Consider the following 54,396-nt stretch of genomic DNA (forward strand, 5'->3'; position numbering starts at 1 on the left):
CCATGTACAGGTGCGGCCGGTTGGCACCGACGATCGCGAGGTTGTCGAAGGCCTTGAAGCCAAGGCTTGCCAGACCGCAGGCCATCTCGCGCACTTCCTGCGCCACGGCGTTCCAGGTCCAGGTTTGCCAGATGCCAAGGTCTTTTTCGCGCACGGCGGGGGCCTCGGGACGGGCCTCGGCATGCGCGAGCAGCAGACGGGGGAAGGTGGGGGCGGTGGTTTGCACAGTGGGCGGATCGTAGGTCCCACTTTGACGCCCGGTTGTCGTTCCAACGACAATCCTAGGGACACTACTCCCCGGAGTTTCCCGATGCCTCCTGGCAACCTCAACCCACAGAACGTGCTCGGCGGTTCCATCAAGGACCGCGTGCGCCCTGCCAATGCCGCTGAACTCGACGGCATTCCGTGGCTGCCGACGCTCACGCCCGCCGAGCGCCGCCGCGCCGAGGCCACGCTCGTGGTGGGCGAGGCCGAGCCCGGCGACCTCGTGTGCCGCGTCGGGCGTTCGCCCACCTACTGGTTCGGCGTGGTCGAGGGCTTGCTGAAGATGAGCAACGACAACGCCGACGGCGGCTCGGTCACCTACACCGGCGTGCCGCCCGGTGGCTGGTTCGGCGAGGGCACGGTGATGAAGCGCGAGCCCTACCGCTACAACATCCAGGCGCTGCGCCGCAGCCTCGTGGCGGGGCTGCCGATCGAGAGCTTCCACTGGCTGCTCGACCACTCCATCGGCTTCAACCGCTTCGTGATGAACCAGCTCAACGAGCGGCTGGGCCAGTTCATCGCGGCGCTGGAGATCGACCGCCTCAACAACCCCGACGCGCGCGTGGCGCGCAACCTGGTGTCGCTGTTCAACCCGGTGCTGTACCCCGGCGTGGGCGAGGTCTTGCGCATCACACAGCAGGAACTGGCGTACCTTGTCGGCCTGTCGCGCCAGCGCGTGAACGAGGCGCTCAATGCGCTGTCGGCGCAGGGGCTGATCCGCGTGGAGTACGGTGGCCTGCGCGTGCTCGACCTGCCGGGCCTGCGCGCCACCGCGATGTCCAGCCGCAAGAACAACAGCACTTCGAACTGAAAGAAAAAAACATGGCCCTCTCCGACCACCTGCAGATCGTGCCCGCCGACGCCCAGGCGAGCTTTCTGCCGCCGCAGCAGCAACAGGCCACGCAGGCCCGCAACGAGGAAGACGACGGCCCGACGCTGGAAGAAGCCATCGACCGCGCGGAGGCCTTGGGCGAACAGATCGACGCGCTCAACGAGATCCTGGCGCGCCCGCTCAAGGACATCCTGGCCGACCGCGAGAAGTCGGAAGAAGCCGCGCTGGCCTGGGACCGCTTCGGCGCGATGTGGATGCTGTCGCAGCGCGCCATGCGCCGCGTCGCACTCGACCTGGCGGCGCAGCTCGGCGTGAGCGAGGAAGAAGTCGTGGCGCGCGCCATGGCGAACGCCAACGCGGTGCTCAACGGCGCGGACGAGGTCGACCTCGGCGGCTCCATCGCGCCCGCACAGCTGCAGCACATCGCCCGCCACCGCAACTTCCTGCGCGCCCAGTTCCGTACCGGCTGACGCGCGCGGCCTTTCGATATCCCTTAGCCTTGCGGCCTTCTCCTGCCTCCACACCACCATGACCACCTCCGCCTATTCCCACCTCACCGTCATCACCGGCGCCTCGCGCGGCCTGGGCCGTGCCATGGCCGAACAGCTGCTGCAGGCCGGCCACACGGTGCTCGGCATCGCGCGCAAGTCCTCGCCCGAACTGGCCGAAGCCCCCAAGGCGGCCGGCGCCGAACTGACGCAATGGGAGCAGGACCTGTCCGACCCGGTCGCCGCCGCGGCGCGCCTGTCGGACTGGCTGCGCACGCTGGACGGCCAGCGCTTCGACAGCGTCACGCTCATCAACAACGCCGGCACCGTCGGCAACCCCGCGCCGCTGTCGCGCGCCGTGCCGGCCGAACTGGCCCAGGCGCTGCGCATCGGCCTCGAAGCGCCGATGCTGCTCACGGCCGCTTTCCTGGGCGGCACGCGCGAATGGCGCGGCGCGCGCAAGGTGCTGAACATCTCGTCGGGCCTGGGCCGCAACGCCCTGGGCAGCCAGGCGCCGTACTGCGCGGCCAAGGCCGGCATGGACCATTTCTCGCGCGCCGTGGCGCTCGAAGAGGCGCATGCGCCGAACGGCGCGCGCATCGTGTCGCTGGCGCCCGGCATCATCGACACCGACATGCAGGTGCAGCTGCGCGGCGCCTCGGCCGAACAGTTCCCGGACCGCACGCGCTTCGTGAGCATGAAGGAAGAAGGCCGGCTCGACAGCCCCCAAAGCGCCGCGGCCAAGGTGCTCGCCTACCTGGCGCGCGCGGACTTCGGCAGCAACCCCGTGGCCGACGTGCGCGACCCGGCCTGAGCACGACGACAGAAGCACATCATGGCCACCGCAAAGTCCATCGACACCGTCGAATACAAGCTCTTCCCGTCGCCGAGGAACGTGCACCGCATCGTCTTCGAGCACCAGGTGTTCGTGCCCTACCCGTACGCGCTGATCGTGATGGACGAGTTCTATTTCAAGGGCCGCTACAGCCTGTTCTCGGCCTGCCGCATGAGCGACGGGAAGATGGGGCAGGTGGCGACCTTCGAGGAGGCGGCGGACGTCGAGATCTTCAACACGAAGTTCGTGCCTGATTGAGCTCGCCCCCAGGCTTCGCGCACTTCGTGTCGCTTCGCCAACCCCCTACCGGGGGCAACACCAGCGGCCCGGCAAAGCCGGTTCCGCGGTGTTCCTGGTAATAGCCCCTCTTACTCGATCGTCGCGCCCGAGGCCTGCACGATCCCCTTCCACTTCTCGTAGTCGGTCTTCAGCAGCGTGCCGAACTGCTCCGGCGTCATGCTCTGCGGCTCGGCGCCCTGGGCAATGATGGCCGCCTTCATTTCGGGCGTGGCCAGCAGCTTGTTGATCGCCGCATTCAGCGTGGCGACGACGTCCTTGGGCGTGCCGGCCGGCACGAACACGCCGTACCAGGTGCTCACGTCGAAGTCCTTGTAGCCCAGCTCGGCCACGGTGGGCGTGTCGGGCAGCGAGGTGCTGCGCTTGGCGGAGGTGACGGCCAACGGGCGCAGCTTGCCGGCCTTGATCTGCGCCATGGCCGAGGGCACCGACGACACCATCAGGTCGACGTTGCCCGCGAGCACGTCCATCATGGCCGCGTTGGAGCCCTTGTAGGGCACGTGGCGCATCTTGATCTTGGCGGCGCCGTTGAAGATCTCGCCGGCCAGGTGGATGGTGGTGCCGTTGCCGGGCGAGCCGTAGGTGATGGTGTCGGGCGCGGCGCGCGCGGCCTTCACCACGTCGTCCAGCGTCTTGAACCTGGAGTTGGCCTGCGTGACGATCACCACGGGCGTGTAGGCCACGTGGGCCACGGCCGTGAGGTCCTTCACCGGGTTGTAGCTCAGGCTCTTGTAGAGCCAGGGCGCGACGACCATGTTGTCCTTCTGGCCCATCACGATGTCGTAGCCCGTGGGCGTGGCGCGCGCGGCCTCGGCGATGCCGATGGTGCCGCCGGCGCCCGCACGGTTGTCGGGCACCACGGTCCAGTGGTTGGCCTCGGTGAGCTTCTGCGCGACCAGGCGCGCCAGGATGTCGGTGCCGCCGCCGGGCGGGAAGGGCACGACCATGCGGATGGGCTTGGCGGGGTAGGCGGCGGTCTGGGCGTGGGCCGGAGCGGTGGCCGCCACGGCGGTGAAGGCCAGCGCGAAGGCCAGCGGACGGAGGAAGTTCGATGGGGTCATGGGGGGCATTGTCTCGTTCTGGGGGCAGGGGGGATGCAGTCTGCCGGAACTGCCGGCGCGGGGTTTTCGCGGTTCGCGATGGCCCTCGTCTCGGCTGGCGGGGGCAGAACGCGGGGCGGTGCGTACTTTCGGACGCCTTGACATGCCGCGAGGCGAGTCGAATACTCCACCAAATGGTTGAGTATTTCTGGCTCGCCCGGCGCTCGGCGGCTTCCGGGCGCCCTTCCTCTTTGCGGGAGGCTCCCATGCTCGGACACATCAATGCAGTGGCCAACCTGGCGGTGAAAGACCTCGCCGTGGCCCGACGCTTCTACGAAGACACGCTCGGCCTGGCGCAGGTCGATGCCGAAGGCGACGAGGTCATCGTCTACCGCAGCGGCAACACGCGGCTCAACGTCTACCGCTCGGCCTTCGCGGGCACCAACCAGGCCACGGCCGTGACCTGGTCGGTCGATGGCGACATCGAGCGCCTCGTGGCCGCGCTCCAGGCCAAGGGCGTGCGCTTCGAGCACTACGACATGCCCGGCACCACGCTCGCGGGCGACATCCACGTCATGGGCGACATGAAGGTCGCGTGGTTCAAGGACCCGGACGGGAACATCCTGAACCTCATCAACGTCTGAGCAACCCCTGTCCATCCGGCATCCCCCGTTTGGGGGAAGCCAAGGGCGGCGCGCTGCGGACAATCCCTCCTGCCATGCACCGGCCTGGCATGAGGAGTTTCTACATGCGCGCACCGTCGCCCGAGCAGCCCACGTCCGAGCACCCCGCGCGCCCCGAGCGCGTCGCGGTCATCGCCATCCACGGCGTGGCCGACCAGAAGGCCGGCGACACGGCCCGCGCCATCGCCTCGCTGATGCTCAACCACCCCGGCCCCGGCGCGACCTACCGCCAGGCCGATTGCGACAGCCACCTGCTGCCGGTGCCGCCGCTGACCTCGATGGTGCAGCAGCGCACGGGGCATCAAGACAAGAACGAGAAGGCCGCCACGGAAGGCGGCGCCGCGCAGAAGGCCTACGTGCCGCCCGTGCGCAAGGCGATGCGGCAGTCGAAGACCTCGGACTTCAGCGCCGACGACTGGATCTCGACCGCCGAGGCCGACGACGCGGGCGTGGTGCGCGCCGCCAAGGGGCACGGGCTGCTCACGCCGCGCGAACTGAAGAAGAGCAACCCCGACATCGCCTTCAGCGACTACCTGCTGTTCAAGTCGCAGCGCGCCGAGCCCGACCACGAGGCCTACGAGGCCACGCGCGTGCGCATGACGCGCGACGCCACCGATGCGAACGGGCAGCCGGTGCAGCAGCGCATCGACGTGCACGAGATGTACTGGGCCGACCTGTCGCGCCTGCCGGGCTCGGTGGCGCGTATCGTCGCGGAGCTGTTCACCATCGTGTTCCGCCTCTCGCAGCTGGGCCGCGATGCGGTGGACCGCGCCGCCGAAGCGGCCGGCGTGAACAGGAAGCCCAGGCCTCCGGGCGCGCGGCGCTGGGCCTGCCTGGCGAAGCTGCAGACCGCGCTCGACTGGGCCTTTGCCAACCTGCTGGCGAACCTGTTCCTGCAGCTGCTGCTGATCGGGCTGGTGATCGCGGGGCTCGGCGGGCTGGCGCGGGTCGAGCCCGCGCCCCATGCGTTGTCGCTCACCGAACTGCTGCGCCGGGTGCTGGCCGTGGCGGTGCCGGTGCTGGCGATCTGGTGGTACTGCTACCAGGCGCGCACAAAGGCCTCCTCGCGGATCGTGGTGGGCCTGTACGCGCTGCTGGCGGGCTGGTTCCTGTGGGCGCTGGTGCCCGCGCACTGGGTGGTCGGCGTGGCCTGGCTGGCGCTGCTCGCCGCGTTGGCCGACCGCGCCCTGCGCATCGCGCGCGACCGCTTTCCGGCGGCGCGCACCTGGGGGCTGGGGCTGATGGCGCTGACCGCGGCGGCGTTGCTGGTGCACGTGGCGATCAACGCCTCGGCCGCCGGCGCCACGGACGGCCTGCGCCACTGGGTGCGCGCCGGCATGCGGGTGGTCGAGTACCTGCTGCTGGGCGTCGTGGCCTGGTGGGGCGTGGCCGGCGTGCTGCTCATCGCCTGGCTGCTCGCCGGGGAGACGGTGCCCGACCGCGGCGCCGCCGCGCGCGCCAGCATCGCCACGGGGCGGCTGGGGCTGTTCGTGTCGGTGGCGGCGTTCGTGGCGCTGTCGATGGTGTCGTGGGCCGTGCTGACGAACCTCGTGGAACTCGGTGCGAAGGACGTCGACTACGCGCCGTTCTGGTTCGGCAAGGGCATCTACTGGGCCGACGGCGCGAACTTCCTGCACAGCCGCTACGAGAAGAGCACGCAGGCCTTCGCCCTGACGGCCGGCCTCACGCTGTCGCTGTTGGCCTACCTGGTGGCGGTGCTGGTGCCCAGCCTGTTCGCCGAGCTCAAGGTGGCCTTCGGCACGTCGCAGGGCCTGGGCCGCTGGCTCGGCGCGGGCTACCGGCGGCTGGACCGCTTCGTCGCCGTGCTGACCAGCGCCAGCGTGGTGGTTGCCTTCGCGGTGGCCCTGTTGCTGGTGCTCAAGCAGTGCAATGTCTCGGTCGGCGGGTGGATCGACGATGCGGTGATCTGGGTGTCGGCGCTGTCGCAAAGCGGCCTCAAGCCGCTGATCTTCACTGCCGCCACGCTGGCCGCCTCCGTCTCGCTGCTCGGCGGCTTTCTCACGCGCACCGTGCCGGGCCTGCGCATGCCGCTCGACGTGGCGCTGGACGTCGACGGCCATTTCCGCGAGTTCCCGCGCCGCGCCATCCCGCGCGCGCGCATCTTCTCGCGCTACGTGTCGTTGCTGGAGCACGTGGCGGCGCAGGGCTACGACCGCATCGTGATCGTGGCCCACAGCCAGGGCACGGTGATCTCGACCGAGCTGCTGCGCTACCTGCAGTTCCGCGCCGCACAACAGGTCGATGCGCGGGTGACCGACCTTTGGGCGGCGCTCAACAAGAGCCGCCTCCTGCTGCTCACCGCCGGTTGCCCGCTGCGCCAGCTGTATGCGGCGCGTTTTCCGCACCTCTACGGCTGGGTGACGGCGGAAGACGCGAACGGCGGCGGGCCGAGCGCGGCCCAGGTCGGCGTGGCCCGCTGGGTCAACCTGTACACGGCGGGCGACTACGTGGGCCGCTGGCTCTGGGGCGAGGACGACAAGCCGTACGAGCAGGTGACGACGCCGCCGGCCTGGTGCGTCGCGGCCGAGCACGAGGCCTGCCTCGGCCTGGGCGCCCATACCCACTACTTCGACCTCGACCAGGCGCACGTGGCGCGCTGGATCGACTGGATGGTGACGGCGCGCCCATGAAAAAGCCGGCCCGCAGGCCGGCTTTTCTTCATGCCGAAAGCGCGGGCTTCAGCCGAAGTTCTTCGCTGCGAAGTCCCAGTTCACCAGCTTGGCCAGGAAGGTCTCGACGAACTTCGGGCGCAGGTTGCGGTAGTCGATGTAGTACGCGTGTTCCCACACGTCCACCGTCAGCAGCGCGGTATCGGCGGTGGTCAGCGGCGTGCCGGCGGCGCCGGTGTTCACGATGTCCACCGAACCGTCGGCCTTCTTCACCAGCCAGGTCCAGCCCGAGCCGAAGTTGCCCACGGCCGACTTCACGAAGGCTTCCTTGAAGGCGTCGTAGCTGCCCCACTTGGCGTCGATGGCCTTGGCCAGCGCGCCGGTGGGTGCACCGCCGCCTTGCGGCTTCATGCAGTTCCAGAAGAAGGTGTGGTTCCAGATCTGGGCGGCGTTGTTGTAGATGCCGCCGCTGGACTTCTTGACGATCTCTTCGAGCGTCATCGCTTCGAACTCGGTGCCCTTCTGCAGGTTGTTCAGGTTCACCACGTAGGCGTTGTGGTGCTTGCCGTGGTGGAACTCGAGCGTTTCCTGCGAATACTCGGGGGCCAGTGCGTCGATGGCGTACGGCAGCGGGGGAAGGGTGTGTTCCATGGTGGAGCCTTTCTTTCTAGTTGGTGGAAGGGGAAAACAAAAACAGGTCGGTGCTTCAGGCGCGGGCCTTGGGCACGATGCGGTAGGCGCAGCGCCGCGCGCCCGCGAGCACGTGCTCGACACGGCTCACGTCGGCCTCGGGCCCCAGCACCTCGTCGAAGAGCTGCAGCTCGCTGCGGCAAAAGCCCGTGCAGGCCTGCGCCGCGGTGCAGATGGGGCAGTGGTTCTCGATGAAGAGAAAGCCGTCGCCCTCGGCCCGGTACTCGGCCATGTAGCCCTCGCGGCTGCGGATGTCCGCGAGCCGCTCGAGCCGCGTCTCGAGGTTGCGCGCGCCGCGCATGGCCTCGGTGTAGGTGGCGCGCATCGTGGCTTCGCGCGCGCCGATGAGCTGGTCCATGCCCTTCTCGCCGAACACGCTGATCACGGCGCTGATCATCTGCACCGTCATCTCGGCGTGCGTGTCGGGAAAGCGCCGGTGGCCCTCGCCGGTGAGCCGCCAGATCTGGGTCGGACGGCCGCGCCCGCTGGAGCGGCTCTCGGCGTCCACCAGCCCTTCGGTCTCGAGCTTGGACATCTGCTGGCGCACCGCCTCGACCGTCACGTGCAGCACCTTGGCGATGTCGGGGATGCCGAGCGCGCCACGGGTCTTCAGCGTGGAGAGGATGCGGTCTGCCGGCTGGTGCGGCATCCAGGTGGGCTTGGTGGCATCGGGGGCGGACATGGCGGCTTCGGTCGTGGGGGAAAACAGCGTCATTGTCAGGTGGTTGGGGCTCCCCTCGCATCCGTGGGCGCTTGCCAGCCTCCGCCCAGTGCTTTGTAAAGCGCGACGAGGCTGGTGAACGAGGCCGTTTCAGCCTCGGCCACGGCATCCTGCGCGCGCAGCAGGGTGCGCTGCGCGTCGAGCACGCTCAGGTAGGGCGCGGCGCCTTCGCGGTAGCGCACCTCGGCCAGCTCGGCGGCGCGGCCGCTGCGGGCCGAGGCCTCCAGCAGCCGCTGCAGGCGCAACTGGTTCTGGCCGTAGCCGGTGAGGGCGCTTTCGATGTCCTCGATGGCGCGCAGCACGGTCTGCTCGTAGACGGCGCGCTCGCCCTCGGCACGGGCCTCGGCGCCGCGCAGGCGGGCCTTGACCGAGCCCAGCCGCAGCGCAGGCCAACTCACGCCGGGCGTGACGCTGAAGGCGCGGCTCGACGAACTGCCGAGGTCGGCCCCGCGCAGCGCGATGAAGCCCAGGAAGCCGCCGATGTCGACGCGCGGGTACAGCTCGGCCGTGGCCGCGCCCACGTCGGCGGTGCTGGCGGCCAGGCCGCGCTCGGCGCGCAGCACGTCGGGCCGGCGGCGCAGCAGCTCGCCCAGGTCGCCGATGGGCAGGCGCTTGTCGAGCACGCGCAGCGGGTGCGGCTGGAGCATGGGCGCCAGCTCGGCCGGGCGCAGGCCCGCCAGCACGGCGACGCGGTGCGCGGCCTGGCGGCGCGTGGTCTCGAGCGCGGGCAGCTGGCTTTCGGTGCTGGCCAGGTTGGCCTGTGCGCTGGCCAGGTCGCCCTCGAGGCCGCGCCCGGTGCGCACCTGCGCCTCGGTCACGCGCAGGCTCTGGCGCAGGCTCTCGAGCGTGCGCTGCGTCACGGCCAGGCGCTGCTCGGCGCCGCGCATCTCGTAGTAGTTGCGCGCCAGTTCGGCCACGGCCACGATGCGCACCTGCGCGAGATCGGCCGCGCTGGCCTGGGCGCGCGCGGTGGCGGCTTCGTCCAGGCGCTGCAGGCGGCCGAAGAGGTCGATCTCCCAGCCGGCGTCGAAGCCGGCGCGGCTGCTCTGGGCCAGCGTGCGCGCATCGGCCGGCACGCCGTTGCCCTGGGCGATGCTGCGCGTCTTGCTCGCGCCCAGCGTCACCACGGGCAGGCGGTCGAGCTCGGCCTCGGTCTGCATCGCACGCGCTTCCAAGAGCCGCGCGTGGGCGATGCGGATGTCGTGGTTGCCGGCCAGTGCGCGTTCGATGAGCGCGTCGAGCTGCGGGTCGTCGAGCTGGCGCCACCAGTCGCGCTGCACCGCGTCGGGCGCGAACAGCGCGCGCTCGGGGGCGGCGATGGCCACCGGCGCGTCGTTCGGCGCGGCGTACTTCGGACCGACCGCGCAACCGGCCAGCACCAGCAGGCTGAGTGCGAACGGTGCGGCGTAGGAGAAAAGTCTTGTCGTCATGGTCATGCTCCCGGTGTCGTCAGGCGGGCTCGCGCGCCACCAGCGCTTCGAGTTCGGCGGCACGCTGCGAGCGGCCCACCGTGCGGTGGTCGCGCGCCAGCAGCGTGTACATGGTGGGCAGCACGAACAGCGTGAACAGCGTGCCCACCAGCATGCCGACCACGATCACCAGGCCGATGCTGAAGCGGCTGTTGGCGCCCGCGCCGCTGGCGAACAGCAGCGGCACCAGGCCCACCACCATCGCGGCCGTGGTCATCAGGATCGGGCGCAGCCGGATGCGCGCGGCCTGCTCGATGGCGGCGCGGCGCTCCAGGTTCAGGCGCTCCTGGATCTCATTGGCGAACTCCACCATCAGGATGCCGTGCTTACTGATGAGCCCGATGAGCGTCACCAGCCCGATCTGCGTGTAGATGTTGATGGTGGCAAAGCCCAGCGCCAGCGGCACCAGCGCGCCGCAGATCGACATCGGCACGCTGACCAGGATGATCAGCGGGTCGCGCAGGCTCTCGTACTGCGCGGCCAGCACCAGGTAGATCACCACGATCGCGAACACGAAGGCCATTACCAGCGCCGAGCCTTCCTGCGTGAACTGGCGCGCGTCCGACTGCCAGTCGTAGCTGAAGCCGGCCGGCAGCTTCTTCGCCTCTTCGCTGAGGAACGCCACGGCGTCGCCCATGGTCACGCCCGGCATCGGAATGGCCTGGAAGGTCGCGGCGTTGAGCTGGTTGAACTGCGTGAGCTTGTTGGGGCCCACGCTGGTCGACAGCTGCACCAGGTTGGCCAGCGGCACGGGCTGGCCGCTCGCGCTCTTCACGAAGTAGCGCGCGAGCGCCTCGGCCGTGAGCCGCTGGTCGCGCGGCGACTGCGGAATCACGTCGTACGAGCGCCCGTCCATGCCGAAGCGGTTGACGTAGTTCTCGCCCACCAGCACGGCCAGCGTGTCGCCGATGGCCTTCATGGTCACGCCCATGCTGTTGGCCTTGGCGCGGTCCACGCGCACCTCGGTCACAGGGTTGTTGAACTCCAGGTCGCTGTCGACCACGGCGAACTTGCCGCTCTCGCGCGCCGCCTTCTTCAGTGTTTCCATCGCCTCGAACACGCTGCGGTGGTCGCCCGCACTGCGGATCACCATCTGCACCGGAAGCCCACCGGTCGAACCGGGAAGCGACGGCAGCTGAAAGGCGAACACGCTGCTGCCCTCGACCTCGTTCATGCCGCCCTGCACGTCGCCCTGGATCTGGTCGGCGTTGCGCTGGCGAGCGTTCCAGTCGGACAGCTGGACGCCGCCGATGCTGTTGGAGACGCCGTCCGAGCCGTTGATGAGCCAGCGGCCGGTGTTCTCGGGCAACTTGGCCAGCACCTCGTCCCACTTCTGGCCGAACTTCTCGACGTAGTCGATGTTGGCGTGCTGCGGCGACTTGATGACGGTCATCACCATCGCCTGGTCTTCGCCGGGTGCCAGCTCGCGCTGTGCCGCGTTGTACAGGAAGGGCAGGCTCACGAGCACCGCCGCGGCCAGCAGGCCGGTGACCCAGCGGTGGTGCAGCGACACGTCGAGCAGCCGGCCATACGCGGTGGCCAGCTTGTGGAAGAAGGCCTCGGCATAGCGCGCCATGCGGCCCGCCGTGGCATCTTGCGGCAGCAGGAATGAGCTCATCACCGGCGACAGCGTGAGCGCGATCACGCCCGACACCACCACCGCGCCTGCCAGCGTGAAGGCGAACTCCTTGAACAGCGACCCCGTGAGCCCGCCCATGAGGCCGATGGGCGCGTACACCGCGGCCAGCGTGAGCGTCATCGCGATCACCGGGCCGGCCACTTCGCGCGCGCCGATCAGTGCGGCCTGCACGCGCGACTTGCCTTCCTCGATGTGGCGGTGCACGTTCTCGACCACCACGATCGCGTCGTCCACCACCAGGCCGATGGCCAGCACCATCGCCAGCAGCGTGAGCAGGTTGATGCTGAAGCCGAACAGCAGCATCAGCGCCGCCGCGCCCAGCATCGACAGCGGAATGGTCACCACCGGAATGAGCACCGCGCGCAGCGAGCCCAGGCACAGGAAGATCACCAGCACCACGATGGCGATGGCTTCGAGCAGCGTCTTCTGCACCTCGTCGATCGAGGCCTCGATGAAGCGCGCCAGCTCGAAGGGCAGCTGCACCTCCACGCCTGGCGGCAGGTTCTGCTTGATGCCGGGCAGCAGGTCGCGGATGCGCTTCACGATCACCAGCGGGTTGCCGTTGGGCGCGGCCTGCAGGCCGAGGTAGATGGCCTTGTCGCCGTCCATGGTCGCGCTGCTGTCGGCGCTCGCCGCACCCAGTTCCACCGTGGCCACGTCGCCCAGCCGCACGATGGCATCGCCGTCGCGCTTGATGACCATGTCGCGGAACTCCGCCACGTTCACCAGGTCGGTGTTCACGCGGATGTTCGACACCACATACAGGCCCTTCACCTGCCCGGGGGCGGCCTGCACGTTGTTCTGGCGCAGCGCGTCGGCCAGCTCGCCGGCCGAGATGCCGCGCGCGGCCATGCGGTTGGCGTCCAGCCACACGCGCATCGCCAGCGTCTGCCCGCCCGACACCTCGACGCCCGAGACGCCCTCGATCGACGCGAACTGCGGCTGCACCACGCGCGAGAGGTAGTCGGTGAGCTGCGGCACGGGCATCGTCTTGCTCGAGAAGCCCACGTACGCGACGGCCGTGGCCTCGCCCGACGACTTGAGGATCACCGGGTCGAAGGCCTCGGCCGGCAGCCGGTACTTCACCTGGCTGACCTGCGCCATGGCCTGCGTGAGCGCCTGGTTGGCGTCGGCGTTGAGCTTCATGCGCACGCTGATCACGCTGCGCCCGAGCGTGGACGACGACGAGAGGTAGTCGACGTTCTCGATCGTCGCCACCGCCTGCGCGATGGGCTGCGTGACGAAGCCCTGCATCAGCTCCGGCGAGGCGCCGGGGTACTGCGTGGTGATGGTGAGCGTGGTGCTCTCGGTGAGCGGGTACTGGCGCACCGGCAGGTCGCCCAGCGCACGCGCGCCGAGCAGCAGGATGAGCGTGCTCACCACCAGCGCCAGCACGGGCCGGCGCACGAAGAGGTCGGTGAACTTCATGACTTCGCGTCCTGCAGGGCCAGCGTGTCCTTCGCGGCCGGGGCCACGGCGGCGCCGTTGTACAGGCGCAGCTGGCCCGAGGTGACGACCTGCTCGCCGGCCTTCAGGCCTTCCTCGACAACCACCAGGCCGTCTTGCCGCTCGCCGGTCTTCACGAACACCTGCTGCACCGAGAAGCCGTCGCCCTTGTCGCCGGCGCGCACCACGAACACCGAGTCGCCGTGCGTGCTGTAGGTGATGGCGGTCTCGGGCACCGCGATGGCGTCGGCGCGCGCGGGCAGCGCCACCTTGGCGTTGACGTACATGCCGGGCGTGAGCGCGCCGTCGGCGTTGTCGACCGTGGCCTGCAGCCGCACGGTGCGCGTGTCGCTGCCGATCATGGGCTCGATGGCGCTGAGTTTGGCGGGGAACACGCGGCCCGGGTAGGCATCGACCGCGAGCGCCACCGCCTGGTTGCGCCGCAGCGCCGGCAGCGCGTTCTCGGGCAGCGTGAGGTTGGCGAACAGCGTGCGCGCATCGGTGAGCGACACCAGCGCATCGCCGGCGCGCACGAACTGGCCGAGGTTGACCTTGCGGATGCCCAGCACGCCGTCGAACGGCGCCTTGATGTGCTTTTGCTCGATGAGCGCCTGCACGCGGCGCAGCTCGCCGCTGGCCTGGTCGAAGGCGGCTTGCGCCTGTTCCATCTGCTCCTGCGTGGCGGCCTGCTGCGGCAGCAGACGGCGCGTGCGTTCGAGCAGCGCCCTGGCATTGGCCTGCTGGGCGCGCAGCCGTTCGAGGTCGCCCTGCTCGGGCGCGTCGTTCAGTTGCACGAGCAGCTGGCCGGCGCGCACCTGCGCGCCCGGCGTGAAGAGGATCTTCGCGACCCGTCCCTCCACCTCGGCCGGTACTTCGACCTGCCGGTTGGCCTCCAGCGTGCCGATGCCACCGAGAAAGCGCGCCATCTCGGTCTGCCGCGCGGGGGCCACCGCCACCTTGGCCGGCGGCATGACGCCGCCCTGTGCATGGGCCGGCTGGAATTTCGCCACGAGCCCGTAGCCCGCCGCGCCCAGCACCGCGACCGTGAGACCGGCGCCGAGCCAGGTCCTGGATTGTTTGTTCATACGCAACCTGCTTTTTTATCAAAGAAAGTGCTTTGATTATTAGATCGCGTCCGAACGCTGTCGAGAAAGACGTGGCAATGGCCCCGATAGGGCAGGGCTATCTTTGGCGTCGCGTGCATGGTGGGTGCTCCGGGTGGTTGCGCGGGGACATCCCCGCACCCCGAAGACGGGCAGCGCGTCGCTTTTGTGACGCGGCGCCGGCGTGCAATCGCCGTACGGCCGCCGGGACATCGCTCGCTGCGCCAGGCGCCGATGTACATTGCGACCTGCGCATGAACCTATTCAGCATGGCCACCAAACCCCGTAAGAAGTCCGCGGCTGTCACCGAGGACGAGGTCTTCGACATGGCCGCCGACCTGTTCCGGGCCATGGCCGCGCCCATGCGGCTGAAGATCGTGAGCCTGCTATGCAACGGCGAGAAGAACGTGAGCGAGCTGCTCGCGCAGATCGACACCACGCAGCCCAACATGTCGCAGCACCTGAACACGCTCTACCAGGCGGGCGTTCTCGCGCGACGCCGCGACGGCGTGAGCATCTACTACAGCATCGCGAACGAGACCGTGGTGGCGCTGTGCCGCAGCATCTGCGTGCAGATCGCCATCGAGCAGGAATAAGAAGAGAAGAAGAGGGCCGGCATCAGCCGGCTTTCGCGCCTCAGGGCTTCAGGTAGACGTAGCCTTCCTTCGCCTGCAGCCGCGCCACCTCGGCCACGCCCGAGGGCACTACCTTGGTTTCCATCAGCAGCTTGCCCGCGTCGATGTTGCGCGTGGTCAGCGTGTTGTTGCACACCTTGAACTCCACGCCGCGCCCGGCCAATGCGCTCACCGGGCCGCTGAACTCGCGGCCCCGGCTGTCCTTGGCGTCGCTCAGCAGGAAGTCGATGCCGGGGCCGTGCGTGACCACCACGATCTTCGCCTTCGGCTCCGCGTTCAGGTGGTTCGTGATGTTCGCCAGGATGGCGGCGCTGCTCTCCACGCCGGTGTTGACGTGGTAGACCACCTTGGTCTCCTGTGCGCCCGCGAACGTGGCGACCATGGCGAGCAGGAAAGCGATGAATGCGTGTCTCATGGGGAAACCCTCTGGCTGTTGTCGTTGCCCGCAAAATATCATCTTCTGCTTATATTTACAGCCGGGCAAGCCCGCGGCCCTCGCCGCCCAGCCCGCAGGAGACGACCCACGATGTTCCCGTGTCGGCCCACCGCCGTTCGCGCGAAGGCGCTGCTGATGTGCGCCGCGCTCTGGCTGAGCGCCAGTGCCGCGTTCGCAGCCCCCGAGATCCGCCCGCTGCCGGTGGCGCCCGACATCTACTACGTGCAGGGCATCCCCGCGCTGGGCTCGAAGGAGAACCAGAACTTCATCTCCAACGCCGGCTTCGTCGTCACGCGCGACAGCGTCGTGATGATCGACGCGCTCGGCTCGCCCGCCGTCGCCGAGCGCATGGTGGAGGAGATCCGCAAGCTCACGCCCAAGCCGATCAGCCACGTCATCCTCACGCACTACCACGCCGACCACATCTACGGCCTGCAGGTGTTCAAGGCGCTGGGCGCGCAGATCGTGGCGCATGCGCGGGGCAAGACCTACCTCACGTCCGACACCGCGCGGCTGCGGCTCGAGGCCTCGCGCCAGGAACTCGCGCCGTGGATCGACGAGCGCACGCGGCTGGTGCCGGCCGATGTGTGGATCGACGGCCGCACCGAACTGACGATCGGCGGCACGCGCTTCGTGATCCAGCCCGCCGGCCCCGCGCACACGCCCGAAGACCTCGCCATCTTTCTGCCGCAGCAGAAGGTGCTGTTCACCGGCGACATCGTGTTCCGCAACCGCACGCCCTACGTGGGCTCGGCCGACAGTCGGCACTGGATCGCGTCGCTCGACGCGCTGCTCGCACTCGACGCGCGCACCATCGTGCCGGGCCACGGCCCCGCGTCGGACGACCCCGCGCAAGACCTGCGGCAGACGCGCGACTACCTCGTCTTCCTGCGCGGCGCGATGCAGAAGGCCGCGACCGAGATGACGCCCTTCGACGAGGCCTACGCCGCCACCGACTGGTCGCGCTTCGAGGCCTGGCCGCTGTTCAAGGTGGCCAACCGCATGAACGCCTACAACACCTACCTGCTGCTGGAGCAGGAGGCGCGATGAGCGGCGAGCGCACGCGCCGGCAGCTTCTCGCGGGCCTGACCGCGTGGTGCGTGGCGCCGATGGCGGTGCATGCGGCCGACGTGCAACTGCCCGCGCCCGCCTCGCTGGCCGGCGCGCTCGCCGCGGCGCTGGCCCGCGCGCAACCGCTGGTCGTCATGGCCAGCCTGCAGGGCTGTCCCTTCTGCAAGATCGTGCGCGAGCACTACCTCATGCCCGAACTCGCCGCGGGCCTGCCCGTGGTGCAGATCGACTTTCGCGACCCACGCACGGTGCGCGACTTCGACGGCGCCACGCGCACGCACGACGCGCTCATCAAGGCGTGGCACGTCAGCGTCGCGCCGACCGTGCTCTTCTTCGGCCGCAACGGCCGCGAGGTCGCCGAGCGACTGACCGGCGGCGACTCGGACTTCTACGGCGCCTACCTCGAAGCACGCCTGCAGCAAGCGCGCACCGCCGTCCGAAGCTGACGTTATGCATGGCGAAACCGAACGGGTTTCCCCCAAGGGCAAAGCCCTTCCCTTGTTCACGATCGTCCCTAAAATCAATACATAACGATTTACTTATTTAATGATGAAACCGGCCGCTTCGGGGCGCGTTTCGAGGAGACCGAATTGAAGTTGCTGCTGCCGTCGCTCGCCGTCGCTGTCACCGCCTTGCTGCTGTCGACACCGGCCCTTGCCAACAAGGAACTGGCCCAGAAGAACGCCTGCCTCGCCTGCCACGCGGTCGACAAGAAGCTGGTCGGCCCCGCCTACCTCGACGTCGCGAAGAAGTACACCGGCCAGGCCGACGCGCTCGCCGTGCTCACTGCGAGCATCCAGAAGGGCAGCACCGGCAAGTGGGGCGCCGTGCCCATGCCCGCGCAGCCTGCGATGAGCGAGGCCGATGCCAAGGCGCTGGCCGCCTGGGTGTTGGGCGGCGCCAAGTAAGGCCCACGGACGCGACGCGATGAGCGGCAGCATCCAGCAGACCGGGCAGGTGCGCAAGGCACCCGAGAACTTTCTCGACGCGCAGGGCGTGCGCGCCGTCTTCGCCGAAGCCGGCAAAGGGCGGCGCGACTTCATCCGCAACGCCTTCGCAGCAGCCGTTGCAGGCACAGCAGCAACGTCGTCCGCGCTCGCGCAATCGCGCCCTGCCGTGGGCGACGGCGACCCCGCTATCCTGAACCTGCCCGCGCACAGCACGGGCCTCGGCCAGCCGGTGGTCACCGATGGCTACGGCAAGCCTTCCAAGTACGAAGCCAATGTGCAGCGCCGCCAGAGCCCGGGGCTCACGCCGACCGCGCAGGCCTCGGTGTCGTTCGCGCCGCTGCAGTCGCTGTTCGGCATCGTCACGCCCAGCGGCCTGCACTTCGAGCGGCACCACCAGGGCTGGTGGGACATCGATCCGTCGAAGCACCGGCTGATGGTCAACGGCATGGTGAAGACGCCGAAGGTCTTCACGCTCGACGAGCTGATGCGCCTGCCCTCGGTGTCGCGCTTTCACTTCATCGAGTGCGGCGCCAACACCGGCATGGAGTGGGGCAACGTCGCCGTGCCCACGGCCCAGTACACGCACGGCATGCTGTCGTGCAGCGAGTTCACCGGCGTGCCGCTGATCACGCTGCTCGAGATGGCGGGCGCCGACCTCAAGGGCGAGCGCTTCGTGCTGGCCGAGGGCGCCGACGGCTCGTCGATGACGCGCACCATTCCCATGAGCCTCATCCGCTCGGGCGAGGTGCTCGTGGCCTACGGCCAGAACGGCGAGATGCTGCGGCCCGAGCAGGGCTACCCGCTGCGGCTCGTGGTGCCCGGCGTGCAGGGCGTGAGCTGGGTCAAGTACCTGCGCCGCATCGAACTCGGCGACCAGCCCTACGGCGCCAAGGACGAGACCGTGCACTACGTCGACCTCATGCCCGACGGCCAGCACCGCCAGTACACCAGCATCCAGGAATGCAAGAGCGTCGTGACCACGCCCTCGGGCGGGCAGATGCTGCTCGACAAGGGCTTCTACAACATCACCGGCCTCGCATGGTCGGGCCGCGGCAAGGTCAAGCGCGTGGACGTGAGCGTGGACGGCGGGCGCAACTGGCGCACCGCGCGGCTCGAATCGCCCGTGCTCTCGAAGTGCCTCACGCGCTTCAACATCGACTGGGTGTGGGACGGCACGCCCGCCATCATCCAGAGCCGCGCCATCGACGACACCGGCTACGTGCAGCCCAGCTACAAGCAGCTGCGCGCGGTGCGCGGCACGCGTTCGATCTATCACAACAACGCCATCCAGTCGTGGCAGGTGCAGGCGAACGGGGAGGTGGCGAATGTCCAGCTTTCCTAAGCGCGCGCTGCTGTTGCTGGTCCTCGGTTGTAGCGCAGCCGCATGGGCACAGCCCAAGGCGGCAGGCTATGCCGGCATCGGCCGCGACGCCACGCCCAAGGAAGTGGCCGCGTGGGACATCGACGTGCGCCCCGACTTCAAGGGCCTTCCGCCCGGCTCGGGCTCCGTCACGCGCGGGCAGGACCTGTGGGAAGGCAAGTGCGCCTCGTGCCACGGCGTGTTCGGCGAATCGAACCAGGTGTTCAGCCCGATCGTCGGCGGCACCACGGCCGAGGACATCAAGAGCGGCCACGTCGCGCGCCTGAAAGACCCGGCCTTCCCGGGCCGCACCACGCTGATGAAGGTCACGAGCCTGTCGACCGTGTGGGACTACGTGTACCGCGCCATGCCGTGGAACCAGCCGAAGTCGCTGACGCCCGACGACGTGTACGCCGTCACCGCCTACATGCTGAACCTCGGCGGCATCGTGCCCGACGACTTCACGCTGTCCGACAAGAACATCCGCGAGGTGCAGGCCCGCATGCCCAACCGCAACGGCGGCACCACCGCGCACGCGATGTGGCCCGGCAGCGAGTTCGGCCGCGCGGCCAAGCCCGACGTGTCGGCCGTGGCCTGCATGCGCGACTGCGTGCCGGCGGCGTCGTCCGTCGCGCAACTGCCGCCGCATGCACGCGGCAGCCACGGCAATCTCGCCGACCAGAACCGGCTGGTGGGTGCGCAACGCGGCATCGCCACCGCCGCACCCGCTGCCGTGAAGACCAGCGCACCCGCTGCAGCCGCACCGAAAGTGCCCGTGGCGCTGCTCGAGAAGAACAGCTGCACCGCCTGCCACGGCATGACGCAGAAGCTCGTCGGCCCTGCCTTCTCGGACATCGCGAAAAAGTACCCCGGCCAGACCGACCACCTGCTGCAGAAGATCAAGGCGGGCAGCACCGGCGTCTGGGGGGCGATCCCGATGCCGCCGCAGACCCTCGGCGACGATGATGCCAAGGCCATCGCCCGCTGGCTCGCCGACAGCGCCGGACCATGATTCGACAGGAGACAACCCCATGAAAAACCGCAGACAGATGCTCACGCAGTCCGCCGCCCTCGCAGGCCTGGCGGCCACCGCCGGCTGGCTCCCCGCCACCGCCCTCGCGTATTCGAAAGACGCCTTCGACGCCAAGAGCGTGGCCGACGCGCTCAAGGCCGTCGGTGTCACCGGCGCGCCCACCGAGAGCAAGGACGTCACCATCACCGGCCCTGACATCGCCGAGAACGGCGCCGTGGTGCCGCTCAGCGTGGCCACCGCCCTGCCCGGCGTGAAGCAGCTCATGCTGCTGGTCGAGAAGAACCCCAACGCCGTGGTCGCGATCTTCAACACCTCGGAGTTCGTCGAGTCGAACTTCACCACGCGCGCCAAGCTGGGCCAGTCGTCCGACGTGTACGCGATCGCGGTCATGAACGACGGCAAGGCGCTCTTCGCCAAGAAGGAAGTCAAGGTCACGCTCGGCGGCTGCGGCGGCTGAGCGACGGGCTTCACACACAGAACACGACGAGAAGAAGGAGACCACCATGGCAGATCCCATGCGCATCCGCGCCCAGGCCGCGGGCGACAAGACGACCGTGCGCATCCTCATGGCGCACGAAATGGAAACCGGCCAGCGCAAGGACGCCGCCGGCAAGACCATCCCCGCCTGGTTCATCCAGGAGGTCACGGCCTCGCTCAACGGCAAGACCGTGCTCACGGCCGACTGGGGCCCGGCGGTGTCGAAGAACCCCTTCATGCAGTTCACGCTGAAGGGTGCGAAGGCCGGCGACAAGATCGCCGTGACCTGGAAGGACAACCGCGGCGACACCCGCACCGACGAAGCCACCGTCAGCTGACGCTTTCTTCGCCCACGCGGGCGCTCGCTCGCGTGTTGTGTTCCCCACGAGAAAAAAAGGCGGCCCCATGAGGACAACCACATGCCTGAGCCTGCTGGTGCTGGCCGGCAGCATCGCACTGCCCGCCGCGGCGCAGAAGACCACGGCCGAAGGCATCGCCGAGTACCGCGCGCTGCTGCAGGACGGCAACCCCGCCGAACTGTTCGAGGCCAAGGGCGAAGACCTCTGGAAACAGAAGCGCGGCCCCAAGGCCGCGTCGATGGAGAAGTGCGACCTCGGCAAGGGCCCGGGCGTGGTGAAGGGCGCGTTCGCCGAACTGCCGCGCTACTTTCCCGACACCGGCCGCGTGCAGGACATGGAATCGCGCCTGCTCACCTGCATGGAAACCTTGCAGGGCTTCGACGCCGCCGCCATCGCGAGGACGCCGTTCGGCCAGGGCGAGCAGAAGAACCTCGAGGGGCTGGTGGCATGGATCTCGGCCGAATCGAAAGGCCTGCCGCTGAACCTGCCGCAGTCGCACGCGAGCGAACGTCGTGCGTACGAAGTGGGCAAGCGCCTGTTCTTCCTGCGCGCCGGCCCGCACGACTTTGCCTGCGCCACCTGCCACGGCGCCGACGGCAAGCGCATCCGTTTGCAAGACCTGCCCAACCTCACGAAGAACCCCGGCGCCGGCGAAGGCTTCGGCGCCTGGCCGGCGTACCGCGTGTCGTCCGGCGAGCTGTGGGGCATGCAGCGCCGGCTCAACGACTGCTTCCGCCAGCAGCGCTTTCCGTACCCGGGCTACGCCAGCGACGTGACCGTGGCACTGGCCGTGTACATGGGCGTCAACGGCAAGGGCGGCAAGACCACCGCACCGGCCATCAAGCGCTGAAGGAGCCACGCCATGAAGACTGATCATTTCTTCGGCCTGGCCGCCGTGGCCTGCGCGCTCACCGTGTTCGGCTGCGCGTCCGTCGACAGCGCCGCCGAGCTCGACAAGCTCACCGCCGACGCGCTGCAGCGCTCCTTCCGCGACCAGGGCATCGCCAAGGTCGACCGCCTCGTGCAAGACCCGGCCAACCTCGCGTGCAGCGAGGCCGAGGCCAGCGGCAAGCCGCTGGACGAGCAGCGCACCAAGGAGATCGAGGCCGCGAACATGAAGACCGTGCGCTGGCCTTCCGATGGCAAGTTCGTCGGCGACTGGCGCGAGGGCGAGAAGATCGCGCAGAACGGCCGCGGCCTCACCTGGACCGACGCGGCCAACGCCGCCAACGGCGGCAATTGCTACAACTGCCACCAGATGTCGAAGGAAGAAATCTCCTTCGGCACGCTCGGCCCGAGCCTGTACCACTACGGCAAGCTGCGCGGCGTGAGCGACCCGGCCAGCGCTGCGTCCAAGCCCATCGTCGAATACACCTGGGGCAAGCTGTGGAACGCGCGCGCCTACAACGCCTGCTCGAACATGCCGCGCGTCGGCCATTCCGGCATCCTCAACGAGAAGCAGATCCGCGACGTGATGGGCTTGCTGCTCGACCCCCAGTCTCCCGTCAACCGCTGAACGCCCGGCTTCTTCCTTCATGAACCTTTCCAAGCGCGAGTTCGTCCAGATGCTCGGTGCCGGCGCTGTCGCCGGCCTGGGCCTGGGCCGCCACGGCAGCAGCATGGCCGCCGGCCTCGACGGCATGTACACCGTGCCGGCCTTCGGCAACGTGTCGATGCTGCACATGACCGACTGCCACGCGCAGCTCAAGCCGCTGTACTTCCGCGAGCCGGGCGTCAACATCGGCGTAGGAAACATGCGCGGCAAGGTGCCGCACCTCGTGGGCGAGCATTTGCTCAAGGCCGCCGGCGTGAAGCCCGGCACGCGCATGGCGCACGCGCTCACCTACCTCGACTTCGACAAGGCCGCGCAGCGCTACGGCAAGGTCGGCGGCTTCGCGCACCTGGCCACGCTGGTCAAGCAGCTCAAGGCCAGCCGCCCCGGCGCGCTGCTGCTCGACGGCGGCGACACCTGGCAGGGCTCGGCCACCTCGCTGTGGACCGACGCGCAGGACATGGTCGACGCCTGCAAGCTGCTCGGCGTCGACGTGATGACCGGGCACTGGGAGTTCACCTACGGCATGGCGCGGGTGCAGCAGATCATCGAGAAAGACTTTGCGGGCAAGGTCGAGTTCGTGGCGCAGAACGTCAAGACCGCCGACTTCGGCGACCCGGTGTTCAAGCCCTACGTGATGCGCGAGATCAACGGCGTGCCCTGCGCCATCATCGGCCAGGCCTTTCCGTACACGCCCATCGCCAACCCGCGCTACATGGTGGCCGACTGGACCTTCGGCATCCAGGACGACAACCTGCAGCGCGTGGTGAACGAGGCGCGCGGCAAGGGCGCGCAGGTGGTGGTGGTGTTGTCGCACAACGGCATGGACGTCGACCTCAAGATGGCCAGCCGCGTCACCGGCATCGACGCCATCCTGGGCGGCCACACGCACGACGGCACGCCCATGCCCACGCTGGTGAGCAACGCGGGCGGCAAGACCATCGTGGTCAACGGCGGTTCCAACGGCAAGTTCCTCGGTGTGATCGACTTCGACGTCAAGGGCAAGAAGGTGAGCGACTTCCGCTACCGCCTGCTGCCCGTGTTCTCCGACCTGATTCCGGCCGACAAGGAGATGGACGCGCTCATCACCCGCGTGCGCGCGCCCTACGAAGCCAAGCTGTCCGAAACCCTCGCGCACACCGACGGCGCGCTGTACCGGCGCGGCAACTTCAACGGCACCGGCGACCAGCTGCTGCTCGACGCGCTCATGGAGGTGCAGGACGCGCCCATCGCCTTCTCGCCCGGCTTCCGCTGGGGCACCTCGCTGCTGCCCGGCCAGGCGATCACGCGCGAGTGGCTGATGGACATGACGGCCACCACGTACTCGTACGCCACCGTCACGCAGATGACCGGCGAGACGCTCAAGACCGTGCTCGAAGACGTGTGCGACAACCTCTTCAACCCCGACCCCTACTACCAGCAGGGCGGCGACATGGTGCGCGTGGGCGGGCTGCAGTACACCTGCGACCCGACCGCCGCCATGGGCCAGCGCATCCAGGACATGCGCCTGGGCGGCAAGCCCATCGATGCCAGCCGCAGCTACAAGGTCGCGGGCTGGGCGCCCGTGAGCGAAGAGGCGCGCACCGCCGGCAACAAGCCGGTGTGGGAAGTCATCGAGCCGTGGCTGAAGTCGCGCAAGGTGGTGACCACGCGCCGGCTCGACGAACCCGTGCTGAAGAACATCGCGCCGAACCCCGGACTGGCCTGAATTGAGCCCCCGCGCGCGCGAGGGCGCTCCCTAGAATCGGGGCATGTCCATCGCGCAGCTTTCCCTTCTCACCACGCTCGCGCTCGTGGCGGCCTTCGTGCTGTCGGCGGTGTTCGGCGCCGTCGCGCGCGCCACGCGCTTTTGCACCATGGGCGCGATCAGCGACGTGGTGGCGCTGGGCGACTGGACCCGCGTGAAGCAGTGGGCCGCGGCCGGTGGCGTCGCGCTCATCGGCTTCTCGGCGCTCGTGTTCGCGGGGCTTGTCGATGCCGACCGCACCCTGTATGCCTCGCACCAGATCCTCTGGCTCGCCGCGCTGGTCGGCGGCCTGCTGTTCGGCGTGGGCATGGTGCTGTCTTCGGGCTGCGGCAACAAGACGCTGGTGCGCCTGGGCGGCGGCAACCTCAAGGCGCTGGTGGTGCTGGTGCTCATGGGCGTGTCGGCCTTCGCCACGCTGAAGGGCATCACCGCGGTGCTGCGCGTCGCGACCGTCGATGCGGTGCACATCGACCTGGCGATGAATGCGTCGCTGCCCGATGTGCTGGCCGCGTCTTTCCAAATGAACGCGGCCTCGCTGCGTCTCGCGCTCGGCCTCGTGCTGGGCGGCGCGCTGCTCGTGTGGGCCGCATGGGGCCGCGAGACGCGCGACGTGCGCAGCCTCGTCGGCGGCATGCTGATCGGCGCGCTGGTCGTCGGTGCGTGGTGGCTCAGCGGCCACTGGGCGGTGGTCGAGGAGCATCCGCTCACGCTCGAGCACGTGTTCCTCGCCACCAACTCCGGCCGCGCCGAAGCGCTGAGCTTCGTCACGCCGGTGGCCTACGCGCTCGACTGGCTCATGTTCTACAGCGACGTCAACAAGCGGCTCACGCTGGGCATCGTGTCGGTCGCCGGCGTGGTGGTGGGCGCCGCGCTGCATGCGCTGTGGTCGCGCGAATTTCGCTGGGAAGGCTTCGCCGGCACCGGCGATCTCGCGCACCACGCGACGGGTGCCGTGCTCATGGGCATCGGCGGCGTCACGGCCATGGGCTGCACCATCGGGCAGGGCCTGAGTGCGTTGTCGACGCTGAGCATCGCGAGCCTGCCGGCCATCGCGGGCATCGTGATCGGTGCGGTGGTAAGCCTGAAGTACCAAGCCTGGCAGCTCGAACGCACGCTCTGATTTTTCAGGGCATGCCTTGAAGCGAATCCTCACAATTTAGTTCGGTGCGCGGGACGTTTTTCGCGCGTTCGCGACGATCGGGCGCGGTGGCGCTGGCTATCATTTTCCGCACCTGTTGCCGCTGCGAACGATGGCCTTCATCGACGGGCGCGGCACCGAACAACCACAACCGAGGGAGAGCGCCATGACTGCGCACAACAACCGATCGGCGCGCACGCGCCTGTTTGCCTTGAGCCTTTGCTTCTGCGCCGTGCTCGCGGCCTGCAAGGAAGACAACAAGCCGACGCCGGCGGCGGCCTCGCCATCGCCGTCCGCATCGGGCAAGACCCAGCCCGCCAAGGACCCGGCCCGCGTGCAGGCCGCGGCCCGCACCACCTACAGCCAGGGCTACAACCGCCTCATCGACGACAACCGCAGCGTGGGTGCCAAGTACAAGAGCTACGTGCAGATGAACGTGAACGGCAAGTCGCCGAGCGGGAACTCGTTCTATGGCAGCCCTTCCGATGTGCAGTCCATCGTGGACGACCTGAAGAAGGCACGCGCCGACGGCTCGGGCGACGCGGCGCTCGACGCGGCCGTCGACGGCGTGGTGGCCACGGGCGAGAAGCTCGTCGCCGTCTGGACGCCGATGGACCCGTACTACCGGTCCAAGAGCTTTCTCGAAGACAAGTGGGTCAAGGCCCGCGCGGCCGACGCCGACATGAACGCCGGCTTCAAGGGCCTGCTGGCCAGCATCGACAAACTGGGCAGCGAGCTGGACCGCGTGCAGGAGGCGTCGCGCACCGAACGCATGGCCAAGCTCAAGGCCGAGGGCGACATGCTCAACTACCACACGCTCGCCTCGATGGCGGTGGCCAAGAAGTTCGTCAACGGTCTCGACCAGATCGACGGCCTGAAGAACAAGGACGCCGTCGCCAAGGTCGATGCGGCGGCCAGCGAATTGCAGGCTTCGCTGGAAGAACTCTCCAAGGCGCTGGAAGAAGCCAAGGCCGCAGCCAAGGCCAAGGGGGAAGCAGGCAAGGCGCCCAACTACAACTACGAGTCGCTGCACGGCAGCCTGCTGAACATGATCGGCCAATGGCGCACGTTCAAGGACAGCAAGTTCCCGTCGACGTACAAGAACATCGTGAGCTACTACAACTCCGCCGTGGGTTCGTACAACCGCGGCTTCGGCCGCTGACCCGGGCCATGGGCACCGCGCGGGTTCTTTCGCGCGGCCGCGTCGCGGCCCTGGCGGTCGCGGCGCTTCTCGTTGCGACGGGGGTGGCGGGATGCGGCAGCGCCCGCGAGACGCAGCAGATTCCCGTCACCGCGTTCCGGAACTACGGCGCGTCGCCGCTGCAGCACACCTTCTACATCGGCTCCGACGCGCGCTTCCACCGCTTCCAATGGTCCAGCGGCAAGCAGGGCGGCACCTGGCTGATCGCGCGCGCCGAGATGGACATCGTCAACGAGAAATCAGTCGACGACCCGGACGTCGGCCGCGCCGGTTACTTCCTCAGCCAGCGTGACGACGGGCGGTGGATGGCGCACTGAGCCTGTCGCTCGCCCGAATCAGGGCACCACGTCCATGACCACCGGGTAGTAGATGTCATAGACCGGGCCTCCGTCTGGGGTGTAGCGGAACTGAACCTGTGCGCTGTAGTGTCCAGGCGGCAGGCATTGGTTGTTGTAGCAGGCCTGCACCTGCGTGCTCCAGCTGTAGCTCTTCGTCGCGTACCTGGGCAAGCCCGCTTCGTTGTAGAAGTAGTCATAGAGCCACAGGTTCGGCCCTGGGTACATGCTGGTGTCCACGTCGGGCGGTGTGTTCATCACCGTGCCCATGTAGCGCATCTTGTCGCTGGTGTTGCCCGGGAAGAAGACCGCGTTGTCCTGTGCGGGCGCCAGGGTGGGCGTTCCTTCCTTGACCACGAAGCGCGCTTCCGGTCTGGACAGGACGTAGGGCGCGCTGGAGGGGTTGGTCAGCACGCTCACTTCGAGCAGCCTGGACAGTTTCTGCCCGTCCGAGGTGATGGCGCTCACGCTGAAGCTGGCCTTGTACGACGAGGCGCTCGGCAGCAGCGCCGGCAGCGAGACCACGAGGTTCGGCGAGTCGTCGGCCGCCTTCTCGACCTTGAAGATGTCGGTCGACCCGATCGCCGGCGCAACGGCCCACGAGGTGGCGCCCTCGGGCAGCGTGACCGGAACGGTCACAGGCGCCACGGCGGCGCCGAAGGGGGTGACGAAGTCGACGTTCTTGCTGCCCAGGACCAGTCCGGTCTTGACGGTGATCGCATACGGAATCTGCGGATTCTCGACCCGGATTTCCGACTGGCATGCCGTGTCCAGGCAGGCCTTGATCGTCATGTTGCCCTTGTAGGTCTTGGGGCCGTCGGGTGCGATCTTGCCGGTCATGTTCAGCGAAGCCGACTGTGCCGCGGCATTGATGGCGATGGCGGGCTTCTCTTCGAACAGCGGATCGGGCATCACGACAAGGAGCACCAGCACCTTGCCGCTGAGCAGATTCACGTCGCCCGACAGCGTGCCCGACACCAGGACGCTCGGGACCATCTGCCCTTCGTAGACCGTCTTGTCGATGCTGGCCGGCTGGTTGATGCGGATGGACAGGCCGTTGACATAGTTCACAGGGGGTGCGACGGGCGCGATGCCGATCGGAAAACCACCACCACCGCCTCCTCCTCCACCACCACAAGCGGCGATCACCAGGGACGCAAGGCCGGCCGCAGCCGCCTGAAAGACACGCTTCAGTTTCATCTCTTCCTCTCAGTGGTTTTCACTTTTTTGCGGGCCCGATTGATCGCTCTTTCGGTCCGCACCCTCTTTGGTTGGCGCTGGCTTCCGGCGCGCTTGTTTTGAGAGATTGTTGTCGATTCCACCTGGCGGCGGCAAACAACCTGACAGGCGCCACCGATCGCGCTGTCTTGGCAGACATGCACCCGACCCGATCGGCAGATAGCATGCGCGTTCATCCCCACCAACTTCGCCCCCGCATGACCCTCTCGACGAGAAACCTGAAGGCGCTTCCAGACATTCCGACGTTGAAGCGACTGACCCAGTCTCTTGCAATGCTCGACGCCATGCTCTCGCCGGAGTGGGAGTACCGGTACTACGCGTTCAACGCCGCGTGGTCGGATGAGGCGGCGATGGCATCGATGCGCAATGGTTCGGGCGATCATTGGTTTGCCATCTTCTGCCAGGCCGGCGCCGCGCTCCACGGGCTTGCGCACGAGGCTCCGGCATTCCGGCCGGGGACGCCATGGCCCGGAATCTTCGAACGGCTGCCGGCGGAGTTCCACACCAACCTGCTGGAAGAGCCGGCGTTCACAACCAGCGACAGCACCTTCTGTCTCTGGCGCCTGAGCAATGAAGAACGCTGGACTTGCGGACCGGTCGAGCTTCCGCCGGGGGAGGATCCGGATGGCTCCGCCGAGCTGCTTGGCATCCTCGCCGGCCGGCCCGAGCAGTACGTCGAATTCGCGACCGACTACTACGAATGCGACCTCGACCTGGGCGATGTCGAGGCGATCTATCGGCATCAACCGCTCAGCGACGCGCTGGTCCGGCGATTCAATCCCGACCTCGACATAGCATCGCTCGAAAATGACATCGCCGAGATCGGGTATCCCCGGCAGGTGGACTGACAGGGCCGCGCCATCGGCAACAGCCTCGGCTGTTTGAATGGGCCCGGCCCCTTGCTGGAGCTCGCCGAGACATTCGACGCGACGCACCCGGCGGGCCTCATCCTCTGCGTTGCCCGCGTTTTTACGCTTTCTTTACGGCCCCCCACTCACTCTTTCCCCCGGTTTTACGCACGCCTGCCGAGACTCCTTTCATCTTGTTTGCAGGAGTGATGAATGGACATCGTCTGGATGGGCGCCTTGCTGGCGCTGTGGGTCGTGGTGGCGGCCATGGTCGTCGGGTTGAACCGGCTCGAAGGACCGCACAAGCCGCACGCGGGCGTTGATACGACACGCACGCCGGGGGATGCATCGTGATCGGCCTCGAAGTCCTGTACGGCTTTGGCGCGCTGGTCGCCGTGGTCCTGTTCGCGTACCTGGTGTTCGCGCTGATCTGCGCCGAGGAGTTCTGACATGGAAACCTCGGCCTGGGTCTTGCTGGCCCTTTTTCTCGGTGCCCTGCTCGTGCTGGCCTGGCCGCTGGGCAAGCTGCTGGCCGCGCTGTGCGCCGAGCGCGTGCCGCGCTGGATGCAGCGCGTCGAAGCACCGTTGTACCGCCTCGCGGGCACGCAGCCCGAGCAGTCGATGCACTGGCTGCGCTACGCGCTGGCGCTGCTGGCGTTCAACGCCATCGGTGCGATCTTTCTCTATGCCCTGCAGCGCCTGCAGGGCGGGCTGCCGTTCAACCCGGCCGGCATGGGCGCGGTGTCGCCCGACTCGGCCTTCAACACGGCGGTGAGCTTCGTCGCCAACACCAACTGGCAGGGCTACGGCGGCGAGTCGACCATGAGCTACCTCACGCAGATGCTCGGCCTGGCGGTGCAGAACTTCCTGTCCGCCGCCACCGGCATCGCGGTCGCCTTCGCGCTGGTGCGCGGCTTTGCGCGCCGGGGCGACGGCAAGGGCCTGGTCGGCAACTTCTGGGCCGACGTGACGCGCGTCACGCTGTGGGTGCTGCTGCCGATCTCGTTCGTGCTCGCGCTGTGCCTGGCGGGGCAGGGCGTGATCCAGAACTTCGACGCCTACAAGAGCGTGCAGACGGTCGAAGCCACGGCCTTCCAGCAACCGAAGAACGGTCCCGACGGCCAGCCGCTGAAGGACGACAAGGGCGCCCCGGTGATGGAAGACGCCACCACTCAAACGCAGACGCTGGCCATGGGCCCGGTCGCTTCGCAGGAAGCGATCAAGATGCTCGGCACCAACGGCGGTGGCTTCTTCAACGCCAACTCGGCGCACCCCTACGAGAACCCGACGGCGTTCAGCAACCTGCTGGAGATGCTGGCGATCTTCCTGATCCCGGCGGCGCTGTGCTTCGCCTTCGGTCGCGTGGTCGGCGACCTGCGCCAGGGCTGGGCCGTGCTCGCGGCGATGACGGTGCTGTTCGTGGTGGCGGTGCTGGCCGTCACGCCCGCCGAGCAGGCCGGCAACCCGCTGCTGGGTCCGCTGGGCGTGGACCAGGTGGCCAGCGCGCTGCAAAGCGGCGGCAACATGGAAGGCAAGGAAGTGCGCTTCGGCATCGACGCCTCGGCCCTCTTCGCCGCCGTGACCACCGCCGCCTCGTGCGGCGCGGTGAATGCCATGCACGACTCGCTCACGCCTATCGGCGGCATGGTGCCCATGGTGCTGATGCAGCTGGGCGAGGTCGTCTTCGGCGGCGTCGGCAGCGGCCTGTACGGCATGTTGGTGTTCGCCATGCTCGCGGTGTTCATCGCGGGCCTGATGATCGGGCGCACGCCCGAGTACCTCGGCAAGAAGATCGAGGTGCGCGAGATGAAGCTGATCTCCATCGCCATCCTAGTCACGCCGGTGCTGGTGCTGGCGGGCACGGCGCTGGCGGTGAGCGCGGGTGCGGGCAAGGTCGGCATCGCCAACCCCGGCGCGCACGGCTTCTCCGAGGTGCTGTACGCGCTGACCTCGGCCGCCAACAACAACGGCAGCGCCTTCGCGGGCCTGTCGGCCAACACACCGTTCTACAACGGCCTGCTCGGCCTGGCGATGTGGCTCGGGCGCTTCGCGATGATCGTGCCGGTGCTCGCCATTGCCGGCGCGCTGGCCGCCAAGAAGCGCCTGCCCGTCACCAGCGGCACGCTGCCCACGCACGGCCCGCTGTTCGTCTTCCTGCTGATCGGCACCGTGCTGCTGGTCGGCCTGCTCAACTACGTGCCGGCACTGGCCCTCGGGCCGATCGTCGAACACCTCGTGCTCTGGAAATAAGAAGGAGCGCACCATGACTGTCAAAACCAAAACCTCTCTTTCGCTGTTCGATGCAGCACTGGTCAAGCCCGCGCTGTGGGGCGCCTTCGCCAAGCTGAACCCGCGCACCCAGTGGCGCAACCCGGTGATGTTCATCGTCTACATCGGGAGCATCCTGACGACGCTGCTGTGGGTGCATGCACTGAGCTTTCCGGGCGACACCGGCATGCAGCCCGCCTTCGTGCTGGCCGTGACCATCTGGCTGTGGTTCACCGTGCTGTTCGCCAACTTCGCCGAAGCATTGGCCGAAGGCCGCAGCAAGGCGCAGGCGGCCTCGCTGCGCGGCCTGCGCAAGGACACCTGGGCCAAGAAGCTGAAGGACCAGCAGCAGCCGCACCACGGTGCGCCGTGGCTGCCCGAGCAGGCACCCAACCTGCGCAAGGGCGACGTCGTGCTGGTCGAAGCCGGCGATGTGATCCCGCTCGACGGCGAGGTGATCGAAGGCGTGGCCTCGGTCGACGAAAGCGCCATCACCGGCGAATCGGCGCCCGTGGTGCGCGAGTCGGGCGGCGACTTCTCGGCCGTCACCGGCGGCACCCGCGTGCTGTCCGACTGGCTGGTGGTGCGCATCTCGGTGAACCCCGGCGAGTCGTTCCTGGACCGCATGATCGGCATGGTCGAGGCGGCCAAGCGGCACAAGACACCGAACGAGATCGCGCTGACCATCCTGCTGGTCGCGCTCACCATCGTGTTCCTCATGGTCACCGTCACGCTGCTGCCGTTCTCGGTGTTCAGCGTCGAGGCCGCAGGGGCGGGCACCGTGGTGTCGCTCACCGCGCTGGTCGCGCTGCTCGTGTGCCTGATCCCGACCACCATCGGCGGCCTGCTCTCGGCCGTGGGCGTGGCCGGCATGAGCCGCATGATGCAGGCCAACGTGATCGCCACCTCGGGCCGCGCGGTGGAAGCCGCCGGCGACGTCGACGTGCTGCTGCTGGACAAGACCGGCACCATCACGCACGGCAACCGCCAGGCCAGCGCCTTCCTGCCCGCGCCCGGCGTGCCCAAGGGCCGCCTCGCACGCGCCGCCATGCTCGCCTCGCTGGCCGACGAAACGCCCGAAGGCCGCAGCATCGTCGAGCTCGCACGCCGCGACGGCCTGGAAGCCGCCTCCGTCGACGTGCTGCGCTACGTGCCCTTCACCGCGCAGACCCGCATGAGCGGCGTCGACCTGCCGGCCGCGCCCAACAGCCTGGACACCGATGCCATCGTGCTGCGCAAGGGCGCGGTCGATGCGGTGCGCCGCCATGTCGAATCGTTCGGCGGCACCATGCCGGCCGAGATGTTGCGCGCCGCCGAAGAAACGGCACGCCGCGGCAGCACGCCGCTGGCCGTGGCCGAAGGCAACCGCGTGCTCGGCGTGGTCGAGCTCAAGGACATCGTCAAGACCGGCATCCGCGACCGCTTTGCCGAGCTGCGCCGCATGGGCATCAAGACCGTGATGATCACGGGCGACAACAAGCTCACGGCCGCCGCCATCGCGGCCGAGGCCGGCGTGGACGACTTCCTGGCCGAGGCCACGCCCGAAGACAAGCTCGCGCTGATCCGCAAGTACCAGGCCGAAGGCCGGCTGGTCGCGATGACCGGCGACGGCACCAACGACGCCCCCGCGCTCGCGCAGGCCGACGTGGCCGTGGCCATGGGCAGCGGCACGCAGGCCGCGAAGGAGGCCGGCAACATGGTCGACCTCGACTCCAACCCGACCAAGCTGCTCGAGGTGGTGGAGACCGGCAAGGCGCTGCTCATGACGCGCGGCTCGCTCACCACCTTCTCGATCGCGAACGACGTGGCGAAGTACTTCGCGATCATTCCGGCGATCTTCGTGTCGACCTACCCGCAGCTCGGCGCGCTCAACGTGATGCGCCTGGCCAGCCCGTCGTCGGCCATTTTGTCGGCGGTGATCTTCAACGCGCTCGTCATCGTGTTCCTGATTCCGCTGGCGCTCAAGGGTGTGCGCTACCGGCCGGTGGGCGCCGCCGCGCTGCTGCGCCGCAACCTCGCCATCTACGGCCTGGGCGGCTTGCTCGTTCCCTTCATCGGCATCAAGTTGATCGACTGGCTGCTGGTCGCAGTCCATCTGGTCTGAGGAGTTCTTCACCATGAAAAACAACAACGGCAGCATCGTCCGTCCCGCGCTCGTGCTCTTCGCGCTGCTGAGCGCATTCACCGGCCTGCTCTACCCGGCGGCCGTCACCGGCGCCGCGCAGGCGCTGTTCCCCGCGCAGGCGGCGGGCAGCCTGGTGATGCGCGACGGCAAGCCCGTCGGCTCCGCGCTCATCGGCCAGAACTTCAGCGACCCGAAGCACTTCTGGGGCCGCCCGTCGGCCACCGCGCCGCAGCCCTACAACGCGAGCGCCTCGGGCGGTTCCAACCAGGGCCCGCTGAACCCCGCGCTGGCCGATGCGGTGAAGGCACGCGTCGAAGCGCTGCGCGCGGCCGACCCGGGCAACACCGCGCCGGTGCCGGTGGACCTCGTCACGGCCTCGGCCAGCGGGCTCGACCCCGACATCAGCCCCGCCGCCGCGCATTACCAGGCCGCCCGCGTGGCGCGCGAGCGCGGCGTGCCGATCGATCAGGTGAACGCGTTGATCGCGAAGAACACCCAGTCGCCGTTGTGGGGCGTGCTGGGCGAATCGCGCGTCAACGTGCTGGCGCTGAACCTGGCGCTCGATGCTTCTTCGACGGTGCGTTGAGGAGAAAGACATCCATGGCCTATGCCGCCTACCGTGAACATCCTGTCGCCGTCGTGCGAAGTCCGATCGCGCCGCGCACGACGCAGTTCCATGTCCTCGACGTCACCGTCTGCTGCGCCGACGCGCTGCGCGTGCGCCGCAGCATCGCTGCCTGCGCCGAGGCCGGCGTGGTGCGCTGCGAGCCGCTGCTGCATGCCTGCAGCTCGCAGGAGAGCGACGCGCCCTGCGTGCGCCTGATGATCCGTTTCCCGACCGCGCGCTATGCCGAGGTGCTGCACCGCCTGATCGAGTGCGTGCCCTCGGGCGAGATCGGCCGGCTCATGAGCTGGCGCGATCACCTCGCGCGCTGCGGGCTGCGCCATGGTCACTGACCTGCTGCACGCGCTGCTGGCCATGGCGGCACTGTTCGTGCCGCTGGTCTTCGCCTGGTGGGTGCTATCACGCACTGCGCGCCGGCATGAACGGCGACGCAAGAGCGGACCAATGCGATAACCTGCACCCCCTCATGCCCGAGACCCGCCCCGACCCCGACGCCCTGCTCGCGCAACTGCGCAGCGACGAGGCGCGCGCGCTGCGCGGCAAGCTGCGCATCTACTTCGGTGCCAGCGCCGGTGTCGGCAAGACCTGGGCCATGCTCAGCGCCGCCCGGCGCGAGCGCGAGGCCGGGCGCGACGTGCTCATCGGCGTGGTCGAAACCCATGGCCGCAGCGAGACCGCCGCGCTGCTTACAGGGCTCGACACGCTGCCGTTGCGCGAGCTGCCCTACCGCGGCCGCACGCTCGCCGAGTTCGATCTCGATGCCGCCCTGGCGCGCAAGCCCGCCGTGCTGCTGGTCGACGAACTGGCCCACACCAACGCGCCCGGCTCGCGCCACGCCAAGCGCTGGCAGGACGTGCAGGAGCTGCTGGCCGCCGGCATCGAGGTGTGGTCGGCACTCAACGTGCAGCACCTGGAAAGCCTCAACGGCACCGTCGGCGCCATCACCGGCGTGCGCGTTCACGAGACCGTGCCCGACACCGTGCTCGACGAGGCCGACGAGGTGGTGCTGGTCGACGTCACGCCCGACGAACTCACGGCGCGGCTCGCGGCCGGCAAGGTCTACCTGCCGCAACAGGCCGAGCGCGCCGCACAGAACTTCTTCCGCAAGGGCAACCTGATCGCGCTGCGCGAGATCGCCCTGCGCCGCACCGCCGAGCACGTGGAAGACGACGTGCGCGGCTGGCGCGTCGAACAGTCGGGCCCCGGCGGCAACGGGCAGGGCGGCGCCGCGCTGCAGGCCTGGAACACCTCGGGCGCGATCCTCGCCTGCGTCGGCCCGCACGAGGGCGCGGCGCAGACCGTGCGCACCGCCGCGCGGCTCGCGGGCCAGCTCAACGTGCGCTGGCATGCCGCGTATGTCGAGACACCGCGGCTGCAGCGCCTCGATGCCGCGCAGCGCGACCGCATCCTCGCCGTGCTCAAGCTGGCAGAGGAACTGGGTGCGGCCACGGCGGTGCTCACCGGCGCCGACGTGGCGGAGCAACTCTCCGAGCAGGCGCGGCGCCTCAATTGCGCGACGCTGGTCATCGGGCGATCGGAGCCCGTGCGCGGATGGCGGCGCGGGTGGGGCGCGTCCGCGGTGCCGCTGGCGCGCGCACTGGCGAAACAGGCGCCGGCACTCGACATCCTCGAGGTCGGCCGCGCCGACAGCGCACGTCGCCTGTCGCAGGCGCCGTTCGCGGCGACCCGTGCCGACGATGAGGACGACGAGCGCGCGCAGTCCCGCTGGCCCGGCTACGCCTGGGCGGCTGCCACCAGCATCGCGCTCACGCTGCTCTGTGCGCCGCTGGCCAATGTGCTGGAGCTGACCAACATCGTCATGCTGTTCCTGCTCGGCGTGGTGGGCGTGGCGATGTGCTTCGGGCGCGGGCCTTCGGCGCTTGCGGCCATGCTCAACGTGGCGGCCTTCGACTACTTCTTCGTCGCGCCGCGCCTGTCCTTCGCGGTCAGCGACGTGCAGTACCTGCTGACCTTCGCCGTGATGCTCGGCGTGGGCCTGCTGGTGGGCCAGCTCACGGCCGGGCTGCGCTTCGCGGCCGGCGTGTCGACCAGCCGCGAGCGCCGCGCGCGCTCGTTGTTCGAGCTCACGCGCGAACTCTCGGCCGCGCTCGAAAGCACCCAGGTCGTCGCGCTCGGCGCCGCCGCCGTGCAGGCCCATTTCGGCGGCCATGCGCGCGTGCTGGTCACCGACGCGGCCGACCAGCTCGTGCCCCCCGCCGACCCGCCGCCCGGCTTCGACGCGCAGGTGGCCGACTGGGCCTTCCGCCACGGCCAGCCCGCCGGCCTGGCCACCGCCACGCTCGCCGCCCAGCCCTGGCACTACGTGCCGCTGCGCGCGCCCATGCGCGTGCGCGGCGTGCTCGCGCTGTGCCCGGCCCGCCCGCGCTGGCTGCTGATTCCCGAGCAGGCGCAGCAGCTGGACACGCTCGCGCGCCAGATCGCCATCGCGCTGGAGCGCGTGCACTACGTCGAAGTCGCGCAGCGCGCCGTGGTCGAGATGGAGTCGGAGCGCCTGCGCAACGCGCTGCTCGGCGCCATCTCGCACGACGTGCGCACGCCGCTCACCGCGCTCATCGCGCTGGCCGAATCGCTGCAGACCCTGCCGACCGAAGAACACGGCGAGGCCGCGCGCGCCATCGTCGCGCAGGCCCACGCGCTGCATGCGCTGGTCAGCAACCTGCTCGACATGGCGCGCCTCGAAAGCGGTGTGGCCGGCGGCGCGGTCAACCTGCGGCGGGACTGGCAGTCGGTCGAAGAGGTGGTGGGCGCCGCCATCCGCGCCGCCCGCCCCGCGCTGCGCGGCATGACCGTGCAGACCGCGTGGGACCCTGAGCTGCCGCTGGTCGAGTTCGACGCCGTGCTCATCGAGCGCGTGCTCGTCAACCTGCTGGAGAACGCCGCCAAGTACGGCGCCGCACCCATCGAGGTGGGCGCACGCGCCGAGCCCGGCACGCTGGTGCTCACCGTGCGCGACCACGGCCCCGGCCTGCCCGCCGCGCTGCAGGGCCGTGAGCAGACCCTGTTCGACAAGTTCACGCGCGGCGAGGCCGAATCCGCCACGCCCGGCGTCGGCCTCGGCCTGGCCATCTGCCGCGCCGTGGTGAGCGCGCACGGCGGCGAGATCAGCGCGGCGAATGCGCGCGATGGCGGTGCAGAATTCACCGTCACCTTGCCGCGCCGCGAGCCACCCGAACCCGCTGAAGCCCAGCTCTGAAACCCGCCATGCCATCCCCCACCGCCATCGTGATCGAAGACGAGCCGCAGATCCGCCGCTTCGTGCGCGGCGCGCTCGAGGCCGAAGGCTGGCAGGTGCACGAGGCCGGCACCCTGCGCGACGGCCTGGCGGCCGCCGGCACGCGCCAGCCTGATCTGCTGGTGCTCGACCTGGGCCTGCCCGACGGCGACGGCGTGTCGCTGATCCGCGATGTGCGCGGCTGGTCGCAGGTGCCGATCATCGTGCTCTCGGCCCGCACCGACGAAGCCGACAAGATCGCCGCGCTCGACGCCGGCGCCGACGACTACCTCACCAAGCCCTTCGGCACGGGTGAGTTGCTCGCCCGTGTGCGCGCCAACCTGCGCCGCCCACGCGCCGCGGGCGGCAACGGCGACGAACCGGCCGCCGAGGCCGTGTTCCGCTTCGGCGAGATCGAACTGGACCGCGCCGCTCGCATCGTGCGCCGCGCCGGCGCTGAGGTGCACCTCACGCCGACCGAGTACCGGCTGCTCTCCGTGCTGGTGGCCAACGCCGGCCGCGTGCTGACGCAACGGCAGCTGCTGCGCGAGGTGTGGGGCCCGTCGCACACGGACCAGAGCCACTACCTGCGCATCTACATGGGGCATCTGCGGCAGAAGCTGGAGGCCGATCCGGCGCAGCCGAAGCATCTGTTGACGGAGACGGCGGTGGGGTACCGGCTGGTCGTCTAGTCGAAGCAAAGGGAAGGGCTCTTCACCACCCACAGAGCCCGGCAGGCGGTGTGGTGTGGGCGGTCCCTCTGTGCCGCCGAGGAGCGCAGCGTTTCGCGGATCAGGGCTCGCAGCTGTTTGAGCCGCAGGCGAGTTCTGCGAGACCCCGCGAAACGCGAGCACCGCAGGGCAGCCGCGAAGCGGCCGGCACAGTGGGGCCGACCGCGCCGCGCCGCCTGTCGGGCGCGCTCCCGAGAGAGCGCGCACCCGATCACCCCTTGTTCGGATTCAGCAGGAATTTCTCCCCCGTCGCCTGCTTCCCATACACCCCGATCGCATCCAGCTGCAGCGCCTCGACCAGCGACACCTCCCGCGTGTAGTGGCTGGCAAACGTCGTCTTCAACTCCGCGATCACGCGCGAACGCAGCCGCTGCGTGCCTTCATCGCCCAGCTTCTGCAGGAACGGGAACAGCAGCCAGCCGCCCATGCCCCAGGCCATGCCGAAGTTGCGCACGAACTCGGTCGGGCTGCGGTCCAGGCCGCCGTAGATGTAGACCTGCTTGTGCGTGGTCGAGCCGTAGCGGCTGTATTCCTTGGCCGTGCGGTTCAGCGCCGCTTCCATGCAGCCGAGGATCTGGCCGGCCAGCTTGCCGCCGCCGGTGGCGTCGAAGGCCAGCGTGGCGCCGGTGGCGACCAGTGCGTCGGTCAGCTGCTCGAGGAAGTCCGGCGAGCTGGCGTTGCAGACGTACTTCGCGCCGATGCCGCGCAGCAGCGCTTCCTGCTCGGGCTTGCGCACGATGTTGACGAGGTCGATGCCGTCCTTCTGGCAGATCTTGTTGAGCATCTGGCCGAGGTTGGAGGCGGCCGCGGTGTGCACCAGCGCCTTGTGGCCTTCGCGCTTCATGGTCTCGACCATGCCCAGCGAGGTCAGCGGGTTCACGAAACACGACGCGCCTTCGGCCGGCGTGGTGCCCGCCGGCAGCTCGAGGCACATCGCCACGGGCACCGCGCGGTACTGCGAGTACATCGCGCCGCCGATGGCCGCCACGGTCTTGCCCAGCAGCGCCTGCGCAGCCGGCGACGAACCGGCCTTGACCACCACGCCCGCGCCTTCGTTGCCCACCGGCATCGACTGGTCGAGCCGCGCCGCCATCGAGGCGCGCGCGCGTTCGGGCACGGTGGCGGTGACGACGGGGCGGTCGGCGGTGCCGGAGGCCACGGCGGTGCTCATGTCGGCGGCGCCGAAGAGCAGGCCCAGGTCCGACGGGTTCATTGGCGAGGCCTCGACGCGGATCACCACCTCGTGGGCCTGCGGTTCGGGCATCGGGTCGTCGTGCAGGGAGAGTTCGAGTTCGCCGTTGGAACGGACGAGGGAGCGCAGTTGGAGTGCCATGGGAAAGCCCCTGTGAAAGGTCGTTCGGAGATGGCCATCGGCCACGGGGCGGCCAGTATAGGAGCGGGTGCGCGCGCCTGCTGGCGCCTTCAAGACACCATGGGCATCACCGGGGCATGGGCCAGCGCATGGCGCATCCGCAGCGGGTCGAGCCGCTCGATGTAGCGCGGAATGTTGCGCCACAGCGTGTGGTACCCATAGCCGCCGCGCAGCATCTCCTGGCGCGCGCTGTCCTTGTCCCAGTCCTGCACGGCCATGCGGTAGACGGCCGCCACCACGCCCGTGCGGTCGGCGCCGTGCATGCAGTGGATGAGCACTGCCCCTTGCTTTTCGGCCTCGCGCATCGCGACCAGCGCGCGCAGCACCTTGGCGTCGTCGATCGACCAGGTGTTGATCGGCACGCGCACCAGCCGGATGCCGCTGCCGGCAAACACCTTCCGGTCGTCGTTGAAGGAGCGCAGGCTCACGACGGTGCGGATGCCCAGCGATTGCAGCGCCGCCACGTTGGCGCGCCGCGGCTGCGCGCTGCGGTACAGCGTGGGCGTGATGCGGTGCAGGTTCTCGACCTGCAGGGCGTCGAGCGGATCGGCCCAGTGGCCGGGGCGCAGGTCGTCGGTGTCTTGCTTCATCGTGCGCGGCGCGGCCAGTGGCGACGCACCAGGATCAGCAGCGCCACCGCGAGCCCGCCCCAGTAGTCGACCGGCGCGCCCCACAGCCAGTGCTTGTGCCAGAAGGCCTTCACGGGGTTGAAGTTCTCGAAGCCGAAGGCCGGGTTGATGAGAAACCACAGGAAGTCTTCGCAGACCCAGAACACGATCAGCCCCGCGAGCGCCAGCCCCCAGTCGCGCAGCGTCCAGCGTCCCTGGAAGGCCAGCGGCGAGAAGAACACCAGCATCATGAAGGTGAACACCCAGGCGTGGTACCCCGTCATCGCGCGCCCGCCCCAGAACAGGTCGAGCCAGATGTTGTTCTCGATGCGCCAGGTGGGCAGCGAGGTGGCCCAGCCGGCGCCGCCTTCGATCTGGATCTCGGCGTTGGCGAAGAAGAACGCCATCGTCACGACCCACGCGAGGTAGACCAGCGTGCGGCCGATGCCGGGCCGCTGTTCCGTGGCGACGCCGCTCATTCGCTGACGCCCAGCACGCGCTGCAGCACCGCGCGCGCGGCCTGCGGCTTGCCCAGGGCGCGGCTGCGCGCGGCCATGGCCGCGAGCTTGGCGGGGTCGGCCATGAGGCGCGCCACCTTGTAGTCCAGGCCGATGGCGTCGTAGGCCAGCCAGGCCGCGCTTTCTTCCATGAGGAAGCCGGCGTTGTGTTCTTCCTGCCCCGGAATCGGCGAGATCAGCAGCATCGGCTTGCCCAGCGCCAGGCACTCCGACACCGTGAGGCCGCCGGGCTTGGTCACGACCAAGTCGGCCGCGGCCATCATCTTGTGCATCTCGTTCGTGAAGCCGACGGCCACCACGCGGCCCGGATGGCGCTGCGACAGTGCTTCGAGCCGTGCATGGGCTTCAGCGTTACGGCCGGCCACGGCGATGACCTGGAAGGGCGTGTCGCCGCCGAGCGCCAGCACGCGCTCGACCATGCTCGGCAGGTCGCCCACGCCGGCACCGCCCGAAGCCATCAGCAACACCGGGCGCGCGGGGTCCAGGCCCAGCGCACTGGCGCAGGCCGCGTGCGCGAGCTCGGGCGCATCGGGCTCCGAAAAAGCCGGCATCACCGGAATGCCCGTGACATGCACGCGCTCCGGAGGAATGCCGCGCGCGCGCAGCCGGAAGGCGACTTCTTCCGTCGCCGCGAGGTAGCCCGTCATGCCCGGCACCAGCCACATGTTGTGCAGGTCGTAGTCGGTGATCTGCAACCACACGGGGCATTCGATGCGGCCCCGGTTGCGTTCGCGCATCAGCAGCTCGGCCGGCAGGAAGTGGGTGCAGATCACGGCGTCGGGCTTGGCGCGGCGGATCTCGCGCACCAGCGCGCCGGTGCTCAGGCGCTCGATGCCGCGGCGCAGCCGCTGCGAGGGCGCGTGGTGCGGCGTGACGTCGGTGCGCTGGTGCAGGTACGACCACAGCTCGGGCGCGCGGTTCACCAGCTGCAGGTACCAGTCGGTGTACACCTTGCGAAAGCCCGCCGGCACATGGGCCATGGCGTCGACGTGCACCGCGGTGTGCGGCGCGTACGACCGGGCGAGGGTGGCTTCAAGCGCCTGGGCGGCGCGCACATGGCCGTTGCCGGCGCTCACACTGAGGATCAGGAGGTGGGTCATGCAGGAGGGGTGCCGGCGGCGTGCCGATTGGCGCGCATTATCGCCACGCATTGCGACACATCGGCCCCGGGCATGGCGCGGCGCCCGTCATCGGCGAAAATGTCACGGGACGCCCCGTCCCGCGGGCTGTGCATCGCCACCCGCCAGCCGCAACCATTGCTCCCATGACCGACACCGCCCCCGCCCCGATCCGCCTCAACAAACGCATGGCCGAACTCGGCCTGTGCTCGCGCCGCGAGGCGGACGACTGGATCGCGCAGGGCTGGGTGCGCGTCAACGGCAAGCCCGCCGAGATGGGCGTGAAGGTCACGCCCAACGACCGCATCGAGGTCGACAAGGCCGCCAAGGGGCAGCAGGCGAACCAGGTCACCATCCTCATCAACAAGCCGATCGGCTACGTGAGCGGGCAGGCCGAGGACGGCCATGAGCCGGCGGTCACGCTGTTCACGCCGCAGAACCGCTGGGTGGAAGACAACGCGCGCTTCTTCTTCGGACCGCAGCAGCTGCGCGGCCTGGCGCCGTGCGGGCGGTTGGACATCGACTCCACCGGCCTGCTCGTGATGACACAGGACGGCCGTATCGCGCGCCAGCTCATCGGCGAAGACTCGACGATGGACAAGGAATACCTGGTGCGCGTGGCCTACCACGGCCTGGACCAGCCCGCGCCCACCGGCCAGCTGGTGCGCCTGGACGACGACGACCCGGTCACCACCAACGTGCAGGCGGTGTTTCCGCCCGCCATGCTGGCCCGGCTGCGGCACGGCCTGAGCCTGGACGGCCAGGCGCTCAAACCGGCGCGCGTCGAGTGGCAGAACCCCGAGCAGCTGCGCTTCGTGCTCACCGAAGGCAAGAAGCGCCAGATCCGCCGCATGTGCGAGCTGGTCGGCCTCAAGGTGGTGGGCCTGAAGCGCGTGCGCATCGGCAAGGTGATGCTGGGCAACCTGCCGGTGGGCCAGTGGCGCTACCTGGCGCCGCACGAGAAATTCTGACGACCTGCCCATGGCCGCGGTGCTGAGCCGTCGCGCGCTGAACCGGGCCACGCTCGCGCGGCAGATGCTGCTGGCGCGGCGCAAGGCGAGCGTCGTGCAGGCCATCGAGAAGCTGGCCGGGCTGCAGGCGCAGGCGCCCAACCCGCCCTACGTCGGCCTGTGGAGCCGGCTCGAAGGCTTTCACCGCGCGCAGCTGACCGATGCGCTGAAAACACGCCGCATCGTGCGCATGTCGACGCTGCGCGCCACCCTGCACCTCATGACCGCCGCGGACGCGTGGGCCTGGCGGCCGCTGCTCGAGCCCGTGCACCAGCGCGGCCTGTCGGGCCTGCATGCGCGGGCCCTCGAAGGTGTCGACCGCGCGGCCGTGGTGAAGGCGGGCCGTGCGTTGCTGGGCGACGGGCCGCTCACCGGCACGGCCCTTGGCCAGGCGCTCGCGGCGCGCTGGAAAGACCATGCGCCGGCCTCGCTCGCCGCGCTCATCCGTAACAACGTGCCGCTGGTCCACCTGCCGCCCGCGGGCAGCTGGAACTCGCACCAGAACGCGCTGCTGCAGCCGCTCGGCGATTGGCTGGGCGATGCCACCGGCGAGATCGCCGCCGCCACGCAGGACGACCTGCTCCTGCGCTACCTCGCCGCCTTCGGCCCCGCGACGCTGGCCGATGCCGGCGCGTGGTCGGGCCTCACGGGCTGGAAGGCCGTGGCCGATCGGTTGAGGCCGCAGCTGCGCGTGTTCACCGGCGACGAGGGCCAGGAGCTCTTCGACCTGCCGCGCGCGCCGCGTCCCGACCCCGACACGCCCGCGCCGCCGCGCCTGGTCGCCGAGTGGGACAACCTGCTGCTCTCGCACGCCGACCGCCGCCGCGTGCTCGACGAGGCGCACCGCGCCCGCGTCCTCACCATCAACGGCATCGTGCGCGGCACGGTGCTGCTCGACGGCTTCGTGGCGGGCACCTGGAAGATCGAGCGCGCGACGCAGGCGGCCACCGTGGTGCTGGAGCCCTTCACGCGCTGGTCCGCAGCCGACCGGCGCGGCGTGGAGGAAGAGGCGCTGCGCCTGCTGGCCTTTGCCGCGGACACAGAGACCGAGCGGCACGCGGTCCGCGTCCTAAGCCCCGCCTAAGTCTTCGCGCCTACGCTGCGCCGAGGCGCAGGGCCCCTGACGATCATCCCGGTCGCGTGCTACCTTGCGCGCAAAGGAGTCGCCGCGATGCGCGTGCTGCTGGTGGAAGACGACGAAATGATCGGGCGCAGCCTGAAGCAGGCGCTCGAGGGCGCGGGCTGGTCGGCCGACTGGGTGCGCGACGGCGAGCTGGCGCACAGCGCGCTCGGCGACGGCGGCTACACCTGCGTGCTGCTCGACCTGGGCCTGCCCCGCCAGGATGGCACCGAGGTGCTGCGCCGCGCGCGCGAACGCGGCGACGCCACGCCCGTGCTGGTGCTCACCGCGCGCGACGGCCTGGACGACCGCATCCACAGCCTGGACCTCGGTGCCGACGACTACCTGCTCAAGCCCTTCGAGTTCCGCGAGCTGCTCGCGCGCATGCGTGCCGTGGTGCGTCGCCGCGATGGCGCCGCGCATTCGCTGGTCGGCACCGCCGCGCTGCAGCTGGACCTCACGACGCGCGAGGTGGCCGTGAACGGCGTGCGCGAGGCGCTCACCGCGCGCGAGTTCGCGCTGCTGCACGCACTGCTGGAGCGGCCCGGCGCCATCCTCTCGCGCGAGCAGCTCGAGAACCGTATCTACGGCTGGGGCGACGAAGTGACCAGCAACGCCATCGATGTGCTGATCCACGGCATGCGCCGCAAGCTCGGCGCCGACGCGATCCGCAACGTGCGCGGGCTGGGTTGGCGAGTGGCTGCATGACCGGTGCCGCCCGCCGCTGGTGGCGCCCGCGTTCGCTGCGCACCCAGCTGCTGCTGTGGCTGGTCACGCTGCATGTGGTGGCGGCGGTGCTCACGGCGTGGTTCTCCTTCCTGGCCTACGGCAACCTCGTGCACAACGCACTGGACGACCAGATGCGGCTGGTGGCCGAGTCGTACGCGGGCAACGACCCGCCCAAGACCCCGCGCGCGATGGACGGCGAGGCGGCCTTCTCGCGCGGCGCCTTCGTGGTGCAGATCTGGAGTGCCGACGGCGCCACCTTGCGCGCGAGCTCGTGGCCCGCGCTGTCGGTGCCGCTGCAGCCCGGCAGCGGCTTCAGTGACGTGCACGCCGAAGGGCCCGCGCATTCGCGCTGGCGCGTGTTCACGGCCGAGCCCGCGCCGCATGCCGACGCGCCGCGCGTGCAGGTGCTGCAGAACGAGGACTACCGCCATCGCCGCGCACTGCGCCGCGCCCTGCTCGAAGGCCTGCCGATCGCGCTGCTGTTGCCGGCGGCGCTGCTGGTGCTGTGGCTCATCGTGTCGGCCGCCTCGCGCTCGCTGCGCGGCGTGGCGCGCGACGTGGCCTCGCAGGACGAGCGCCGACCCACCGCGCTGTCGCTGGCGCGCGTGCCCGACGAGATCACGCCGCTGGTGGGCGCCTTCAACCACCTGCTGTCGCGCGTGCGCAGCGCCTTCGCCACGCAGCGGCGCTTCGTGCAGGACGCGGCGCACGAGCTGCGCACGCCGATGGCCGCCATCGGCCTGCAGATCGAGAACCTGCGCGCGCACGTGCCGGCCGGCGAAGCCACCGAGCGCTTCAACCAGCTCGAGGCGGGCGTGACGCGCGCGCAGCACCTCATCGAGCAGCTGCTGCAGCTGTCGCGGCAGGACGCGCCGCCCTCGGATGCGCCGGGCGAGCGGGTCGACATCGAGGCGCTGCTGCGCGAAAGCCTGGGCCAGCGCATGGTGCTGGCCGACGCGCGGCGCATCGACGTGGGCTTCGAAGGCCTGACCGGCGCGATGGTGACTGCGCCTGCCGCCGAACTGCGCAGCGTGTTCGACAACCTGATCGACAACGCGCTGCGCTACGCGCCCGAAGGCGGCGTGGTCGATGTGCGGTTGCACCGGGTCGACGGGCAGGCAGTGGTCGATGTGCTCGACAACGGGCCGGGCATTCCGCCGGCCGAACTGGAGCGCGTGTTCGACCGCTTCTTTCGCGTGCCGGGCGCGGCGGCGGGCGGCAGCGGGCTGGGCCTGGCGATCGCGCGCACGGCAGCCGAGCGGCATGGCCTGCGCATCGAATTGCGCAACAGGGACGATGGGCCGGGGCTGAGGGCGCGGGTGGTGCTGTCGACGTAGGCGGGGCGGCGGTGCTCACTCCCGGCTCATTCTTCGCTCACGCTGGCCTCAGTCAGGCTGCCTAGAGTGGCTGCAGGTCCTGCTGCGCGCGGTCCGCGCGACGGCACTGGACCGGAGACAACCTGCCCTCAGGAGAACACACCATGCGCACTTCGTTCAAGCTTCTCGCCGTTGCTTCCTTCACCGCGTTCGCGGCGCTGGGCACGGTCAACGCCTCAGCCGAAACCACCGACGGTTCGGACTTCCACCCGCTGCAGATGAATTCGCCGGAGAACCCGGAAGTGCAGGCCGGCGCGATGGCGGCGGCACGTCCGAGCGGCACGGAGCCCATTGGCCAGTCGACGTCGGCGCCGGCAGTCAATGCGATGACCCCGGTGTCCGACATCCAGGCCGGCGCCTATGCGGCCTCGCACCCGACGGGCACCGAGCCCATCGGGCAATCGACTTCACTGCCGATGGTGAAGTCGGGCAGCGGAAGCTGATTCCGCTGCCAGGGACTTACCAGCTCAGTCGTCGTTGCTGCTGAGCAGTGCGCGGTAGATCACCGCGCCGATGATCGCGCCCGCGATCGGGGCGACCCAGAACAGCCACAGCTCCGACACCGCGTACGACGGGCCGAACAGCGCCGGGCCGGTGCTGCGCGCCGGGTTCACCGAGGTGTTGGTCACGGGGATCGACACCAGGTGGATCAGCGTCAGGCACAGGCCGATGGCCATGCCCGCGAAGCCGGCCGCCGCGCGCTTGGCGGTGGCACCCAGGATCACGATCAGGAACACGGCGGTCATCACCACTTCGCTGATGAGCGCGGCCGTCATGCCGTACTTGCCGGGCGAGTGCTCGCCGTAGCCGTTGGTGGCAAAGCCACCGATGTCCGCGCCCGGCTTGCCGGTGGCAATCAGGTACAGCACGCCGGCTGCGGCGATGGCACCCAGCACCTGCGACACGATGTAGCCCGGCAGCTGCCCGGCCTTGAAGCGGCCTGCGGCTGCGAGGCCGATCGACACGGCCGGGTTGAAGTGGCCGCCCGAGATCGGACCGAGCGCATAGGCGCCGGTGACCACCGTCAAGCCGAAGGCCAGCGAGACGCCGAGCAGGCCGATGCCGACGCCCGGAAAGGCCGCCGCCAGAACTGCGCTTCCGCAGCCTCCGAGCGTGAGCCAGAAAGTACCAATGAATTCTGCAGACCACTTTTTGTAGGTACTGTGTTCCATAACGCTCCATCCTGAAGTTGAGAAAGCACGCTCGGCGGGGGCCGAACGCGGGCCGCATTCTAGGAACGGGAAATGGAGGCGTCGAGCAAACCGGCGCGCTTAGCGGCAACTGTTCACGAATGCTGTGGATTTGTGCCCTGCAGCATTTGCAAATGGTCGGGCGAAGGCGAGGCCGCGTCACATCGTCGTCATGCCATCGTCACGACGACCTTGCCGAACGCGCCGCGTTCCAGGTGGTCGAGCGCGGCGGGCAGCGCGTCGAAGCCGTAGCGCGCGGCGATCACCGGCTTGAGCGCGTTCGCATCGACCGCGCGCACGAGTTCTTCGAGCGCGCGCCGGTGGCCGACGCCGATGCCCTGCACCGTCACGCGGCCGAGCACCATCGCGTAGAACGACGCGCTCAGCGTGTCGCCACTGAGCATGCCGATGATCGACACGCGCCCGCCCTGCTTCACGGCCTGCAGCGAGCGGTCGAGGTCGGGGCCGCTGGAGAGTTCGAGCACGTGGTCGGCGCCGCGCCCGTGCGTGAGCCGGCGCACTTCGGCGGGCCAGTCGCTGTCGCGCGCCAGCACGTGCGTGGCGCCGAGCGCGCGCGCCGCGGCCTGCTTGTCGGCGCTGCCCGTCACCACGATGGCCTGCGCGCCATGCAGCCGCGCGAGCTGCAGGCCGAACAGCGCGACGCCGCCGGTGCCGTGGACCAGCACCGTCTCGCCCGCGCGCAGGGCGCCGGTTTCCACCAGCGCGAACCACGCCGTGAGGCCGGCGCACGGCAGCGTGCTCGCTTCTTCGAGGCTCAGCGTGGCGGGCGCGGCCACGGCCCAGTTCGCATCGATGCACACGTGCGAGGCCAGCATGCCCGGTCCGGGGCCGCCGAGCAGCGTGGTGTCGGCGTGCCAGTGGCTGTCGGTCCAGCCGCCCCAGAAGGTGTTGATCACGCGGTCGCCCACGGCGAAGCGGCGCACGCCGGGGCCCACGGCCACCACCGTGCCCGCCATGTCCGAGCCGGGCGTGAAGGGCAACTCGAGCGCCATGCCCATGCCGTCGCGCACCATGAGCAGGTCGCGGTAGTTGAGCGCCACCGCGCCCACGCGCACGAGGATCTGGCCCGCGCCCGGCGAGGGCATGGGCGCTTCGGCCTGCGCGAGGTGGGCGCGGCCCAGTCGGGGAAGCTGCCAGCGGCGCAGCACGTCGGGTTCTTGCATCGGAAAGGCTCCATCGGAAAAGATCGGCCTCGATGCTATTGACGAGGAAAACGATCCGGTGGTGGATAATTTTCCGAAGAATGGTGCTTGAAAGTATCCAATGAGCCAACGCCTGCAAGGCATCGAGGAGTTCGTCGCGGCGGTGGAGGCGGGCAGCTTCGCGCTCGCCGCGCAGCGCCTGCACGTCACCCGTTCGGCGGTTGCCAAGAGCATCGCGCGGCTCGAGGCGCGGCTGGACACGCGCCTGTTCCTGCGCACCACGCGCAGCCAGAGCCTTACCGAGGAAGGGCACGGCTACTACGAGCGCTGCCGCCGCGCGCTGGCCGAGCTGGAGGCGGCCGAGGCGCTCACCGATGCCGCGCGCCACACGGCCACCGGCCTCGTGCGCCTGAGCATGCCGGCGATGCTGGGGCGGCTCAAGGTCGGGCCGCTGCTGCTGGCCCTGGCGCGCCAGCATCCGCAGCTGTCGCTGGAACTGGCCTTCAACGACCGGCGCGTCGACCTCGTGGAAGAGGGGCTCGACCTGGCCATCCGCAGCGGCGAGCTCGACGACAGCGTGGGGCTCGTGGCGCGGCCCGTCGGCGTGCAGTGGATGCTGCTGTGCGCCGCGCCCGCGTACTTGGCCGAGCGTGGCCATCCGCGCGACTTCGCGGCACTGGTCGCGCCGCACGAGGCCGTGTACTACGCCCGCGACGGGCAGGTCTCGCCCTGGCGTTTTCGCGAAGGCGACGCGATGGTGGAGGCCGCGCTGCCCTCGCGGCTGCGCTGCGACAGCGCCGAGGTGCTGCTGGAGGCCGCCATCGGCGGCATGGGCCTGGCGCGGCTGCCGGCCTGGCTGGCGGCCGACGCGCTCGCGGCCGGCACGCTGGTGCGCGTGTTCGACGAGCCCGAGCCTTTCGGTTTTCCGCTGCACGTGATCCGCACGCCGAGCCGCTACCTGCCGCTGAAGACGCGCGTGGTGATCGACTGGCTGGTGGAACACCTGCCGCCGCTGCTGGCGACACGCTGAGCCCACGAACGCAGACGGGCGCTATCCTGCGCTTTCAAACAACGAGGAGACCTGCGCATGCCTTCATTCGCCCCGCCACACACCGTGCGTGCCCTGGCCACCGCCTGCCTGGGCGCGGTGCTCCTGCTCGGGGCGCCGCTGGCCGCCGCGCAAGGCACCGTCAACGCGCTGTGCAGCACCGACGTGGGCTGGTGCGAGGCGGCCGCCACGGCCTTCACGCGTGAGACCGGCATCAAGGTGCAGCAGGCCCACAAGGGCACCGGCGAAATCGGTGCGCAGTTGCGCGCCGAAGCCGCCAACCCCAAGACCGACCTCTGGTGGGGCGGCACGGGCGACCCGTTCCTGCAGGCCGCCGAACAGGGCCTGCTCGAGCCCTACCGGCCGGCCTACATCAACGACCTGCACGACTGGTCGGTGCGCCAGTACGCCATGTCGCAGAACATGGTGGGCGGCTTCTACACGAGCGCCATGGGCTTCGGCTTCAACACCGACCTGCTGAAGAAAAAGAAGCTCGCCGAGCCGAAGTGCTGGGCCGACCTCATCAAGCCCGAGTACAAGGGCGAGATCGAAATCTCGCACCCCGCCACCAGCGGCACGGCCTACACCGTCATCGCGGGGCTGGTGCAGCAGATGGGCGAGGAGCCCGCGTTCGAGTACCTGAAGAAGCTGCACAGGAACGTCACCAGCTACACGCGCAGCGGCCAGGCCCAGGCGCCCAACGTGGCCAAGGGCGAGGTGGCGATCGGCGTGAGCTTCATCTTCGGTTTCGAGCGCTGGCGGCACGAAAAATTTCCGGTGAAGACCGCCGCGCCCTGCGAAGGCACGGGCTTCGAGATCGGCGGCATCGCGCTCGTGAAGGGCGCGCGCAACAAGGAGAACGCCAAGCGCTACTACGACTGGCTCATGAGCCCCGCGGGCCAGTCCATCGGCGCCAAGGCCGGCAGCCTGCAGTCGCCGGCCAACAAGACCTTCAAGCCCGATCCGCGCATTCCGTCGATGGAGAGCGTGAAGCTCATCAAGTACGACTTCGAGAAGTACGGCAAGGCGGCCGAGCGCAAGCGGCTCATCGACCGTTGGACGCGCGAAGTCGAGTCGCAGCCCCGGTAGCCCGTCGCCGGGCTCCGGGGACGCAACAGGCGTGCCTTACGAGCAGGCCTTGTTGTGCGCGGCGTGCATGCCCTTGGCCTTGGCATCGGCCTCCGTCAGGTACTCGCCCTTCTTGGTCTTGCCGTAGTAGCGGTCGCCCATGCAGTGGTAGACCTTGGTCTGGTCGTTGGCCCAGACCTTGCCGGCGCCGCCACCGGGTGCCGCAGTCATCTTCGAGGGATCAGGCGCGCCAGGCGCCTTGGTCGCGGCACCCGCGGTCGGGGCCGGCGCTGCCGGGGCGGCGGGTGCAGCCGCAGGCGTGGGGGCGGTTGCGGGTGCCGCAGCTGCGGCCTTGGCCTCCTTGCCGTACCAGGTCTGGATGCCCTTGTGGCCGCGGCAGGCGCCCGACTTCGTGTCCGGCGAGGCATAGCTGCCGTCCTTGCACTGCACCGTGGTGCCCGCCGGTGCATCGGCCGGCACCTGGGCCTGGGCTGACAGGGCGGTGAAGGCCAGGCCCGCGCAGGCCAGGAACAGGGCATTGAAATTTGTCGTCATGAGAATCCCTTCGGAGGCAGGTGGTAAGGCGGCCGAGCTTCCGCGCCTGATCCCAGCACCACCTGACTTGCTGCGCCATCGGGGGCCGCGGCGTGAACTGCGCCACGGATGGGGAAGAATGCTGCTTTCCCGTGCCCGGCCGGCCGCTTGCCAAGCGGGCGATCCGGGCGTGCCGCCGAGGCGACCCGGCTTAGAATTTTTCGGCTCCGATATCCTTCTTTCCCATGGCTGATTCCTCCAATACCAAACTCCCGTTCCAGGCTGAAGTCGCGCAACTGCTGCACCTCGTCACGCATGCGCTGTACTCCAACAAGGAAATCTTCCTGCGCGAGCTGATCTCGAACGCGTCCGACGCGTGCGACAAGCTGCGCTTCGAGGCGCTCGACCACCCCGAGCTCTACGAAGACCAGCCCGATCTCGACGTGCGCCTGTCGTTCGACAAGGCCGCGCGCACCCTCACCATCACCGACAAGGGCATCGGCCTGTCGCGCCAGGAAGCCATCGACAACCTGGGCACCATCGCCAAGAGTGGTACCAAAGACTTCATGAGCCGCCTGAGCGGCGACCAGAAGGCCGACGCACAGCTCATCGGCCAGTTCGGCGTGGGCTTCTATTCGGGCTTCATCGTGGCCGACAAGATCACGGTCGAGTCGCGCCGCGCGGGCCTGCCCGCCGACCAGGGCGTGCGCTGGGTGAGCGGCGGCGCCGGCGACTTCGAGGTGGCCGACATCACGCGCGCCGCGCGCGGCACGAGCATCACGCTGCACCTGCGCGACGACGCCGACGAATACCTCAACGCCTGGAAGCTCAAGCAGATCGTCGGCAAGTACTCCGACCACATCTCCCTGCCCATCCTGATGGAAAAGGAAGAGTGGAAAGACGGCGAGAACGACCAGCCCGGCGACATGGTGAAGACCGGCGAGTGGGAAACGGTGAACAAGGCCAACGCCCTGTGGAGCCGCCCCAAGAAGGACATCACCGCCGAGCAGTACGAAGAGTTCTACAAGAGCATCAGCCACGACTTCGAGGCGCCGCTGGCCTGGAGCCACAACCGCGTCGAAGGCAGCACCGAGTACACGCAGCTGCTGTACATCCCGTCCAAGGCCCCGTTCGACCTGTGGAACCGCGACAAGAGCGCGGGCGTCAAGCTGTACGTCAAGCGCGTCTTCATCATGGACGACGCCGAGGCGCTGCTGCCCAACTACCTGCGCTTCGTGAAGGGCGTGATCGACTCGGCCGACCTGCCGCTCAACGTGAGCCGCGAGCTGCTGCAGGAAAGCCGCGACGTGAAGGCCATCCGCGAAGGCAGCACCAAGCGCGTGCTGTCGATGCTCGAAGACCTGGCCAAAAAGCAGAAGACCGCGCCCGACAGCAACGAAGGCAAGACCGATGTGGGTTCGGGCGAATCGGTGCCGGCTCCCGAGCCGACCGAAGGTGTGACCGACGTGGTCGACAAGAACACGCCCACGGCCGCTGAAACGGCCGCCGCAGCCGCCGACGAATCGGGCAAGTTCGCCAAGTTCTACGCCGAGTTCGGCGCGGTGCTCAAGGAAGGCCTGGGCGAGGACATGGGCAACCGCGACCGCATCGCCAAGCTGCTGCGCTTTGCCTCCACCACGAGCGACGTCGCGAGCGTGAGCTTCGCCGACTACAAGGCGCGCATGAAGGAAGGCCAGGACGCCATCTACTACATCACGGCCGACAACCTCGCCGCCGCCAAGAACAGCCCGCAGCTCGAAGTCTTCAAGAAGAAGGGCATCGAGGTGCTGCTCATGACCGACCGTGTCGACGAGTGGGCGCTGAACTACCTGAACGAGTTCGACGGCACGCCGCTGCAGAGCGTGGCCAAGGGCGCGGTCGACCTGGGCAAGCTGCAGGACGAGGCCGAGAAGAAGGCCGCCGAGGAAGCCGCCGAGTCGTTCAAGCCGCTGCTCGAGAAGCTGAAGGAGGCGCTCAAGGACAAGGCCGAAGACGTGCGCGTGACCACGCGCCTGGTCGACTCGCCCGCCTGCCTCGTGGTGGAAGACGGCGGCATGAGCACGCAGCTCGCGCGCATGCTCAAGCAGGCCGGCCAGCCCGCGCCCGACCTGAAGCCCGTGCTCGAAGTCAACGCCGAGCACCCGCTGGTGAAGAAGCTCGAAGGCTCCGCGCATTTCGACGACCTCGCGAACATCCTGTTCGACCAGGCCCTGCTGGCCGAAGGCGGCCTGCCGGCCGACCCGGCCGCCTACGTGAGGCGCGTCAACGCGCTGCTGGTGTGAACGCCCGGCCGCGCATCGTTCGTCGCGCAGCGGCTGCCACCTCGGCGCTGCTGCTGTTGCTTCTGGTGGGCGGCTGTTCGCACTATCACATCGGCATCCCGCTGGTGCCCGGGCTCTCGCTCGGGCTCGGTGCCACGAAGGACGGCAACTTCTCCGTCGGCCTGAACACCGGTTGGGGCCCGCTCGGCGCGGGCGTGGCGCTGCACGACAACGGCGCCGTCACTGGCTCGGCCAGCGTCGGCGTGGGCGTTGGTGTCGGCCCGATCGGTACCGGCGTAGGCGTCGGCAAGAGCGTGGTGCTGCACAACCCGTACGAGACGGCGCCCGCAGCGCCTGGGCAGGCGACGCCTGGCGTGGTGGTGCCTGCTTCGGCAACGGCCACCGCGCCTGTCAGCGTCACCAAGGCCGGCGTCACGCGGCCGATGTCGCCGTCGCCACCGATCGCCGCCACACCCGTGCCGGCGGCACGCGTGTCCTACCGCGCCCCCGCTGCGAAAACAGCGGTCGTGGCCGGCGAAGCAGGCACGCCCGGCAACCCCATCGCGCCCTGATGGTCGCGCCCCTCCCACCCCTGACCGCGCCGCGGCCCGGCGCGAGGCTGCCCTTTCCATGAGTCTCAGTACCGAAGCCGTCCTCGCGCTCGCGCCGGACGACGCCTCCGCGAAGGCCGCCAAAGGCCTGCTCGCGCCCGCCAAGTGGCCCACGCTCGGGCATTCCGACGACGCCGTCTGGGGCGAATGCCAGGGCAGCGGCAGCAAGCCCTACCAGACGCAGGTCGACCTGTCGGGGCCCGTGTTCCGCTGCTCCTGCCCGAGCCGCAAGTTCCCTTGCAAGCACGGCTTGGCGCTCTTGCTGCTGCGCGCGCAGAGCGAAGCCAGCTTCACCGCCGGCGCGCCGCCGCCCTGGGTGGCCGACTGGCTCGCCTCGCGCCGCGAGAAGGCCGAGAAGAAAGAAGCCCGCGCCGCCGAACCGGCCGCCGCACCCGATCCCGCCGCGGCCGCCAAGCGCGACGCGCAGCGCTGGAAGCGCATCGAGGCCGGCGTGCAGGAGCTCGCGCGCTGGCTCGACGACCAGACCCAGCGTGGCCTGGCCGCGCTCGGCAGCGAGCAGGCCGAGGGCTGGGCCGCCATGGCCGCGCGCATGGTCGACGCGCAGGCGCCGGGGCTCGGCCAGCGCATCACGCAGGCGGCCGAACTGATCGGTGCCGGCGAGGGCTGGCCCGCGCGGCTGCTCGACCGGCTGGGCCGGCTGCAACTGATCGTCGATGCGGTGCCGCGCCGCGACAGCCTGTCGCCCGCCACGCGCGCCGACTTGCGCGCCGCGCTCGGCTGGCCGCAGGACCGCGAGGCGCTGCTGGCCGACGGCGAACGCGTGAGCGACCACTGGCTCGTGCTGGGCCAGTGCCTCGACGAGCGTGACACCAAACTCGTCGAGCGCCATGTGTGGCTGCAAGGCCGCGCGAGCGGACGCCGCGCGCTGCTGCTCGACTACTCGCACGGCGGACGCGGCTTCGAGACCGGCTGGGTCAGCGGCAGCGAACGCGCCGCCGTGCTGTGCTTCTATCCCGGCCACGCCTCGCAGCGCGCGGTGGTGGCCGAACTGCCGGCCGAGGCCGCATCGACCGCACCGCCTGTCGCAGCCAATGACGAAGCCGGCGAATGGCAACGCATGGCCCAACAGATCGCGGCCAACCCGTGGCAACCGCTGCTGCCCCTGGTGTGGGCCGATGCCGTGCCCGCGCGGCACGGCGACCAGTGGTGG

55 protein-coding genes (2 of these 55 only partly in view) are annotated in these 54,396 nt (G+C 69.4%); 39 read left to right on the forward strand and 16 right to left on the reverse strand.

Annotation, left to right across the window (positions count from 1 at the left end; genetic code table 11):
• Positions 1-226, reverse strand: partial view of an AMP-dependent synthetase/ligase gene (locus AC07OH_RS28760; protein ID WP_495302969.1) — the start only. 1,739 nt of this gene lie to the left of the window's left edge; 226 of the gene's 1,965 nt are visible here — the first part of the coding sequence; it begins with the start codon at positions 224-226; the stop codon falls past the left edge of the window.
• Positions 227-310: 84 nt separating this feature from the next.
• Between AC07OH_RS28760 and AC07OH_RS28765 the strand changes: the two genes are divergently transcribed.
• Genes AC07OH_RS28765 through AC07OH_RS28780 form a run of 4 tightly spaced genes read left to right on the forward strand, consistent with a single transcriptional unit; the run spans position 311 to position 2,677 of the window.
• Complete coding sequence (locus AC07OH_RS28765; RefSeq protein ID WP_062473884.1) at positions 311-1,075, forward strand: Crp/Fnr family transcriptional regulator; 765 nt, start codon at positions 311-313, stop codon at positions 1,073-1,075.
• Positions 1,076-1,086: 11 nt separating this feature from the next.
• Complete coding sequence (locus AC07OH_RS28770; RefSeq protein WP_062473882.1) at positions 1,087-1,566, forward strand: hypothetical protein; 480 nt, start codon at positions 1,087-1,089, stop codon at positions 1,564-1,566.
• Positions 1,567-1,624: 58 nt separating this feature from the next.
• Positions 1,625-2,398, forward strand: a complete 774-nt coding sequence (locus AC07OH_RS28775; protein WP_495302970.1) for an SDR family NAD(P)-dependent oxidoreductase — start codon at positions 1,625-1,627, stop codon at positions 2,396-2,398.
• A 21-nt stretch (positions 2,399-2,419) separates the two neighbouring features.
• Positions 2,420-2,677, forward strand: a complete 258-nt coding sequence (locus tag AC07OH_RS28780; RefSeq protein ID WP_492683394.1) for a hypothetical protein — start codon at positions 2,420-2,422, stop codon at positions 2,675-2,677.
• A 110-nt stretch (positions 2,678-2,787) separates the two neighbouring features.
• Here the strand turns inward: AC07OH_RS28780 and AC07OH_RS28785 are convergent, their stop codons facing one another.
• Entirely contained in the window at positions 2,788-3,777 is a 990-nt protein-coding gene (locus AC07OH_RS28785; protein ID WP_495302971.1) for a Bug family tripartite tricarboxylate transporter substrate binding protein, read from the reverse strand.
• Between the two features lie 245 nt (positions 3,778-4,022).
• Between AC07OH_RS28785 and AC07OH_RS28790 the strand changes: the two genes are divergently transcribed.
• Together AC07OH_RS28790 and AC07OH_RS28795 are read left to right on the forward strand one after the other, a co-directional pair.
• On the forward strand, positions 4,023-4,400 hold the full coding sequence (locus tag AC07OH_RS28790) for a VOC family protein (protein ID WP_495302972.1): 378 nt from the start codon (positions 4,023-4,025) through the stop codon (positions 4,398-4,400).
• A 104-nt stretch (positions 4,401-4,504) separates the two neighbouring features.
• Positions 4,505-7,090 carry a hypothetical protein gene (locus tag AC07OH_RS28795; protein WP_495302973.1) on the forward strand — a complete coding sequence of 862 codons (2,586 nt, stop codon included), beginning with the start codon at positions 4,505-4,507 and terminating at the stop codon, positions 7,088-7,090.
• 48 nt (positions 7,091-7,138) lie between these two features.
• Here AC07OH_RS28795 and AC07OH_RS28800 read toward each other — a convergent pair whose 3' ends face one another.
• From AC07OH_RS28800 to AC07OH_RS28820, 5 genes are read right to left on the reverse strand one after another with little or no spacing between them, the layout of a single operon-like run.
• Positions 7,139-7,720, reverse strand: a complete 582-nt coding sequence (locus AC07OH_RS28800; protein WP_062473869.1) for a superoxide dismutase — start codon at positions 7,718-7,720, stop codon at positions 7,139-7,141.
• Positions 7,721-7,775: 55 nt separating this feature from the next.
• A complete protein-coding gene (locus tag AC07OH_RS28805; RefSeq protein ID WP_070063058.1) occupies positions 7,776-8,441 on the reverse strand; it encodes a helix-turn-helix transcriptional regulator in 666 nt (221 codons plus the stop codon).
• A 35-nt stretch (positions 8,442-8,476) separates the two neighbouring features.
• On the reverse strand, positions 8,477-9,916 hold the full coding sequence (locus AC07OH_RS28810; RefSeq protein ID WP_495302974.1) for an efflux transporter outer membrane subunit: 1,440 nt from the start codon (positions 9,914-9,916) through the stop codon (positions 8,477-8,479).
• Positions 9,917-9,929: 13 nt separating this feature from the next.
• Positions 9,930-13,016, reverse strand: a complete 3,087-nt coding sequence (locus AC07OH_RS28815) for a MexW/MexI family multidrug efflux RND transporter permease subunit (RefSeq protein WP_495302975.1) — start codon at positions 13,014-13,016, stop codon at positions 9,930-9,932.
• A complete protein-coding gene (locus tag AC07OH_RS28820; protein ID WP_495302976.1) occupies positions 13,013-14,119 on the reverse strand; it encodes an efflux RND transporter periplasmic adaptor subunit in 1,107 nt (368 codons plus the stop codon). The genes AC07OH_RS28815 and AC07OH_RS28820 overlap by 4 nt, the downstream gene beginning before the upstream one ends.
• Before the next feature lie 287 nt (positions 14,120-14,406).
• Between AC07OH_RS28820 and AC07OH_RS28825 the strand changes: the two genes are divergently transcribed.
• Positions 14,407-14,733 (forward strand): ArsR/SmtB family transcription factor, encoded by a 327-nt coding sequence (locus AC07OH_RS28825; protein ID WP_062473861.1) that lies wholly within the window; start codon positions 14,407-14,409, stop codon positions 14,731-14,733.
• 40 nt (positions 14,734-14,773) lie between these two features.
• Here AC07OH_RS28825 and AC07OH_RS28830 read toward each other — a convergent pair whose 3' ends face one another.
• Positions 14,774-15,187 carry a DsrE family protein gene (locus AC07OH_RS28830; RefSeq protein ID WP_062473859.1) on the reverse strand — a complete coding sequence of 138 codons (414 nt, stop codon included), beginning with the start codon at positions 15,185-15,187 and terminating at the stop codon, positions 14,774-14,776.
• Positions 15,188-15,298: 111 nt separating this feature from the next.
• Between AC07OH_RS28830 and AC07OH_RS28835 the strand changes: the two genes are divergently transcribed.
• The 13 genes from AC07OH_RS28835 to AC07OH_RS28895 all read left to right on the forward strand — a co-directional run bounded on the left by AC07OH_RS28835 (position 15,299) and on the right by AC07OH_RS28895 (position 26,413).
• Positions 15,299-16,258: an MBL fold metallo-hydrolase gene (locus AC07OH_RS28835; protein ID WP_487847481.1), complete on the forward strand. Its 960-nt coding sequence runs from the start codon at positions 15,299-15,301 to the stop codon at positions 16,256-16,258.
• Positions 16,255-16,725 (forward strand): thioredoxin fold domain-containing protein, encoded by a 471-nt coding sequence (locus AC07OH_RS28840; protein ID WP_495302977.1) that lies wholly within the window; start codon positions 16,255-16,257, stop codon positions 16,723-16,725. The genes AC07OH_RS28835 and AC07OH_RS28840 overlap by 4 nt, the downstream gene beginning before the upstream one ends.
• Before the next feature lie 144 nt (positions 16,726-16,869).
• Positions 16,870-17,187 (forward strand): c-type cytochrome, encoded by a 318-nt coding sequence (locus AC07OH_RS28845; protein ID WP_101491419.1) that lies wholly within the window; start codon positions 16,870-16,872, stop codon positions 17,185-17,187.
• A 19-nt stretch (positions 17,188-17,206) separates the two neighbouring features.
• The gene (soxC, locus tag AC07OH_RS28850; protein WP_495302978.1) at positions 17,207-18,571 is read left to right on the forward strand and encodes a sulfite dehydrogenase; all 1,365 of its coding nucleotides are present in this window, start codon (positions 17,207-17,209) and stop codon (positions 18,569-18,571) included.
• The gene (locus tag AC07OH_RS28855; protein ID WP_495302979.1) at positions 18,555-19,601 is read left to right on the forward strand and encodes a c-type cytochrome; all 1,047 of its coding nucleotides are present in this window, start codon (positions 18,555-18,557) and stop codon (positions 19,599-19,601) included. Before soxC ends, AC07OH_RS28855 begins: the two co-directional genes overlap by 17 nt.
• A 19-nt stretch (positions 19,602-19,620) precedes the next feature.
• A complete protein-coding gene (gene soxY / locus AC07OH_RS28860; protein WP_056576806.1) occupies positions 19,621-20,079 on the forward strand; it encodes a thiosulfate oxidation carrier protein SoxY in 459 nt (152 codons plus the stop codon).
• Between the two features lie 46 nt (positions 20,080-20,125).
• A complete protein-coding gene (gene soxZ / locus AC07OH_RS28865) occupies positions 20,126-20,437 on the forward strand; it encodes a thiosulfate oxidation carrier complex protein SoxZ (protein WP_172438442.1) in 312 nt (103 codons plus the stop codon).
• 67 nt (positions 20,438-20,504) lie between these two features.
• The gene (gene soxA / locus AC07OH_RS28870) at positions 20,505-21,308 is read left to right on the forward strand and encodes a sulfur oxidation c-type cytochrome SoxA (RefSeq protein WP_495302980.1); all 804 of its coding nucleotides are present in this window, start codon (positions 20,505-20,507) and stop codon (positions 21,306-21,308) included.
• 12 nt (positions 21,309-21,320) lie between these two features.
• Positions 21,321-21,974 carry a sulfur oxidation c-type cytochrome SoxX gene (soxX, locus tag AC07OH_RS28875; protein ID WP_495302981.1) on the forward strand — a complete coding sequence of 218 codons (654 nt, stop codon included), beginning with the start codon at positions 21,321-21,323 and terminating at the stop codon, positions 21,972-21,974.
• 19 nt (positions 21,975-21,993) lie between these two features.
• Positions 21,994-23,718, forward strand: a complete 1,725-nt coding sequence (soxB, locus tag AC07OH_RS28880) for a thiosulfohydrolase SoxB (RefSeq protein ID WP_495302982.1) — start codon at positions 21,994-21,996, stop codon at positions 23,716-23,718.
• 43 nt (positions 23,719-23,761) lie between these two features.
• Complete coding sequence (locus AC07OH_RS28885; RefSeq protein ID WP_495302983.1) at positions 23,762-24,877, forward strand: YeeE/YedE family protein; 1,116 nt, start codon at positions 23,762-23,764, stop codon at positions 24,875-24,877.
• A gap of 184 nt (positions 24,878-25,061) precedes the next feature.
• A complete protein-coding gene (locus AC07OH_RS28890) occupies positions 25,062-26,057 on the forward strand; it encodes a DUF3829 domain-containing protein (protein WP_070063017.1) in 996 nt (331 codons plus the stop codon).
• 8 nt (positions 26,058-26,065) lie between these two features.
• The gene (locus AC07OH_RS28895; RefSeq protein WP_495302984.1) at positions 26,066-26,413 is read left to right on the forward strand and encodes a hypothetical protein; all 348 of its coding nucleotides are present in this window, start codon (positions 26,066-26,068) and stop codon (positions 26,411-26,413) included.
• Between the two features lie 18 nt (positions 26,414-26,431).
• Here AC07OH_RS28895 and AC07OH_RS28900 read toward each other — a convergent pair whose 3' ends face one another.
• Entirely contained in the window at positions 26,432-27,631 is a 1,200-nt protein-coding gene (locus AC07OH_RS28900; protein WP_495302985.1) for a hypothetical protein, read from the reverse strand.
• 236 nt (positions 27,632-27,867) lie between these two features.
• On the opposite strand from AC07OH_RS28900, the gene AC07OH_RS28905 reads away from it, so the two are divergent.
• From AC07OH_RS28905 to kdpE, 9 genes are all read left to right on the forward strand, one after another.
• Positions 27,868-28,518 (forward strand): hypothetical protein, encoded by a 651-nt coding sequence (locus AC07OH_RS28905; protein ID WP_495302986.1) that lies wholly within the window; start codon positions 27,868-27,870, stop codon positions 28,516-28,518.
• A 213-nt stretch (positions 28,519-28,731) separates the two neighbouring features.
• Positions 28,732-28,872, forward strand: coding sequence for a hypothetical protein (locus tag AC07OH_RS28910; RefSeq protein WP_495302987.1), 141 nt, complete (start codon positions 28,732-28,734; stop codon positions 28,870-28,872).
• A complete protein-coding gene (gene kdpF / locus AC07OH_RS28915; RefSeq protein WP_056576794.1) occupies positions 28,869-28,967 on the forward strand; it encodes a K(+)-transporting ATPase subunit F in 99 nt (32 codons plus the stop codon). The genes AC07OH_RS28910 and kdpF overlap by 4 nt, the downstream gene beginning before the upstream one ends.
• A gap of 1 nt (position 28,968) precedes the next feature.
• Positions 28,969-30,768, forward strand: a complete 1,800-nt coding sequence (gene kdpA / locus AC07OH_RS28920; RefSeq protein WP_495302988.1) for a potassium-transporting ATPase subunit KdpA — start codon at positions 28,969-28,971, stop codon at positions 30,766-30,768.
• Between the two features lie 13 nt (positions 30,769-30,781).
• The gene (gene kdpB / locus AC07OH_RS28925) at positions 30,782-32,890 is read left to right on the forward strand and encodes a potassium-transporting ATPase subunit KdpB (protein ID WP_495302989.1); all 2,109 of its coding nucleotides are present in this window, start codon (positions 30,782-30,784) and stop codon (positions 32,888-32,890) included.
• A 13-nt stretch (positions 32,891-32,903) separates the two neighbouring features.
• On the forward strand, positions 32,904-33,497 hold the full coding sequence (gene kdpC, locus AC07OH_RS28930) for a potassium-transporting ATPase subunit KdpC (protein WP_159274790.1): 594 nt from the start codon (positions 32,904-32,906) through the stop codon (positions 33,495-33,497).
• Positions 33,498-33,511: 14 nt separating this feature from the next.
• A complete protein-coding gene (locus AC07OH_RS28935) occupies positions 33,512-33,868 on the forward strand; it encodes a hypothetical protein (RefSeq protein WP_062473825.1) in 357 nt (118 codons plus the stop codon).
• 134 nt (positions 33,869-34,002) lie between these two features.
• Positions 34,003-36,750: a DUF4118 domain-containing protein gene (locus tag AC07OH_RS28940; RefSeq protein ID WP_495302990.1), complete on the forward strand. Its 2,748-nt coding sequence runs from the start codon at positions 34,003-34,005 to the stop codon at positions 36,748-36,750.
• An 8-nt stretch (positions 36,751-36,758) separates the two neighbouring features.
• Entirely contained in the window at positions 36,759-37,460 is a 702-nt protein-coding gene (kdpE, locus tag AC07OH_RS28945; RefSeq protein ID WP_062480698.1) for a two-component system response regulator KdpE, read from the forward strand.
• Between the two features lie 250 nt (positions 37,461-37,710).
• Here kdpE and AC07OH_RS28950 read toward each other — a convergent pair whose 3' ends face one another.
• From AC07OH_RS28950 to AC07OH_RS28965, 4 genes are all read right to left on the reverse strand, one after another.
• A complete protein-coding gene (locus AC07OH_RS28950) occupies positions 37,711-38,832 on the reverse strand; it encodes a zinc-binding dehydrogenase (RefSeq protein WP_307695090.1) in 1,122 nt (373 codons plus the stop codon).
• An 89-nt stretch (positions 38,833-38,921) separates the two neighbouring features.
• Positions 38,922-39,461 (reverse strand): dual specificity protein phosphatase family protein, encoded by a 540-nt coding sequence (locus tag AC07OH_RS28955; protein ID WP_495302991.1) that lies wholly within the window; start codon positions 39,459-39,461, stop codon positions 38,922-38,924.
• Entirely contained in the window at positions 39,458-39,958 is a 501-nt protein-coding gene (locus AC07OH_RS28960; RefSeq protein ID WP_495302992.1) for a hypothetical protein, read from the reverse strand. The genes AC07OH_RS28955 and AC07OH_RS28960 overlap by 4 nt, the downstream gene beginning before the upstream one ends.
• Complete coding sequence (locus AC07OH_RS28965) at positions 39,955-41,097, reverse strand: MGDG synthase family glycosyltransferase (protein WP_495302993.1); 1,143 nt, start codon at positions 41,095-41,097, stop codon at positions 39,955-39,957. The genes AC07OH_RS28960 and AC07OH_RS28965 overlap by 4 nt, the downstream gene beginning before the upstream one ends.
• Positions 41,098-41,261: 164 nt before the next feature.
• Here AC07OH_RS28965 and AC07OH_RS28970 point away from each other — a divergent pair, with 164 nt between their 5' ends.
• The 5 genes from AC07OH_RS28970 (at position 41,262) to AC07OH_RS28990 (ending at position 45,793) form a co-directional block, all read left to right on the forward strand.
• Entirely contained in the window at positions 41,262-42,086 is an 825-nt protein-coding gene (locus AC07OH_RS28970) for a pseudouridine synthase (protein WP_495302994.1), read from the forward strand.
• A gap of 10 nt (positions 42,087-42,096) precedes the next feature.
• On the forward strand, positions 42,097-43,209 hold the full coding sequence (locus AC07OH_RS28975) for a winged helix DNA-binding domain-containing protein (protein ID WP_495302995.1): 1,113 nt from the start codon (positions 42,097-42,099) through the stop codon (positions 43,207-43,209).
• Positions 43,210-43,296: 87 nt separating this feature from the next.
• Positions 43,297-43,953, forward strand: coding sequence for a response regulator (locus AC07OH_RS28980; RefSeq protein WP_489061144.1), 657 nt, complete (start codon positions 43,297-43,299; stop codon positions 43,951-43,953).
• Positions 43,950-45,311 carry a sensor histidine kinase gene (locus AC07OH_RS28985; RefSeq protein ID WP_495302996.1) on the forward strand — a complete coding sequence of 454 codons (1,362 nt, stop codon included), beginning with the start codon at positions 43,950-43,952 and terminating at the stop codon, positions 45,309-45,311. The genes AC07OH_RS28980 and AC07OH_RS28985 overlap by 4 nt, the downstream gene beginning before the upstream one ends.
• A gap of 143 nt (positions 45,312-45,454) precedes the next feature.
• Positions 45,455-45,793: a hypothetical protein gene (locus tag AC07OH_RS28990; protein ID WP_495302997.1), complete on the forward strand. Its 339-nt coding sequence runs from the start codon at positions 45,455-45,457 to the stop codon at positions 45,791-45,793.
• 24 nt (positions 45,794-45,817) lie between these two features.
• Here the strand turns inward: AC07OH_RS28990 and aqpZ are convergent, their stop codons facing one another.
• Complete coding sequence (gene aqpZ / locus AC07OH_RS28995) at positions 45,818-46,522, reverse strand: aquaporin Z (RefSeq protein ID WP_056576749.1); 705 nt, start codon at positions 46,520-46,522, stop codon at positions 45,818-45,820.
• Positions 46,523-46,710: 188 nt separating this feature from the next.
• Positions 46,711-47,724 (reverse strand): zinc-dependent alcohol dehydrogenase family protein, encoded by a 1,014-nt coding sequence (locus AC07OH_RS29000; protein ID WP_495302998.1) that lies wholly within the window; start codon positions 47,722-47,724, stop codon positions 46,711-46,713.
• 100 nt (positions 47,725-47,824) lie between these two features.
• Here AC07OH_RS29000 and AC07OH_RS29005 point away from each other — a divergent pair, with 100 nt between their 5' ends.
• Both AC07OH_RS29005 and AC07OH_RS29010 read left to right on the forward strand, forming a co-directional pair.
• A complete protein-coding gene (locus tag AC07OH_RS29005) occupies positions 47,825-48,733 on the forward strand; it encodes a LysR substrate-binding domain-containing protein (RefSeq protein WP_495302999.1) in 909 nt (302 codons plus the stop codon).
• Positions 48,734-48,790: 57 nt separating this feature from the next.
• Positions 48,791-49,840, forward strand: a complete 1,050-nt coding sequence (locus tag AC07OH_RS29010; RefSeq protein WP_495303000.1) for an ABC transporter substrate-binding protein — start codon at positions 48,791-48,793, stop codon at positions 49,838-49,840.
• A gap of 36 nt (positions 49,841-49,876) precedes the next feature.
• Here AC07OH_RS29010 and AC07OH_RS29015 read toward each other — a convergent pair whose 3' ends face one another.
• Positions 49,877-50,374: a DUF3761 domain-containing protein gene (locus AC07OH_RS29015; RefSeq protein ID WP_495303001.1), complete on the reverse strand. Its 498-nt coding sequence runs from the start codon at positions 50,372-50,374 to the stop codon at positions 49,877-49,879.
• A gap of 224 nt (positions 50,375-50,598) precedes the next feature.
• On the opposite strand from AC07OH_RS29015, the gene htpG reads away from it, so the two are divergent.
• The 3 genes in view from htpG to AC07OH_RS29030 are tightly spaced (at most 58 nt apart) and all read left to right on the forward strand, a layout consistent with a single transcriptional unit that may run on beyond the window.
• The gene (gene htpG, locus AC07OH_RS29020; RefSeq protein ID WP_492683626.1) at positions 50,599-52,635 is read left to right on the forward strand and encodes a molecular chaperone HtpG; all 2,037 of its coding nucleotides are present in this window, start codon (positions 50,599-50,601) and stop codon (positions 52,633-52,635) included.
• Positions 52,632-53,186, forward strand: coding sequence for a hypothetical protein (locus AC07OH_RS29025; RefSeq protein ID WP_492686947.1), 555 nt, complete (start codon positions 52,632-52,634; stop codon positions 53,184-53,186). Before htpG ends, AC07OH_RS29025 begins: the two co-directional genes overlap by 4 nt.
• 58 nt (positions 53,187-53,244) lie before the next feature.
• Positions 53,245-54,396, forward strand: partial view of an SWIM zinc finger family protein gene (locus AC07OH_RS29030; RefSeq protein WP_495303002.1) — the 5' portion only. Its footprint extends 195 nt past the window's final position; the window shows 1,152 of its 1,347 coding nt (coding positions 1-1,152); the start codon lies at positions 53,245-53,247; its stop codon lies off the right edge, out of view.

The organism is Variovorax sp. GW821-FHT10C12 (assembly GCF_059415405.1).

Excerpts from the sequence above, each read along its gene's own strand:
- kdpC (WP_159274790.1), top strand. The coding sequence starts at position 32,904 with ATGAAAAACAACAACGGCAGCATCGTCCGTCCCGCGCTCGTGCTCTTC.
- AC07OH_RS29000 (WP_495302998.1), bottom strand. The coding sequence starts at position 47,724 with ATGCAAGAACCCGACGTGCTGCGCCGCTGGCAGCTTCCCCGACTGGGC.
- AC07OH_RS28785 (WP_495302971.1), bottom strand. The coding sequence starts at position 3,777 with ATGACCCCATCGAACTTCCTCCGTCCGCTGGCCTTCGCGCTGGCCTTC.
- AC07OH_RS28780 (WP_492683394.1), top strand. The coding sequence starts at position 2,420 with ATGGCCACCGCAAAGTCCATCGACACCGTCGAATACAAGCTCTTCCCG.
- kdpE (WP_062480698.1), top strand. The coding sequence starts at position 36,759 with ATGCCATCCCCCACCGCCATCGTGATCGAAGACGAGCCGCAGATCCGC.
- AC07OH_RS28990 (WP_495302997.1), top strand. The coding sequence starts at position 45,455 with ATGCGCACTTCGTTCAAGCTTCTCGCCGTTGCTTCCTTCACCGCGTTC.
- kdpB (WP_495302989.1), top strand. The coding sequence starts at position 30,782 with ATGACTGTCAAAACCAAAACCTCTCTTTCGCTGTTCGATGCAGCACTG.
- soxZ (WP_172438442.1), top strand. The coding sequence starts at position 20,126 with ATGGCAGATCCCATGCGCATCCGCGCCCAGGCCGCGGGCGACAAGACG.
- AC07OH_RS28830 (WP_062473859.1), bottom strand. The coding sequence starts at position 15,187 with ATGAGACACGCATTCATCGCTTTCCTGCTCGCCATGGTCGCCACGTTC.
- soxY (WP_056576806.1), top strand. The coding sequence starts at position 19,621 with ATGAAAAACCGCAGACAGATGCTCACGCAGTCCGCCGCCCTCGCAGGC.
- AC07OH_RS28895 (WP_495302984.1), top strand. The coding sequence starts at position 26,066 with ATGGGCACCGCGCGGGTTCTTTCGCGCGGCCGCGTCGCGGCCCTGGCG.
- AC07OH_RS28800 (WP_062473869.1), bottom strand. The coding sequence starts at position 7,720 with ATGGAACACACCCTTCCCCCGCTGCCGTACGCCATCGACGCACTGGCC.
- AC07OH_RS28815 (WP_495302975.1), bottom strand. The coding sequence starts at position 13,016 with ATGAAGTTCACCGACCTCTTCGTGCGCCGGCCCGTGCTGGCGCTGGTG.
- AC07OH_RS28965 (WP_495302993.1), bottom strand. The coding sequence starts at position 41,097 with ATGACCCACCTCCTGATCCTCAGTGTGAGCGCCGGCAACGGCCATGTG.
- AC07OH_RS28955 (WP_495302991.1), bottom strand. The coding sequence starts at position 39,461 with ATGAAGCAAGACACCGACGACCTGCGCCCCGGCCACTGGGCCGATCCG.
- AC07OH_RS29015 (WP_495303001.1), bottom strand. The coding sequence starts at position 50,374 with ATGACGACAAATTTCAATGCCCTGTTCCTGGCCTGCGCGGGCCTGGCC.
- AC07OH_RS28835 (WP_487847481.1), top strand. The coding sequence starts at position 15,299 with ATGTTCCCGTGTCGGCCCACCGCCGTTCGCGCGAAGGCGCTGCTGATG.
- AC07OH_RS28940 (WP_495302990.1), top strand. The coding sequence starts at position 34,003 with ATGCCCGAGACCCGCCCCGACCCCGACGCCCTGCTCGCGCAACTGCGC.
- AC07OH_RS28840 (WP_495302977.1), top strand. The coding sequence starts at position 16,255 with ATGAGCGGCGAGCGCACGCGCCGGCAGCTTCTCGCGGGCCTGACCGCG.
- AC07OH_RS28820 (WP_495302976.1), bottom strand. The coding sequence starts at position 14,119 with ATGAACAAACAATCCAGGACCTGGCTCGGCGCCGGTCTCACGGTCGCG.
- AC07OH_RS28790 (WP_495302972.1), top strand. The coding sequence starts at position 4,023 with ATGCTCGGACACATCAATGCAGTGGCCAACCTGGCGGTGAAAGACCTC.
- AC07OH_RS28980 (WP_489061144.1), top strand. The coding sequence starts at position 43,297 with ATGCGCGTGCTGCTGGTGGAAGACGACGAAATGATCGGGCGCAGCCTG.
- AC07OH_RS28910 (WP_495302987.1), top strand. The coding sequence starts at position 28,732 with ATGGACATCGTCTGGATGGGCGCCTTGCTGGCGCTGTGGGTCGTGGTG.
- soxA (WP_495302980.1), top strand. The coding sequence starts at position 20,505 with ATGAGGACAACCACATGCCTGAGCCTGCTGGTGCTGGCCGGCAGCATC.
- AC07OH_RS28905 (WP_495302986.1), top strand. The coding sequence starts at position 27,868 with ATGACCCTCTCGACGAGAAACCTGAAGGCGCTTCCAGACATTCCGACG.
- AC07OH_RS28825 (WP_062473861.1), top strand. The coding sequence starts at position 14,407 with ATGGCCACCAAACCCCGTAAGAAGTCCGCGGCTGTCACCGAGGACGAG.
- AC07OH_RS28795 (WP_495302973.1), top strand. The coding sequence starts at position 4,505 with ATGCGCGCACCGTCGCCCGAGCAGCCCACGTCCGAGCACCCCGCGCGC.
- AC07OH_RS28885 (WP_495302983.1), top strand. The coding sequence starts at position 23,762 with ATGTCCATCGCGCAGCTTTCCCTTCTCACCACGCTCGCGCTCGTGGCG.
- soxC (WP_495302978.1), top strand. The coding sequence starts at position 17,207 with ATGAGCGGCAGCATCCAGCAGACCGGGCAGGTGCGCAAGGCACCCGAG.
- AC07OH_RS28810 (WP_495302974.1), bottom strand. The coding sequence starts at position 9,916 with ATGACCATGACGACAAGACTTTTCTCCTACGCCGCACCGTTCGCACTC.
- AC07OH_RS28770 (WP_062473882.1), top strand. The coding sequence starts at position 1,087 with ATGGCCCTCTCCGACCACCTGCAGATCGTGCCCGCCGACGCCCAGGCG.
- AC07OH_RS29005 (WP_495302999.1), top strand. The coding sequence starts at position 47,825 with ATGAGCCAACGCCTGCAAGGCATCGAGGAGTTCGTCGCGGCGGTGGAG.
- AC07OH_RS28765 (WP_062473884.1), top strand. The coding sequence starts at position 311 with ATGCCTCCTGGCAACCTCAACCCACAGAACGTGCTCGGCGGTTCCATC.
- AC07OH_RS28970 (WP_495302994.1), top strand. The coding sequence starts at position 41,262 with ATGACCGACACCGCCCCCGCCCCGATCCGCCTCAACAAACGCATGGCC.
- soxX (WP_495302981.1), top strand. The coding sequence starts at position 21,321 with ATGAAGACTGATCATTTCTTCGGCCTGGCCGCCGTGGCCTGCGCGCTC.
- AC07OH_RS29010 (WP_495303000.1), top strand. The coding sequence starts at position 48,791 with ATGCCTTCATTCGCCCCGCCACACACCGTGCGTGCCCTGGCCACCGCC.
- AC07OH_RS28900 (WP_495302985.1), bottom strand. The coding sequence starts at position 27,631 with ATGAAACTGAAGCGTGTCTTTCAGGCGGCTGCGGCCGGCCTTGCGTCC.
- AC07OH_RS28935 (WP_062473825.1), top strand. The coding sequence starts at position 33,512 with ATGGCCTATGCCGCCTACCGTGAACATCCTGTCGCCGTCGTGCGAAGT.
- AC07OH_RS28805 (WP_070063058.1), bottom strand. The coding sequence starts at position 8,441 with ATGTCCGCCCCCGATGCCACCAAGCCCACCTGGATGCCGCACCAGCCG.
- AC07OH_RS28985 (WP_495302996.1), top strand. The coding sequence starts at position 43,950 with ATGACCGGTGCCGCCCGCCGCTGGTGGCGCCCGCGTTCGCTGCGCACC.
- AC07OH_RS28775 (WP_495302970.1), top strand. The coding sequence starts at position 1,625 with ATGACCACCTCCGCCTATTCCCACCTCACCGTCATCACCGGCGCCTCG.
- htpG (WP_492683626.1), top strand. The coding sequence starts at position 50,599 with ATGGCTGATTCCTCCAATACCAAACTCCCGTTCCAGGCTGAAGTCGCG.
- aqpZ (WP_056576749.1), bottom strand. The coding sequence starts at position 46,522 with ATGGAACACAGTACCTACAAAAAGTGGTCTGCAGAATTCATTGGTACT.
- AC07OH_RS28890 (WP_070063017.1), top strand. The coding sequence starts at position 25,062 with ATGACTGCGCACAACAACCGATCGGCGCGCACGCGCCTGTTTGCCTTG.
- AC07OH_RS28855 (WP_495302979.1), top strand. The coding sequence starts at position 18,555 with ATGTCCAGCTTTCCTAAGCGCGCGCTGCTGTTGCTGGTCCTCGGTTGT.
- AC07OH_RS28950 (WP_307695090.1), bottom strand. The coding sequence starts at position 38,832 with ATGGCACTCCAACTGCGCTCCCTCGTCCGTTCCAACGGCGAACTCGAA.
- kdpA (WP_495302988.1), top strand. The coding sequence starts at position 28,969 with ATGGAAACCTCGGCCTGGGTCTTGCTGGCCCTTTTTCTCGGTGCCCTG.
- AC07OH_RS28960 (WP_495302992.1), bottom strand. The coding sequence starts at position 39,958 with ATGAGCGGCGTCGCCACGGAACAGCGGCCCGGCATCGGCCGCACGCTG.
- soxB (WP_495302982.1), top strand. The coding sequence starts at position 21,994 with ATGAACCTTTCCAAGCGCGAGTTCGTCCAGATGCTCGGTGCCGGCGCT.
- AC07OH_RS28975 (WP_495302995.1), top strand. The coding sequence starts at position 42,097 with ATGGCCGCGGTGCTGAGCCGTCGCGCGCTGAACCGGGCCACGCTCGCG.